Here is a 57,671-nt window from a genome sequence, read left to right on the forward strand (position 1 = left end):
GTCGTGGCGTTCCTGCTCGCGGTCGGGCTCACCTCGAAGATCCGCGCGCGCGTGGCGCTGCGCGCCGTGTTCGTGCTCCCCATGGTCATCTCGGGCATCGTCATCGCGTACGTGTTCGCGTTCCTGTTCTCGAACTCCCTGCCGCGCGTGGCCGAGGCCGTCGGGTTCGGGCCGCTCGAGACCAGCATGCTCGCCAACCCGGACCTCGCGTGGGTCACCATCGTGATCGTCACCGCGTGGCAGGCGATCCCCTCGGCGCTGCTCATCTACGTCGCCGGCATCCTGTCGATCCCCGGCGAGGTCTACGAGGCAGCGTCGCTCGACGGCGCGAGCGCGGGACGGCGGCTGCGGTCGATCACCCTGCCGCTCGTCGCGGGGTACGTCCTCATCAACATCGTCATCGGGTTCAAGAACTTCCTCAACGCCTACGACATCATCGTCGGCCTGACCAACGGCGGTCCGGGCACCGCGACCCGCAGCGTCGCGATGACGATCTTCTCCGGCTTCACCGGCGGCGACTACGCCTACCAGATGGCGAACGCGACGATCTTCTTCCTCATCGCGGTCGTCCTCGCCCTCGTCCAGCTCCGTCTCACCCGTGGGAAGGCGGCCCTCTGATGACCGACCAGACGCTCCGCACGACAGCCCCCGCCCAGGTCCCCGTCCTGCGCACGCGGACCCTCCGGAACCGCGACCGCGACGACCGCACGAACCGGCCGGGCCTCGTCGTCCTGCTGCTGTGCTCGGTCGCGGTGCTCGCCCCGCTCTACGCCACGGTGACGATGGCGTTCAAGACCACGCAGCAGTCCGTCGACGGGAACGCGTTCTCGCTCCCGTCGCCGGTCAGCGTCGACGGGTTCGTCGAGGCGTGGCGGCTGACGAACTTCCCGCGCGGGTTCACCATCTCCGTGCTCGTCACCCTCGTCACGGTCGTGGGGACGGTCCTGCTGAGCTCGCTCGCGGCGTACGCGATCTCGCGGAACTGGGACCGCCGGTTCTTCCGCTGGTCGTTCTTCTACCTGCTCGCGGCGATGTTCCTGCCGTTCCCGGTGCTCGCGCTGTCGCAGGTCAAGCTCACCGGGATGGTCGGGCTCGCCAACCCGGGCGGCGTCGCGCTGCTGCACGTGATGTTCCAGCTCTCGTTCAGCGTCATGCTGTTCACCGCGTTCCTGCGCTCGGTGCCCGAGGAGCTCGAGGAGAGCGCGCGGCTCGACGGCGCGTCGACGTGGCAGGTGTTCCGCCGGGTCGTCTTCCCGTTGCTCGCCCCCATGAGCGCGACCGTCGCGATCTTCGCGTTCCTGGCCTCGTGGAACGACTTCATGATGCCGTCGCTGATCATCGCCGACGCCACGCAGCAGACGCTCCCGGTCCTGCAGAGCGTGTTCCAGACCCAGTTCAGCAGCAACTACAACGTCGCGTTCGCCTCGTACCTCATGGCCATGGCGCCCGCGATCGTCGTCTACCTGTTCACGCAGCGCTGGGTCATGGCGGGCGTGACCCAGGGCGCCATCAAGTAGCGCGCGTCCCCGAGCGAACCGACGCTGGAGACGGCCCACCGTCCGTCCCCCGAACCCCACGAACCTCGAACCCCGAGAGAGACGAGAACCCTCCATGACCGACGTGACCGACGTCCTCGACGCCCGTGCGACGCCCGACCTGGGCCGTGACGGTGCCGCCTGGTGGCGCCAGGCCGCCGTCTACCAGATCTACCCGCGCTCGTTCGCGGACTCCGGAGCCGACGGCATCGGCGACCTGCCCGGCATCACGCGCCGCGTGCCGTACCTCTCGCGCCTCGGTGTCGACGCGGTCTGGCTCAGCCCGTTCTACCCCTCGGCGCTCGCCGACGGCGGGTACGACGTCGACGACTACCGCGCGGTCGACCCGCGCCTGGGCACGCTGGACGACTTCGACGAGCTCGTCGCGGCGCTGCACGGCGCCGGGATCAAGGTCGTCGTCGACCTCGTGCCCAACCACACCTCCGACCGGCACGTGTGGTTCCCGGAGGCGCTCGCGTCCCCGAAGGGCTCCCCGGCCCGCGACCGGTACGTCTTCCGCGACGGCACGGGCCCCGACGGCTCGCTGCCGCCCGCCGACTGGACCTCGACGTTCGGCGGGCCCGCGTGGGAGCCCGTCGGCGACGGCCAGTGGTACCTGCACTACTTCGCCAAGGAGCAGCCCGACCTCAACTGGAAGAACCGCGAGGTGCGCGACGACTTCCTCACGACGCTGCGGTTCTGGTCCGACCGCGGGGTCGACGGCTTCCGCGTGGACGTCGCGCACGGCCTGGCGAAGAACCTGCCCGACGCGCTGCCGACCCAGGCCGAGCTCGACACGCACCCCAAGGACGGCACGCACCCGCTGTGGGACCGCGACGACGTGCACGAGATCTACGCCGAGTGGCGCGAGGTCTTCAACTCCTACGACCCGCCGCGCACCGCAGTCGCCGAGGCGTGGGTCGACGCGTCCCGCCGCGCCCGGTACGCGAGCGCCGAGGGCCTGGGCCAGGCGTTCAACTTCGACCTGCTCGAGGCCGACTTCGACGCGGCGCAGTTCGGGGAGATCATCACGTTCAACCTCGAGCTCGCCGCGGAGTCCGGCTCGTCGACCACGTGGGTCCTGTCCAACCACGACGTCGTGCGCCACGCGACGCGGTACGGGCTCCCCGCACGCGGCGCGAGCACCGACAAGCAGGGCAGCGCGTGGCTGCTCGCGCGCGGGGCGGAGCCGGCGCTCGACCACGAGCTCGGGCTGCGCCGGGCGCGGGCCGCGTCGCTCCTGCAGCTCGCGCTGCCCGGCTCGTCGTACCTCTACCAGGGCGAGGAGCTCGGCCTGCACGAGGTTCCCGACATCCCGGACGAGGCGCGCCAGGACCCGTCGTTCTTCCGCAACCCCGGCGTCGACGCGGGGCGTGACGGCTGCCGGGTGCCGCTGCCGTGGACGCGCGACGGGGTCGCGTTCGGCTTCAGCGCGGCCGCGCCGTTCCTGCCGCAGCCGGGGTGGTTCGGGGACCTCTCGGTCGAGGCGCAGGAGGACGACCCGGCGTCCACGCTGACCCTGTACCGCGACGCGCTCGCTCTGCGGCACGAGCTGCAGGGCGACGAGACCCTGACGTGGGTGACGACGAGCCGGGCCGACGTGCTCGCGTACCGGCGCTCGGGCGGCTGGCTGTGCGTGACGAACTTCGGCGACCGGCCCGCGCCGCTGCCCGCCGGGGAGGTCCTGCTCAGCAGCGCGCCGCTCGAGGGCGGCGCCCTGCCGGGGGCGACGACGGCGTGGCTGCGGGAGCCGGCGGCCTGACCTGCGGCCCGCCCGAGCAGAGCTGAGCCGACCGACACGCGGAGCGCCGGCACCGGGACGCGGTGCCGGCGCTCCCGTGCCGTCGTCGGCCGGTGGGCGGGCGGGCGGGCGGGTGCGTCCGCCGGACGGGCGTCCGCCGTCAGCGCAGCTCGGTCGGCGGCGCGGGCGGGGTGGACGGCGGGACGACGCCCGGCGACGTCACGGGCGGCACGGTCGGCGAGCCGCTCACGGGCTGCTGCGGGGCCGGCGCCGGGTAGGCGCCGGACGGGTCCGACGGCGGCGTCACTCCGGTCGCGGGCCGCGCCGGCCAGCCCGACTGCACCCCGCCGATCTCCTGGAGCAGGTTGCGGGCCTTGTGCGCCTGCTCGGCCCCGCACAGCACCGCGTACTGCGAGGCGACGATCTGGCGCGACGACGTGAAGTCCCGCTTGCCGCCGGTGAGCGAGTACGTGATGACCGAGAACAGCAGGCCGAAGCCGCCACCGATGAGGATCGCCGCGAAGAACGTCGAGGAGCCCTCCTCGGAGAACAGCGACAGCAGCAGGCCCACGAAGAGCCCGAACCACGCGCCCGACGCGAACCCCGCGAGCGCGACCCGCGGGTAGGACAGCCGCCCGGTGACCCGCTCGACCATGCGCAGGTCCGTCCCGACGATGGTCACGAGCTGCACGGCGAACTGCTTGTCCGCGAGGTGGTCGACCGCGCGCTGGGCCTCGAGGTAGGTGCCGTAGGAGGCGACGAGCTCGCCCTGGGGGAGGGTCGGGGCCGTCGGGACGCGGGAGGCCTTGTTCATCGACATGCGACGATCCTCCCTTGCCGCCCGATCCCACGCCAGGGGCGTCGCCGCACCTCACGGCCACCTCGGCGTCACCGGGCCGACGCCCGACCGACGCCGGACCGGCGCCCGGCCGGCACCCGGCGAGCCCGGCCGGGACGGCGCCGCCGGTCTAGGCTGACGCCCGTGAGCAGCGCAGGGACCCGGGTCTTCGTCGCGCGCCTCGCCGGGACCACGGTGTTCGACCCCATCGGGGACCAGGTCGGGCGGGTGCGCGACGTCGTCGTGCTCGTGCGCCCGACCGGTGCCCCGCGCGCGGTCGGGCTGGTCGTCGAGGTCCCCGGCCGGCGCCGCGTCTTCCTGCCGCTGACGCGTGTGACGTCGATCGACGCGGGTCAGGTCATCTCGACGGGCCTGGTGAACATGCGCCGGTTCGAGCAGCGCACCTCCGAGACGCTCGTCGTCGGCGAGCTGCTGGACCGGACCGTCGAGCTGACCGACGGCAGCGGGAGCGCCACGGTCGAGGACGTCGCGGTCGAGCGGCAGCGCAGCGGTGACTGGGTGGTCGCCAAGCTGTTCGTGCGCCGCCTGGTGCCCGGCAAGTCGGCGCTGCTCCGGCGCCGCGGCGAGACGCTGCTCGTCGACGTGGCCGCGGTGACCGGTCTCGGCGTGTCGGCGGCGGCCCAGGGTGCGGCGCTCATGCTCGCGAGCTACGACGACCTGAAGCCGGCGGACCTCGCGGACGTGCTGCACGACCTCGGGAGCACGCGCCGCAACGAGGTCGCGCACGCTCTCGACAACGAGCGCCTCGCCGACGTCCTCGAGGAGCTCCCCGAGGACGACCAGGTCGCGATCCTCTCGGGTCTCGAGCGCACGCGCGCCGCCGACGTGCTCGAGGCCATGCAGCCCGACGACGCGGCCGATTTGCTCGGTGAGCTCTCCGACGAGCAGGCCGCCGAGCTGCTCGAGCTCATGGAGCCCGAGGAGGCGCGCGACGTGCGGCGCCTGCTCGCGTACGAGGACAACACCGCGGGCGGCCTGATGACGACCGAGCCCGTGATCCTGGGCCCGGAGACGTCGATCGCGGCGGCGCTCGCGCACGTGCGCCGTCAGGACCTCGCCCCGGCGCTCGCGTCGATGGTGTTCGTCGCGCGCCCGCCGCTCGAGACGCCGACCGGGCGCTTCATCGGCGTCGTGCACCTCCAGCGGATGCTGCGCGAGGCGCCGCACGAGTCGATCGGCTCGCTCGTCGACACCGACATCGACGCCGTCCCCGCGAGCGCCCCGCTGCTGTACGTGACGCGGCTGCTCGCGACGTACAACCTGCTCGCGCTGCCCGTGGTCGACGAGGAGCGCCGTCTGCTGGGCGCGGTCAGCGTCGACGACGTCCTCGACCACCTGCTGCCCGAGGACTGGCGCGAGCAGCACGACGACGCACCGACGCCCACGGCGAGCGGGACCTCGACCCGGGGGCGGGTGCGTCGTGGCTGAGCGGCTCGACACCCCCAAGGAGTCGCGCCGCTCGTTCGTCCCGCGGATCAACCGCGACCCGGACGCGGTGGGCCGGCTCGCGGAGGCCTTCGCGCGGTTCATGGGGACCGGGCGCTTCCTGCTGTACATGACCGGGTTCGTCATCGTGTGGGTCGCGATCAACGCGATCGGGATCTTCGGGCTGCAGTGGGACCCGTACCCGTTCATCCTGCTCAACCTGTTCTTCTCGGTGCAGGCGTCCTACGCCGCGCCGCTGATCCTGCTCGCGCAGAACCGGCAGGACGACCGCGACCGGGTCAGCCTCGAGCAGGACCGGCAGCGCTCCGAGCGGAACCTCGCGGACACCGAGTTCCTCGCGCGGGAGATCGCGGCGCTGCGGATCGGGCTGAGCGAGGTCGCGACGCGCGACTTCGTGCGCTCCGAGCTGCGCAACCTGCTGGAGGACCTCACCGCCGAGCGTGACGACGCACGCGGCGACCACGACGGCGCGACGCCCGACGGCCCCGCGGACCACGCGCGGCGCTGAGGGCCGGGCCGCCCGCGAGCGGGGTGCCGCGCGCCCGGAGGGGGACGGCCACCCGCGAGCGGGGTGCCGCGCGCCCGGAGGGGGACCTCGACCCGGGACGTGCGGCGCACGGGCGCCCGGAGCACCGCGCCTACGATGGGCGCATGCCCCTGACGACCGACCCGACCGCGCTCGCCGAAGCGGTGCGCACCGCGCTCGAGGGGGTCCTCGACCCCGAGATCCGCCGGCCGATCACCGAGCTCGGCATGGTCCGGTCCGTCGAGGTCGACACGACGACGCTGCCGGGCGGCGCGCGCGTCACCGTCGGGATCGACCTCACGACCGCCGGCTGCCCGCTCAAGGACACGATCACCAAGGACGTCACGGCAGCGGTCCAGCCCCTCGACGGCGTCGCCGAGGTCCGGCTGGCGATGGGCGTGATGTCGGCCGAGCAGCGCGCCGGGCTGCGCGAGCGGCTGCGCGGGACCGCCGAGCCGACGATCCCGTTCGCCCAGCCGGGCTCGCTCACCAAGGTCTACGCGATCGCGTCCGGCAAGGGCGGCGTCGGCAAGTCGTCCGTCACGGCGAACCTCGCGGTCGCGATGGCGGCGGACGGCCTGCGCGTCGGGGTCGTCGACGCGGACATCTACGGGTTCTCGATCCCGCGCATGCTGGGCGTCACGCAGCCGCCGACCAAGGTCGACGACATGCTGCTGCCGCCCGTCGCGCACGACGTGAAGGTCATCTCGATCGGCATGTTCGTGCCGCCCGGGCAGCCGGTCGTGTGGCGCGGGCCGATGCTGCACCGCGCGCTCCAGCAGTTCCTCGCGGACGTGTTCTGGGCGGACCTCGACGTGCTGCTCCTCGACCTGCCCCCCGGCACGGGCGACATCGCGATCTCCGTCGCGCAGCTGCTCCCGACGTCCGAGGTCCTGGTGGTCACCACGCCGCAGGACGCCGCGGCCGAGGTCGCCGAGCGCGCCGGGTCGGTCGCGCTGCAGACCCGCCAGCACGTGGTGGGCGTCGTCGAGAACATGTCGTGGCTCGAGCAGCCCGACGGCTCGCGGCTCGAGATCTTCGGCGCGGGCGGCGGCGCGCGCGTCGCCGAGAACCTGTCCCGGGCGACCGGCTCGTCGGTGCCGCTGCTCGGCCAGATCCCGCTCGACGTCGCGCTGCGGCAGGACGGCGACGACGGCACGCCCGTCGTGCTGGCGCACCCCGACTCCTCCGCGGCCCTCGCGCTGCGGGACGTCGCACGGGCTCTCGCGACGCGGTCGCGCGGGCTCGCGGGCAAGCCGCTCGGGCTCTCGCCGGTCGGTCGCTGAGCCGGCGAGTCCCGGACTCGACGGGCGGGACCTCGGGTCCGCGCGCTCAGACCCGGTGGCTCACCGTGGAGCGCCGTCGCGCGTGCGACGCTCCTGGCCGTGGCCGCCCCGCCAGTCGAGGACGAGCACCGTGGCGTCGTCCTTGAGAGCGTGACCGGTCGCCTCGAGCACGAGGTCGGTCAGCCCCCGGGTCGCCTCCCGGGGGTGCAGGTGCACGGTCGCGGCGACGAGACCCGGCAGGTCGAGCGCCTCGGCGTTGCGCTCGAGCATCCCGTCGGTCACCAGCACGAGCCGGTCCCCCGGCCGCAGGTGCAGGACCCCACTGGAGTACTCGGCGTCGGCGAACAGCCCGAGCGGCAGGCTCGTGGGCAGGTGCAGGTCCTGGATCGCGCCGTCACGCAGCAGGTACGGCGGCGTGTGCCCGGCGTTCACGAGCTCGAGGGCGCCGGTCGCGAGGTCGAGCCGCCCGAGCAGCCCGGTCGAGTAGCCCTCGCTGGCCGCCGCGTCCCCGTGCGCGCAGAGCGCGGCGTTCGCCGCGGCGGCCTGCTCGAGCAGCGACTGCCCGTGCCGTCGCGCGTTGCGCAGGGTCCCGACGCACAGCGTGGCGGTCAGGGCGCTCGCGACGCCGTGCCCCATCGCGTCCGTCATCGACAGGTGCAGCACGTCGCGCGCGAGGCTGTAGTCGTACGTGTCGCCCCCGACGTCCGCCGCCGGCTCGAGCCAGGCCGAGAGGCTGAACGAACCGACCTCGCACGTGTACCCGGCGGGCAGGAGACGACGCTGGATCTCGGCGGCGAGCGAGTAGGGGGTGCTGCGCTGCGCCCACTCGTACAGGTCCGTGTGCCGCCGGCTCGCGACGACGACGTACCCGAGCAGGTGCGCGGTGCGTGCGACCTCCTCGATCTGCGGACCGGACGGAGGTACGGGCAGGACGAGCTCGAGCAGGCCGAGCGCCTCCCCGCGCTCGGTCACGGGGGCGAGCACGGTCCAGGCGTCCTCCCCCGGGTCCGTCCCGGGCTCGAGCACCTCCACCGTCTGCGTGCGCAGCACGCGCTCGACCGCACCGCGCCGCAGCGGCTCGCTGACGGCGCGCTCGTCACCGTCCTGACGCGCGCCGCCGGTGGGCTCGGGAGCGTCCGCGGCGGCGGTGACGAGCGCCGCGGGGGTGACGCGAGACATCCGCACGAGCGCGCGGCCGGAGAGGTCGGAGATGAGGAAGGACACGGAGATCGCACGGAGCGCTGTGCCGAGCGCGCGGGTCGCGGCCTCGACCGCGTCGACGGGTGAGGCGTCCTCGACCGCGTCGAGCACCTCGCTCAGCGCGGCTCGTCCGCCGGTGTCGTCGACCATCTCAGGAGCATAGGCGCGCTGGTCGGCGGCGACCTGTTGGTTTCTGTTCGTTCGTGACGGATACTGTGCAGGTGCTCGCTTCTCAGCGTCAGGACCGCATCCTCGCCGAGGCGCGCCTGCGCGGGGCCGTGCGCGTCGCCGACCTCGTGGAGGCGCTCGACGTCTCGGACATGACCGTCCGCCGCGACATCGCCGAGCTCGCGCGCGCCGGCCTCGTCCGCCGGGTGCACGGCGGCGCGCTCGCGATCGACCCGGCGGGGCACTCGGCGGTCGAGCCCGCGTTCGCCACCAAGCAGGCCTGGGCCGCCGCCGAGAAGGCCGCGATCGCGCGCGAGGCCCGCACGCTGCTCGAGCCCGGCCAGTCGCTCGCCCTGTCCGCCGGCACGACGACCCACGGGCTCGCCCGCCTGGTCGCCGCCGACACCGCCCTGCGCCCGCTGACCGTCGTGACGAACTCCCTGCGCGTCGCCGACGTGCTGCACGGCGCACCGGCCTCGCCCTCGGGCGGCACGCTCGAGGTCATCCTCACCGGCGGCGTGCGCACCCCGTCGGACGCGCTGGTCGGGCCCGTCGCCGACGCCGCGCTCGCGAGCCTGCGCGTCGACCACGCGCTGCTCGGCGTGCACGGGCTCGACGCGGGCGGCGCGACGACCCCCAACGTGCTCGAGGCCGCCACCGACCGGGCGCTCGTGCGCTGCGCGGCGCACGTGACGGTGCTCGCCGACCACTCCAAGTGGGGCGTCGCCGGGCTCGCCCGCATCGTCCCGCTCGACGACGTCGACGTGCTGGTGACCGACACCGGGCTGGGCGCGCACGCCCGGGCCACGCTCGAGTCGGCGGTGGGCGAGGTCCGCCTCGTCTCCCCCGACCCCGTTCCCGAGGAGCAGCCATGACCGACCCCGCACCCACCCCCGGCGCACCGCGCGTCCGCCGGACCGCGACGACCCTGGCCGACGGCCGCGAGCTCGTCTACTTCGACGACTCCGAGCCGTACGTCTCGGGTGCCGCGACCCGGCGCCTCGACGACCCTCGCCCGCTCGGCGACCGGTTCGCGCCCGTCGCACCCGCGCCCGGCGCGCCCGCCCCGGCGGCGTTCGCTGGGCCGGAGATGCGCCGCGACCCGCTCACGGGCGACTGGATCCCGATGGCGTCGCACCGCATGAACCGCACGTTCCTGCCCGCGGCCGACTCGTGCCCCCTGTGCCCAGCGCGCCCGGCGACCTCCGGCAGCACGTACTCCGACGGCGAGATCCCCGACACCGACTACGACGTCGCGGTGTTCGAGAACCGGTTCCCGGCGCTCATGCAGGTCCCGGGCGTGACGCTCGCGGACGGCTGGCAGGTCGACGGCGAGGAGCTGTGGGCCGCGCGCCCGGCCGCCGGGCGGTGCGAGGTCGTGTGCTTCAGCTCGGACCACACGAGCTCGTTCGCGGAGCTCGCGCCCGCACGCGTGCGGACGATCATCGAGGCGTGGGCCGACCGCACGTCGGCGCTCCAGGCCCTGCCGGGCATCGAGCAGGTCTTCCCCTTCGAGAACCGGGGCAAGGAGATCGGCGTCACCCTGCCGCACCCGCACGGGCAGATCTACGCGTTCCCGTACGTGACCCCGCGCACGCAGGCGGTGCTCGCGCAGGCCGCCGCCCACCGCGAGCGCACGGGCCGGAACCTGCACGCCGACGTGCTCGCCGCGGAGCGCCGCGCCGGGACCCGCGTCGTGCTCGAGTCGGAGCACTGGACGGCGTACGTGCCCGCCGCGGCGCGCTGGCCCGTCGAGGTGCACCTGGCCCCGAACCGCGACGTCCTGGACCTCCCGGGACTCACCGGTGCCGAGCGCGACGACCTCGCGGTCACCTACCTCGAGCTCCTGCGCCGCCTCGACCGGTTCTTCGTCGAGCAGGACGGCACGGCGGTCCCGCTGCCCTACATCGCGGGCTGGCACCAGGCGGTGGTCGGTGCGGGCCGCGACCTCGGCCGGCTGCACCTGCAGGTGTTCTCGGTGCTGCGGGCCGCGGGCAAGCTCAAGTACCTCGCGGGCGTCGAGTCCGGGATGGCGGCATGGATCAGCGACACGACGCCCGAGCGGATCGCGGCGCGACTTCAGGAGGTGGCCCTGTGACAGTCGAGCGCGTCGTGGCGTGGACGCAGGACGAGGGCGGCGCGCGGGTCCGGGCGCTGTTCGTCGAGCGGTTCGGCGAGGAGCCCGACGGCGTGTGGTCGGCGCCCGGGCGCGTCAACCTCATCGGCGAGCACACGGACTACAACGGCGGTCTGTGCCTGCCGATGGCGCTCCCCCACCGCACCTACGTCGCGCTGCGGCGCACGCCGGTGCCCGAGGGGCGCGCGTCGGGGGCCGTGCGGCTCACCTCCGCGCAGGCGGCCGCCGGCGAGGTCCGCGAGGTCGCGCTCGCCGACGTCGGGCCCGGCGCGGTGGACGGCTGGCCGGCCTACGTCGTGGGCGTCGCGTGGGCTCTGCAGCAGTCCGGCGACCTCGACGAGGGCGCCGGCGGGTTCGACGTCGCGGTCGACTCGTGCGTGCCGTTCGGCGCGGGGCTCTCGTCGTCCGCGGCGCTCGAGTGCGCCGTCGCGGTCGCGCTCGACGACGTGTTCGGCCTCGGGCTCGCGGGGACCCCGGGCTCGCCGGACGACGCCGGCCGGGCGCGCCTCGCGGCCGCGTGCGTGCGCGCCGAGAACGAGATCGCCGGGGCACCGACCGGCGGCATGGACCAGGCGGTGTCGCTGCGGGCGAGCGCCGGGCACGCGCTCGAGCTCGACTGCCGCGACCTCTCGGTCCGGCAGGTGCCGTTCGACCTCGCCGCGCACGACCTCGCGCTGCTCGTGATCGACACGCGGGCCGAGCACGCGCTCGTCGACGGTCAGTACGCCGCGCGCCGCGCCACCTGCGAGGCGGCTGCCCGGCGGCTCGGCGTCGCGACGCTGCGCGAGATCGACCCCGCCGCGCTCGACGAGACGCTCGACGGGCTCGCCGCGGACGCCCCCGAGGGCGAGGACGCCGACATCACGGTCCGGCGCGTGCGGCACGTGGTCACGGAGATCGCCCGCGTGCAGTCGTTCGTGGACCTGCTCGACGCGGGACGGGTGCGCGAGGTGGGCCCGCTCATGGACGCCTCGCACGCCTCGCTGCGCGACGACTACGAGGTCTCGGCCCACGAGCTCGACGTCGCGGTCGCGGCGGCGCGCGAGGCGGGCGCTCTCGGGGCGCGGATGACGGGCGGCGGCTTCGGCGGCTCCGCGATCGCGCTCGTCGAGGCGACGGCGGTCGACGCCGTCGCTCGGGCGGTCGCCGCCGCGTTCGACCGCGAGGGCCTGCGCGCCCCGGCGTTCCTCGTGGCGACACCCGCGGAGCCCGCTGCCTGACCACCCCGGTCCGGCTCGGCCCCGGCCCCGGCGCCGGCCTCACCGGGTCGGCACCGGGGCCGCGCCGCACCCGGGCCCCGGGCGGGCACCCACCCACGCCGGCGCCGGCGTGCCCCTGACCTGCGCCGTCGCTCCCCGGCGCGGGGGCGGCGCACGCGTGCGACCCCGGGTGGACAACCTCTCGGCGCTCGTCCCAGGGCAGGACCAGAGCACGACCGCCGAGTCATCCCCCAGGCGGAGGCGACGCCCGCGAGCGCGTCGCTAGGTTCGGCGTGCGGCGGCGGCCCATGTCGCCCCCGTCCACGCCGACAGAGGAGCAGGACCGTGGGGGTCACCCGCAGGATCATCTTCCCGACCGTCCGGATCGTCCTGTGGGCGGTGATCGCGGCGGCGCTCGTCAAGCTCGCGTTCGCCGGCTCGGAGGTCACCACCACGTCCGACGCGCTCGAGCCGTCCGGGCAGATCACCGAGCAGTACGTCGAGGTCGGCACCGGGACCATCACGAACGCGGTGACGGTGCAGGGCGCCGTGGTCGCCGACCCCGCCACCACCGTCAAGGCGACGATGGCCGGCACGGTCACCAAGCTCCTCGCCACGAACGGCCAGGCCGTCGCCGCCGACACCCCGGTGCTCGAGATCACCCTCGAGACCCCGGTCGAACCGACCACGACGACGAACCCCGAGACCGGCGAGCAGACGGTCAAGCAGAACAAGCCGAAGGTCAAGCGCGAGACGGTCCGGGCCGGCACCGCGGGGACCCTCACGCTCACGGCGCTCAAGGACCAGGTCGTCGCGGTCGGCGACCCGATCGGGTCGGTGTCCCCCGGGACGCTGTCCGTCTCCGGGACGCTCACGCCCGAGCAGCAGTACCGCCTGCTCGGTGCGCCCGCCGAGGCCCAGGTCACGCTCAAGGGCGGCCCGGCGCCGTTCACGTGCACGGGCCTGCGGCTCGGCGCCGCCGCGCAGCCGCCCGCGACGGCCCCCGGCGCCTCGACCGTCGCCGACCCGGGCGCAGCGGCCGAGCCGGCCTCCGGCACCGTCACGTGCGCCGTGCCCGCGGGCGTGACCGCGTTCGCGGGGCTCGGCGCCGACATCGCGATCACCAACGGCACGGCCGAGAACGCCGTCGTCGTGCCGGTCTCGTCCGTCCAGGGCTCCGTGCAGAAGGGCAACGTCTGGGTCGAGGTCCCGGACGGCGAGCCGGAGATGCGCGCCGTCGGGCTGGGCCTGACCGACGGGGAGACCGTGCAGGTCACCGAGGGTCTCGCCGCGGGCGACAAGGTGCTGCAGTTCATCCCGATCGGGGACGTCTCGGGTCCCGTCGACTGCGCCGACCCGATGCAGTTCGACCCGGCGGTGTGCGGCGGATGAGCCTGCTCGAGCTCACCGACGTCACGCGCTCGGTCCGCCTGCCCGACGACCGCGTCCTGGAGATCCTGCGCGGCATCACGCTCTCGGTCGACGCGGGCGAGCACGTCTCGGTCGTGGGCCGGTCCGGGACCGGCAAGTCCACGCTCCTCAACATCCTCGGGCTGCTCGACGCCCCGACGTCCGGGGAGTACGTCCTCGAGGGCGCGTCGGTCGCGCGCCTGTCCGGCCGGGCACGCGCCCGCCGCCGCGGCGACGACTTCGGGTTCGTGTTCCAGCAGTTCAACCTGCTGCCCGGGCGTACCGCCCTCGAGAACGTCGCGGCGCCACTGCTCTACGCCCGTGGGCGGCAGTTCTGGCGCCGCACGCACCTCGCCGGCGAGATGCTCGAGCGCGTCGGGCTGGGCGACCGCCTGGAGGAGAAGCCCGAGAAGCTGTCCGGCGGCGAGCAGCAGCGCGTCGCGATCGCCCGTGCGCTCGTGCGCCGCCCGCGCGTCATCCTGGCCGACGAGCCGACGGGCGCGCTCGACGTCGACACCGGCGGGGAGATCATGGAGCTGCTCGACGAGATCGCCTCCGAGTCCGGGGCCGCGCTCATCGCGATCACGCACGACCTGGCGGTCGCGGCCCGCGCCCAGCGGCACTACCGGCTCGCGGACGGCGTGCTCGTCCCGATCCGGCTCAACGCGCCCGGCCGCGTGACCGAGTGGGTCGGCGACGTGCCGACCGACCGGCCCGACGACGCGACGGCGGTGCTCGCATGAGCGGGTTCGTCGGCACGGTCGTCGAGGCGTGGGACGAGCTGCGCATCCACAAGCTGCGGGTGCTCCTCGCGCTCGTCGGCGTCGCGGTCGCCGTCACCGCGATCACCGGCATCACCGCGATCGTGCAGATGCTCAACCAGGCGACCCACGAGATGGCCGAGCGCTCGTCGGGGAGGTCCGTGACGCTCGACATCTCGGCGTACCCCCGGGGCGCGTCCGCTCCGAGCACCGCGCAGTACGCCGCCGAGTTCGACCGGCTCGTCGAGCGGTACGGCATCGAGCACGCGAGCCGGCAGATGTGGACCGAGCTGCCGTTCCGGTTCCCGACCGGCAGCCGGCCCGTGCAGATGCAGGTCGTCGACCCGACCTACGGCACGATCATGCGGCTGGTCCCCGAGCAGGGTCGCTGGTTCACCGACGCCGACGCGGCCCGCTACGCACCGGCCGTCGTCGTCAACGAGGCGTTCCTCGACGCGCTGGGAGCCACGGACGTGTCGGGGCACCCGACCGTGCTGCTCGGCGGCGACACCCCGGTCCGCACGGAGGTCATCGGCGTCTACCCGAACGCGTGGCCCGAGGCACCGCCCGAGGCGTTCCTGCTCTTCGACCACTACGAGCGGTGGGCGACGCCGTCGTCGGCGTACGGGCCGGTCGTCCCGACGCTCAAGGCGTGGGTGCCGCCGGACCTCGCGGAGGAGATGCAGCCGCTCCTGACGCGTGACCTGCGCGCCTCCCTGCCGGGGACGGACGTCAACGTGATGCTCCCGCAGGAGGGCTGGGGCGCGATCGACGGCGCGATGCGCTGGGCGGCGCTCGGCATCGGCGCGGTCGCGCTGCTGCTCGGCGGGCTCGGGCTCGTGAACATCGCGCTCGTCACCGTGCGGCACCGCATCCGCGAGATCGGCATCCGGCGCAGCTTCGGCGCGACGTCGGGCCGCATCTTCTTCGGGGTCCTCATGGAGTCCGTCGTCGCGACCGTCGTCGCGGGTCTCGTCGGCATCGTGGTCGCGGTCGCGCTCATCAAGAACCTGCCGATCGAGAGCGCGCTGGGCACCGGGATCCAGGACATGCCGCCGTTCCCGGTGTCGGCGGCACTGACCGGCATGGCGTGCGCGACGGCTGTCGGCGCCCTGGCCGGGCTCATCCCCGCGACCGTCGCGGTGCGCGTCAAGGTCATCGACGCGATCCGCTACTGACCCGGTTCCGGGGCCCGTGCGCGTTGCGGGCCCCGGAACCGGGCACCCGGCCGTCCCCGAGAGTGCCACGGCGCACGTGGAGAAAAGGTACGTTCCTGGAGGAATCGGAACGCCGACGGACGCCGAGGAAGGCACCTCATGAGGACCCACACCCTGACCACCGCCGCTGCCGCGGTCGGATGCACCGTGCTCCTGCTCGTCGGAGGGTGCAGCTCCGACAAGGACCCGAAGGACGCCACGACGGTCAGCGAGGACGACAACGGGCCGCTGAGCGCCTACTTCGAGGACGTCATGGGCAGCATGGAGGACCAGGACTGGTCGGAGATGGGCCGCCGCTCGGAGGAGATCGTCGCCGCCTGCATGCGCGAGCAGGGCTTCGAGTACACGGAGCAGGACATGTCGGCCGTCACGGAGACGATCGAGGAGGACCAGGAGGACTCCGACAGCTACGGCACCGAGACGTACGCCGCGCAGAACGGGTACGGCATGTCGACCTCGTACGAGGCGCCGGCCGAGGCCGAGGAGGAGTGGGTCGACCCCAACGCCGGCTACGTCGCCGGCCTGTCCGAGGAGCAGCAGGCGGCCTACTACGCCGCACTGTTCGGCGACCAGGCGGCGCCGGCCGAGGGCGGCGCGCCCGCCGGCGACTGGACCACGCAGGGCTGCCAGGGCAAGGCGCAGCACGAGGTCTACGAGCAGGGCCAGGCATGGGCGGACCCCGAGTTCGCGAGCCTCCAGGAGGAGATGACCGCGCTGTACGAGCGCGTCACGAGCGACCCGACGATGACCGAGGCGAACGCCGCGTGGGCCGCGTGCATGGCCGAGGCCGGGTACGCCGGCTTCGCGACCCCCGAGGACGCGGTCAACGCGATCTCCGAGGAGTTCAGCACGCTCATGTCGGCGACGACCGAGGAGGCGCCCGAGCCCGACCCCGCCGCGGTCACGGCGTTCAAGGAGAAGGAGATCGCCACCGCGGTCGCCGACGCGCGCTGCAAGGCGTCCACGAAGCACGACGAGAAGGCGCGCGAGGTGCAGTTCGCCCTCGAGCAGGAGTTCGTGGACCAGCACCAGGCCGAGCTCGACGCCTGGTCCGAGAAGTACTCCACCGCCGGGGGCGAGTGACCGGCGGAGGCCGAGCCGCGAGGACGCGCGCGCCACAGAGGGGGTCCGGTCAGCCCGTGGGCCGGTCGCCCCGCATGCGCCCGGCGTCCTCGTGGATCGCGTAGAAGATCGAGTACGGCGTCCGGTCGGGGTCGCTCGGCCGCGCGGCGAGCTCGTCGAAGAGCTCCTGGACGCGCCTGTCGAGCTCGGCCTTGCCCGCGGCGTCGAGCCGGACGCCGAGCCGGGTGGTCCCGACGCTGTCCGGGTCGGCCAGCGCGACCTCCTCGAGGAACGTGTCGATGAGGACGCGGCTGAACGCGTTCGGCTGGCGTGAGTGCCAGGACCGGCCCGTCGCGCGGTACGGCACCTCACGCGAGCCGCGGGCGCCGCGGCGGACCGGCTGGGCGGCGAGGTAGCCGCGGTCGACGAGCGTCCGGACGTGGTGCAGGGTCGTCGCCGGGTTGCGACCCAGCCGGTCGGCGAGCTCGCGGTTGGTGAGCGCCTCGTCGAGGCACAGCCGCAGGATCCGCAGGCGCAGCGTCGAGGCGAGGGCGCGCGCGTCGGCGTCCCGCTCGCGCGTCTCCGGGTCCTCCTCGCCAGCCACCACGCGTCGATCCTAGCCACTGATTGACACTTCCCAATCAGTGGGGCCATGCTGCGTCCGTGAGCGCACCCGGCACCCCCGGCCCGGACCCCGCGTCCCCGCCACCACCGCCCGCCGCCCCGGCCGCCGACCGGCGCCGCTCGCTCGCGTTCCACCCCGACTTCCGGCGGCTGTGGACGGGCGACGCGCTCGGACAGCTCGGCGCCCAGCTCACCGGGCTCGCACTGCCCGTGTTCGCGGTCCAGCACCTCGGGGCGACCGAGTGGCAGATGGGCGCGCTCGGCGCCGCGGAGACCGCCGCCTTCCTCGTGATCGGGCTGCCGGCGGGCGCGTGGATCGACCGGATGCGCAAGCGACGCGTCCTCATCACCGCCGACCTCGTCCGGGCGGTCGTGCTCGCCGCGGTCGTCGCGCTCGCCCTCACCGGCCACGCGTCGATGGGCGTGCTGTACGGCGCCGCGCTCGTCCTCAGCTGCGCGAGCGTGTTCTTCGACATCGCGCACCAGAGCTACGTCCCCGCGCTCGTCGGCCTCGACCACGTCGTCGAGGGCAACTCCAAGCTCCAGGCGACGCAGTCCGTCGCGATGGTCGTCGCCCCCGCGCTCGGCGGTGCGCTGCTGCGGGTCATCTCGGCGCCGCTGCTCATCGTCGTGAACGTCGCGACGTACCTCGTGTCGGCGTTCGCGGTCGGACGGATCCGCCACGCCGAGGACCTGCCCGCGGCGGGCGATCGCCTGCCGCTGCGCGCCGCCATCGCGGAGGGGCTGCGGTTCGTGGTCCGGCAGCCGCTGCTGCGCCGGATCGTCGCGTGCACCGGGCTCGGCAACATGTTCCACGCGGTCGGCGAGGCGCTCGTCGTCCTCTACGCACTGCGTCACCTGGGCCTCGACCCGGCGGGGCTCGGGCTCGTCTTCTCCGCCGCAGCCGTCGGCGGCCTCCTCGGGGCGCTTCTCGCGGACCCGCTCGCCCGGTGGGTCGGCGAGGGCCGGATCATCCCGCTCAGCGCCCTCTTCTTCGCCCCGGCGTACGCGCTCACGCCGCTCGCGTCCCCGCTGAGCGACCTCGGGGTACCGCCCGAGGTGCCGCTCGTCGCGGGCGGCGCCCTGCTGTCGTTCTGGGTCGTCGTCTACAACGTCGCCCAGGTGAGCTTCCGGCAGCGGCTGTGCCCGCCGAGCCTGCTCGGGCGCATGAACGCGTCGGTGCGGTTCGTCGTCTGGGGCACGATGCCGCTCGGCGCCCTGCTCGGCGGCTGGCTGGGCAGCACCGTGGGCGTGCTGCCGACGCTCTGGTTCGCGGTGGCCGGCGTGACCCTCGCCGCCCTGCCCGTGCTCGCGTCGCCGCTCCTCGGCATGCGCGAGCTGCCCGGCGCCGAGCCGGCCGCCGCCGCAGAACCCGCGCGGCCCGTCGCCGCGGAGCCGTCCGGGCCAGGGGGCCCGACCCCGGGGAGCTAGAGCTCGTACCCCACGACGACCGGGGCGTGGTCGCTGAACCGCGCGGCGTACTCGTCGGCGCGGTCGACCTCGACGCTGCGCGCCAGGTCCGCGAGCGCCGGGGTCGCGATCTGGTAGTCGAGCCGCCAGCCCGCGTCGTTGTCGAAGGCCTGGCCGCGCCAGGACCACCACGTGTACGGCCCGGGTCCCTCGCCGCCGTGCTCGCGCCCGAGGTCGCGCCAGCCGAGGTCGTCGAACCAGCGGTCGAGGTACGCACGCTCCTCGGGCAGGAACCCCGCGGACTTCTGGTTGCCCTTCCAGTTCTTCAGGTCGACGTTGCGGTGCGCGATGTTGATGTCGCCCGCGACCACCGCGAGCCCCCCACCGGCCGCGATCTCGGCCATGCGCGCCGTGACGGCCTCGAGGAACGCGTACTTCTCCTCCATCGACGGCGTCCCGACCGTGCCGGAGTGGATGTAGGCGGAGACGACGGTGACCGTGCGGGCCGGGGCGTCGTCGGTCGCGGCGACCTCGAGGTCCGCCTCGACCCAGCGGCCGGTGTCGCAGGCGTTCCCCGTCGCGAGGCCGATCCGGATCGCGGACATCGGCAGCCGCGAGGCGATCGCGACGCCCGCACGGCCCTTGAACTTGGACGCCTCGTGCGCGAGGTCCCACTCCGCGGTGGGCAGGAAGTCGCTCAGCAGCTCGTCGGGCGCGCGCACCTCCTGGAGCAGGAGCACGTCGGGCTTGCGGGTCGTGAGCCAGTCCCCCATGCCGCGCTTCCAGGCGGCACGGATCCCGTTCACGTTCACGGTCGCGATCGTCAGCACCGGACCATCCAACCCCATGCCACCGACAGCCCCCGACGGTTCCCGGCGCTGCCGGACGCGACTCCGGTCACACCCGAGGCACGGCCGGGCGCGTCGGGCACCGCGCCGGTGAGCCCGCCCCCGTGCCCGCGGCCCCCGCACAGCACGACGGGGTGCCGGCGCCTCGCGGCACCGACACCCCGTCACCGGCTCGCGCCGGGTCACTCCCCCACGGTCAGGACCTCTTCTTGACCTTGACCGTGATCTCGTTGCTGCTCGTCGTCCCCGCGGCGTTCGCGAGCTCGACGCGGTAGCGGTACGTGCCGGCCGCCTTGCCGGTGAACGCGGTGGACGCCGACTGCGCACCCGGGCCGGTGCCCGTGAGCGGCTGCGTGTCGACGAGCACGCCGTTCTCGTACAGCCGGTACTCCGTCGCGGCGGTGCCCCACCACTTGGTGGCGGTCACGGTGTAGGTGCCGTCGCCGTCCCCGTTGTCGTGCGCGAGCGACGGCGTGCCCGGGTTGGCGTCCGTGACCTTGACCGTGACCGAGGTGGTCGCGGTCGCACCCGCGGCGTTGACGAGCTCGCCGGTGTACACGTACGTGCCGTTCTTCCGACCGGCGACCTTCACCGAGGCGAACTGCGGGAGCGGGGACCGGTCGGTGAGCTTCTGCTCGTCGATCAGCACCCCGTTCTCGAGCAGGCGGAACGTCGTGCCGTTCTGGCCCCACCAGAGCGCCGCCGAGACCGTGTAGTCGCCGTCCCGCAGGCCGGTGTCCCACCCGTTGTCGCTCACGAGCGTCGCGCGGCCCGGCGGCACCGTGACCACGGGACCGCCCGCCTCGACGGTGACGGGGATCGTCACCGTCGTGCCCGAGGGCGCCGCCACCAGGGTGAGCAGCACCTCGCCCTCCACGTCGCCCGGCACGGTCAGCTCGACCGACGCCGCCCCGGCCGTGACGGGGACCTCGACGGGTGCCGCCGCGCTGCCCTGCCACGTCGCGGTGAGCGACGTGTTCGCCGGGCTGCCGAGCGACGTCAGGTCGAGCTTCGCCACGTCGAACGCGACCGTCCCGCCCTGCGTCGCCTCGGTCGGCAGGCCGGTCACCTGGACCGACTGCCGCGCGAAGTCCGGGGAGACCGGCTGGTTCGCGCCGAGGTAGGAGATCCACGCGTCGCGGTCGACGAGACCCGAGTCGCGCGGGTCCGTGCCCTCGGTGAACACCCGGAAGTTGTCGCCGCCCGTCGCGAGGAACGAGAACGTCCCCACGCGGTAGGACGCCTCCGGGTCGAGCGGGGCGCCGTCGACCGTGACCGACGTGATGCGCTCGCCGGCGGGCAGCGCCGGGTCGAACGTGTACGTCACGTTGTCGGAGAGGCCGAGCTGCAGGTACGGCCGCGACGGCACGGTGCCGTCGGGGTTGGTCTGCCACTGCTGCTCGAGCAGGGTCGTGAGCTGCTCACCCGTGAGCGAGACCGTCCACAGGTTGTTGAGGAACGGCAGCACCGCGTTCGCCTGGGCGTACGTGATCTGGCCGTCCGCGGCCGGCCCGGGCGGGCTGTACGACGACTGCTTCGCGAACAGGTCCGCACGCAGGCCGCCGGGGTTGACGACGCCGATCTGGGCGCCGCCGCGGGCCGGGTCGCTGAGGCTGGCCCGGAGCGCGTCGGCCACGAGACCGCCGAGGGTCGACTCCGACGCACGGTCGCCGCTCGTCGTGCCGGTGTACGCGGTCGTGATGTCGGCGGAGATGCTGCCGACGACCTTGTTGCCCTCGACCTTGGCGACCTCGAGCGCCGCGTCGACGATCGCCTTGACCTCGGCGACGCGCGGGTACGCGGCGACGAGCTCGGCGGCGGGGGTCGCCGTGCGCTTGACGTTCGTCGCCTCGTACGAGACGAGCGCGTCGGTGTCGACGTCGACCGTCAGCGTGATCGAGCCGACGAACTCACCGTACGAGCCGGTCTGGAGGACCGGGCGCGTCTGGCCCTCGCGCCCGGGGACCGGGGCGTCCCACGCGTACTGCTTGTGGGTGTGGCCCGTGAAGATCGCCGCCACGTCGGCGTCGGTCTCCGTGACGATCTTCGCGAAGACACCGCCCGCGGCGACCTCCTCCTCGAGGGTCGCGCCGTCGGGCGTGCCCGCGCCGGCACCCTCGTGGTACTCGGCCACGAACACGTCGGCCTCACCGTTGGCCTCGTCGCCGTCGCTCAGCTGCGCGACGACCCGGTTGACGGCGTCGACGGGGTCACCGAAGTCGAGGTCCGCGATGCCGGCCGGGGTCACGAGGGTCGGGGTCTCCTGCGTCACGGCGCCGACGACGGCGAGCCGCTTCCCGGCGACCTCGAGGATCTCGTACTCCGGCAGCGCCGGGGTCGTGGTGCCGTCGAGGTAGACGTTCGCCCCGAGGTACGCCCACCGGGCGTTCGTCCGGTCGGCCACCACGCGGTCGACGAGGTCGGCGAACCCGCCGTCGAACTCGTGGTTGCCCACGGCCGAGGCGCGCAGGTCGAGCGCGTTGAGCACGTCGATCGTCGGCTGGTCCCGCTGGACCGACGACGCGAACAGCGACGCACCGATGTTGTCGCCCGCGGACAGCAGCACGGTCGAGTCCTCGCCGTGCGCCGCGCGCTCCTGCTCGATCGTCCCCGCGACGGCCACCGTGTTGGCGTCGATGCGCCCGTGGAAGTCGTTGAGGTTGAGCAGCGTCAGCTCGGTGGTCTCCGCGGGGGCGGCGGCCGTGATGCCGACGAGCACCGGGTCGTGGTCGGAGGACCGGTACGGGCTCGCGTCCGTGAGGAGCGTGCCGTGGTAGTTGTACCGGCTGTACTCGAGCGCGAGGGACTCCGGGGCGTTGATCTCCCAGATGTCCGCACCCGTCGAGCGCGCGAGCATCGCCTCGTTGACGAGCACGTGGTCGAGCGACCCCGCGAGGCCGCTGAAGCTGTACGAGTACTCGCCCGTGCCGAAGTGCGCGGTGACGTCGGTGTACCCGGCGCCGTACAGCACCTCGAGCGGGTCCTCGCGCGTGTAGGCGTTGAAGTCGCCGACGAGCGCGACGGCCTCGACCGGGGTGGTCGTGTAGTCGTCGAGCACGGTCGGGACCCAGTCGGAGAGGGCCGTGGCCTGCGCGACGCGGGACGCGTTCGACGCGCCCTGACCGTCACCGGCGTCGGCGTCGCCCGGGAGCGGGCCCGCCGAGCCCTTGGACTTGAAGTGGTTGACGACGACGAGGAACGGCTCGCCACCGCCGAGCGGGGTGAACGCCTGCGCGATCGGCTCGCGGGCGTTCGCGAACGCCTCGCCGGTGTCGCTCAGGTCGCCGAGCGCGCGCGCCTCGCCGAGGAGCTCGACCGAGCCCGTCCGGTAGATGAGCGCGTTGGAGATGACGTCGAGCTCGCTCGCGTCGGGCAGGTCCGCCGAGGACGGGACGTGCGCCCAGCCCGCCGACGGGTCCGCGGCGTTCAGTGCCGCGACGAGCGTCTGCGTGGCCTCGTCGGCCTGCTCGCCGAGCGCGGCCGAGTTCTCGATCTCCATGAGGCCGACGACGTCCGCGTCCGTGGCGTTGATCGCCGCGACGATCTTGGCCTGCTGGCGCGCGAGGTCGCCCGCGTCCCAGGCGCCGCGCGGACCGTTGCCCGCGCACTCGTCGACGGTCACGCCGTCACCGGTGCGGTCCTCGAACGCCTCGCAGCCCGCGGTGTCCACGCCGAGCGTCGTGAAGTAGTTGAGGACGTTGAACGACGCGACCCGCAGGTCGGCGGCACCGAGCGCCTCGGCGTCCGGTGCCGGGGTGCGCGTGTTCGTGAACTGCGTGCGCTCCGCGAGGGGCGTCGCGTCCGTGACCTGGCTCGTCGGGTTGAGCTTCCAGGTCGAGTTCCGGAAGTCGACGATCAGCGGCTGGGTGAACACCACCGGGGCGCCCACGCGGACCGGGTCGGTCAGCGAGACGTACGGCGGCGTCTGCGACGAGTTCGCCGCCGTCAGGAAGTTCGTCGTCGCGCCGTCGTCGAGCACCACGGCGCGCGCCGCGTTGTCCGCGACGACCGCGGCCGCCTCGGCCGAGCCCGGGGCGGCGACGTCGGTCGGCTGGATCAGCGGGCGGTCGCCGGACGCGAGCCCGACCTCGCCGTACTGGTTCGTGGAGTACGTGTTGCTCACCGTGAAGGCGCCCGCCGGCGCGTACAGCATCGACTCGAGGGTCTCGCGCTGCGCGTCGGTCGTCGGCCACGGGGCGACCGTCGGGGTGACGGCCGCGGCTGCCGCGAGCGGTGTGACCGTCGACGCCGTGACCTGCGTCAGCCCGTTGAACTCGGAGACGGTGCCGGTGACCTCGACGTGCTGGCCGACCGTCGCCGTGACGCCCGTGGGCTGGTACACGAAGAGCGCGTCGGACGCCGTGCGCGTCGCCGGGTCGGTCGGGCCGCCCGTGCCGGGCGTCTGGACGACGAACCCGCGCAGACCGCCGGCCGGGTAGGCGGCGGTGACGACGCCGCGCGTCGTGACGCTCGCGCCGACGTACGTGCTCGCCGCGCCGGTGCCCTGGATCGCGGCGATCGCGACGGGCTCGGGGGCGGTCGTCGGGGTCGGCGTCGGCGTCGCCGTAGCGGTGGGCGTCGGCTCCGGGGTGGGCTGCGTGCCGCCCGTGCCCGCCGGGGTCGGCGCGCCCGCCGTGAAGTCGGCCTTGTTGTTCGCGGTGTTGGCGGCGCCGGTGCGCGCGATCGAGGTCGACGCGCTCGGCGCCGGGGCAGGCTCGCCCGCGGACGCCGCTCCCGTGCCGAAGCCCACGAGGTCGACGACCGCCGGGTCGCTCGCGCACGCGGTCGTCGCGCAGGTGAGCCGGGTGCCGGACGAGACGAGGGCGACGTTGCCGTTCGTCCCGGAGAGGTTGACCGTGCCCGTCGCGTCGGGCGTCGGGAGGTTCGAGGCCGTCCCGGCCGTCTGCGTCGCCGCCTGGACGAGGTAGGTGCTGCGCGCGGGGACCGAGCCCGTGAGCGCGACGGACCCGCTCCAGCTCGTGCCGGCCGCGGACGCGTACTGCACCGTCCACGTCGACAGGTCCACGGCGGCGTCGGACGCGTTGAACAGCTCGATGAAGTCGTGGGTCAGGACGGAGCCGGTGTTGCCGCCCGCGCCGTAGACCTCGTTGATCACGACCGCGGCGTCGGGTGCGACGGCGGCGTGGCCCGGGGCGACCCCGGGGACCGTGAGCGCCGCGGTGGCGGCAGCGGCGACGGCGGAGCGCCGCAGCCAGGGGTGGGACAGGTGCATGCGTCGATCCCTTCGAGCGCGGACGTGCCGCGACGAGTCCGGGCGCGTCGTCCTCGTGCGGACGGAGCGCAGGTGCCGACCCCGAGCGGTCGGCGGCACACATCTACGGGAGCCGAGCGACGCGGGTGTTCGGGGGAGGTGAACCCGCTGTGAACATCTCACATCCCGGTCGTTCCGGCACGGACCGGGCAGGGAAAGTTACCGGTCCGTCACATTTGCCACGTCGCGCCGCCTGGTGCCCCGTCGCGCTCCACCGTCCGTGCCGTGAGGCCCCGCGCCGCCCGTGGGGCTGCTCGTGAGGCCCGCCCGTGGGGGCCGCCCGTGGGGGCCGCCCGTCGGGGCCGCCCGTCGGGGCCGCCCGTCGGGGCCGCCCGTCGGGGCCGCCCGTCGGGGCCGCCCGTCGGGGCCGGGACGACGACGACCCCGGACCGGACCCAGCGGTCCGGTCGGGGGTCGTCGCGACGCACGGGTCAGGCGTCGAGCGCGCGCTCCGCGGAGTCGACGACGTTGCTCAGGAGCATCGCGCGAGTCATCGGGCCGACGCCGCCCGGGTTCGGCGAGATCCACGCGGCGATCTCCGCGACGTCGGGGTGCACGTCGCCGGCGAGCCGGCTCTTGCCGGTCTCCGGGTCCGGGACGCGCGAGACCCCGACGTCGATGACGACCGCCCCCGGCTTGACGATGTCCGCGGTGATGATGCTCGGTACGCCGGCCGCGGCGACGATCACGTCGGCGTGCCGGGTGTGCTCGGCCAGGTCGTGCGTGCCCGTGTGCGTGAGGGTGACCGTCGCGTTGACCGCGCGGCGGGTGAGCAGCAGCCCGATCGAGCGACCGACCGTCGTCCCGCGGCCCACGACCACGACGTCGGCGCCCGCGAGCTCGATGCCGTGCCGCTCCAGGAGCTCGATGATCCCGCGCGGCGTGCACGGCAGCGGCGACGTGATCTCGTCGTTGACGCGCAGCACGAGCCGCCCGAGGTTCGTCGGGTGCAGGCCGTCGGCGTCCTTGCCGGGGTCGACCAGCTCGAGCACGCGGTTGGTGTCGATGCCCTTGGGCAGCGGGAGCTGGACGATGAAGCCCGTGCACGCCGGGTCGTCGTTGAGGCGGCGCACCGCGGCCTCGATCTCGTCCTGCGACGCGGTCTCCGGGAGGTCCTCGCGGATCGACGCGATCCCGACCTCGGCGCAGTCCTTGTGCTTGCCGTTGACGTACCAGCGCGAGCCCGGGTCGTCGCCGACGAGAAGGGTGCCGAGCCCGGGCTGCACGCCGCGCGCGGCCAGCGCAGCGACCCGCTCGGTGAGCTCGGCCTTGATGGCGGCGGCGGTCGCCGTGCCGTCCAGGATCTGTGCGGTCATGGTGTCTCCTCGCGCGGGGCGGCAGGGGCGGGCGGCGTGCGGTCACACGAACGGCCGGCCGGGCGGCCCCCTGGGGGAACCGCCCGGCCGGCGTCCGCGGTCAGTACTGCTGCAGGCCGGCGTACAGCGGGAACGCGTCCGCGAGCTTCGTGACCCGGGCGCGCAGGGCCTCGACGTCCGCCGACGCGCCGGCGACGAGCGCGGTCGCGATGATGTCGGCGACCTCCGCGAACTCCGTGTCGCCGAAGCCGCGCGTCGCGAGCGCGGGCGTGCCGATGCGCAGGCCCGAGGTCACGCGCGGGGGACGCGGGTCGAACGGGACGGCGTTGCGGTTCACGGTGATGCCGACGGAGTGCAGGAGGTCCTCGGCCTGCTGGCCGTCGAGGTCCGAGTGGCGCAGGTCGACGAGGACGAGGTGCACGTCCGTGCCGCCCGTGAGCACCGAGACCCCGGCGCCCGTGACGTCGGCCGCCGTGAGGCGCTCGGCGATGAGTCGCGCGCCGTCGAGCGTGCGCTGCTGGCGGTCCTTGAACTCCTCGGTGCCCGCGGCCTTGAACGAGACGGCCTTGGCGGCGATCACGTGCATGAGCGGGCCGCCCTGCTGGCCCGGGAAGACGGCCGAGTCGATCTTCTTGGCGTACTCCTCGCGGCTCAGGATGAAGCCCGAGCGGGGGCCGCCGATCGTCTTGTGCACGGTCGAGGACACGACGTCCGAGTGCGGGACGGGGCTCGGGTGCAGGCCGGCCGCGACGAGGCCCGCGAAGTGCGCCATGTCGACCCAGAGCTTGGCGCCGACCTCGTCGGCGATCGAGCGGAACGCCGCGAAGTCGAGCTGGCGCGGGTACGCGGACCAGCCGCCGATGATGACGTCGGGACGCTGCTCGAGCGCCTTCTCGCGCACCTTGTCCATGTCGACGAGGAACGTCTCGGGGTCCACGCCGTACGCGCCGACCTGGTAGAGCTTGCCCGAGAAGTTGATCTTCATGCCGTGCGTGAGGTGACCGCCGTGCGCGAGCTCGAGGCCGAGGATCTTGTCCCCGGCGTTGATCAGCGCGTGCAGCACCGCTGCGTTGGCCGTGGCGCCCGAGTGCGGCTGGACGTTCGCGTGCTCGGCGCCGAAGAGCTCCTTGGCGCGGCTGATCGCGAGGGTCTCGGCGACGTCGACCTGCTCGCAGCCGCCGTAGTAGCGCCGGCCGGGGTAGCCCTCGGCGTACTTGTTGGTCAGGACCGAGCCCTGCGCCTGGAGCACGGCACGGGGGACGAAGTTCTCGCTCGCGATCATCTCGAGCGTGCCCTGCTGCCGCGCGAGCTCGCCGTCGAGGACGGCGGCGATCTCGGGGTCGAGCTCGGACAGGTTCTGGTCGAGCAGGCTCATGCTTCTCCTCGCAGTCAGCGGGTGCGTGGTGGTTCCCGGCACACGGACGGGCACGCACACGAGTGGTGTGGTGACCGGGGGCCCAGGCGTCCGACCCGAAGTCTGCTGCTGCTCGTCGCTCCCCGGTGGTGACCCACCCGCTGCGCCAGTCGCGACGGGCACAGCCTAGCAACCGCACGCGCCGCTCCGGCAACGCGTCCGGCGGCGGGCGCGGACCGCACGGGCGGACGCTCGCGCGGCGTGCGCCACGACGCTGGCGCGACGCGCGCCGACGCCGTCAGACCGTCGCGCTGTCGCCCAGGATCTTGCGCAGGTAGGCGTAGGTGAGGTCGCCGACGGTGCGGTCGTGCTCGTGCTCGTAGCCGTGCTTCTCGTAGAGCGCGAGGTTCTGCACGGAGTCGCGGCCCGTGAAGACCCACACCTCGGACGTGTCCTCGGGCAGGTGCGGGAGGATCGCGAGCAGGAGCTGGGTACCGATGCCCTGGCCCTGGAGGTCGGGGGCGACGGCGAGGCGGCCGAGCGTCGCGCGCGAGCCCTCGAGGAGCACGCGGATCGAGCCGACGAGCCGGTGCCCGGCCCACGCGCCGAGCGTGATGACGTCGGGGTTCGCGAGGTCGGCACGGAGCTCGTCGAGCGTCTGGGTGAGCGGCGGGATGCTCGGGTCCCCGTAGATCTGCGCCTCGCTCACGAACGCGGCGCGGCGCAGCGTGAGCAGCTCGCCGGACTCGGCGTCGGTCACGGGGCGGATGTCGACCTCGGGATCGCTCATGGCTCCATCGTCTCAGAGCCGACGCGCACCCGGCGACCGGCGACCGGGGTGAGGTGGCGGGTGAGGTCGTGCGCGACGCACCGGCGCCGGCGGTCAGCCCGGGTGACTCGCGGGGGCGGTGTAGGGGACGCCGATCGTGCCGGCGACCTGCTCGAGCTCGGCCTCGAAGTACGGCTCGACGTCGGTGAACATGAAGCGCAGGTGCCCGAGCGCCTCCATGCACACGACACCGTAGAGGCGGACCCAGCTGTTGGCGAAGACCCACAGCGCCGGCTCGGGCAGGTCGACGCCGGCGGTGCGGGCGAAGGTCGCGAGCTGGCCGCAGCTGGCCGCCACTCCCCCGTGCAGCTCGGGCAGCGGGAAGGGCCGGGCCTCCCAGAGCCCGACGAAGAGCTCGAGGAACAGCCCGGCGAACCGGCGCGACTGCTCGCAGCCGTCGTCCCCGTCCGCCCACAGGCCGTCGCCCGAGCGGAACATGAGCCCGAACTCGGCGGGGTGCTCGAGGGCCCAGCCGCGGAACGCGCGCACAGCCGCGAGCATCCGGGCGCCGAGGTCGTCGACGTGCTCCTCGAGCGCCGCCGTGACGACGCGGTGGACCTCGCCGAAGAGGTCGTCGCACAGCGCGAGCAGCAGGTCGTCGAGGCTCGCGTAGTAGCGGTACAGGCCGGGCGCGGTCATGCCCATCTCGCGTGCGATGCCGCGCAGCGTCGGGGGCTGCCCCTGCTCCGCGACGAGCAGGCGGCGTGCCGTGGCCCGGATCTCGGCCTCGGTCGCGGCGCGCAGCCGGTCGCGCCGCGGCACGACGGTCTCGGTCGTCGTCATGCGCTCCTCCTGTCCACGGTCCGGTGCCACCTGCACGGGGTCCCGACGCAGCGTGCCACGCGAGCACCGCGCGGTCGGCGTTGACACGAGCATACGCCCGATGCTTGAGTAAACACCGTTCGCTAACACCGTTTACTCCGTGACGCACCATCGCGTCACGCCGTCCCTGGGAGGTCCCGTGCTCGACGCGCTCGGTCGTCTGACCCACCGGCACGCCCGCTGGGTGCTCGCCGTCTCGCTCGCCCTGGCCGCCCTCGCCGCGGTCGGGGGCTCGTCCGTCTCCGACCACGTCCAGGCCGGCGGGTTCACCGTCCCCGGCTCCGACTCCGAGCGCGCCGAGCAGCGGGTCGCCGCCGAGCTCGGGGCGACGCGCCCCGACGTCCTCGTGACCTACGCCCACCCGACCCTCACCCCGGACGACCCGCGGTTCGCCGCCGACCTCACGGCGCACCTCGCTGCGCTGCCCGGCGACGCGACGGCCCGGGTCGTGCAGCCCTGGACCCCCGGGCTCCCCGCCGGCGCGCAGACCGCCCTGCTCGGCACCGACGGCCGGTCCGCGCTCGTCGTGCTCTCGGTGCCCGGTGCCGACCTCGACGCCCGGGTCGACGCGTACGGCGAGCTCGAGCCGCACCTCGCCGCGCCCGCGCCGTGGACGACCGCCGTCGGCGGGGCCCTCGCGGTGAACGCGGACCTCTCGCACCGCGCCGAGACCGACATCGCCGCCGCGGAGACGATCGCGATGCCCGTGCTGCTCGTCCTGCTCGCGATCATCTTCGGCAGCGGGGTCGCGGCGCTGCTGCCCGTCGTCATGGGCGTGCTCGCGATCCTCGGCGCGATGGGCCTGCTGCGCGCCCTGACGCTCGTGACCGACGTGTCGACGTTCGCGATCAACGTCACGACGATCCTCGGCCTCGGACTCGCGATCGACTACGCCCTGTTCGTCGTGAGCCGGTTCCGCGAGGAGCTCACCCGCACCGACGACGTCGGCGCCGCCGTCGCGCGCACCGTCACGACCGCCGGCCGCACGGTCGTGTTCTCGGGACTGACGGTGCTCATCGCGTTCGCGGGGCTGCTCGCGTTCCCGCAGATGTTCCTGCGCAGCATGGGGCTCGGCGGCATGGCCGTCGTGCTGCTGGACATGGTCCTCGCCGTGACGCTCCTGCCCGCGCTGCTCGCCCTGCTGGGGCACCGGGTCGACGCCGGGCGGCTCCCGCGCGGGATCACGCAGCGGCTCGTGGGGCGCCGCCGCGGCGCCCGCACCCCGGCGTGGACGCGGCTCGGCAGGGGTGTGCTGCGCCGGCCCGGCCTCGTCGCCGCCGGCGTGACCGGGACGCTCGTCCTCCTGGCGCTGCCGGCCCTCGGGCTCGTGGTCGGCTCGTCCGACGAACGGGACCTGCCCGCGTCCTCCCCCGCCCGGCAGGCGACCGAGCGGCTCGCCGAGCTCTTCCCGGGCGGCGGCAGCGAGGTCACGCTCGACGTCGTGCTCGACGGCACGCCGTCGCCCGCGTCGCTCGACGGCTACCTCACCGAGCTCGCGGCGTTCCCGGGAGCCGGCACGGCGCGGGTCGCCGCCGCGACCGACGCGCTCACGACCGTGGCGGTGACGACCTCCGGCGCGGTCGACGCTCCGGCGACGCGCGACCTCGTCCGCGCCGTGCGCGGGCTCGACGGGCCTGCCGGCACCGACGGAGCGCCGGTCGAGGTGCTCGTCGGCGGCGCGGCCGCGGCGAACGTCGACTCGACCGACGCCATCACGTCGGCCCTGCCCTGGGCGCTGCTCGTGATCGCGGGCGCGACGGCCGTGCTGCTCTTCCTCGCGCTCGGGTCGGTGGTCCTGCCGGTCAAGGCGGTCCTGCTCAACGTCCTGTCGCTCGGCGCGACGTTCGGCGCCGTGTGGTGGGCGTTCGGCGACGGGCGCCTCGCCGACGCGCTCGACTTCAGCGCGACCGGGCGGATCGACCCGTCGAACCTCGTCCTCATCGGGGTCATCGCGTTCGGGCTCGCGATGGACTACGAGCTCTTCCTGCTGAGCCGGGTGCGCGAGGAGCACCTGCGCGGGCGGTCGCCGCACGACGCGATCGTCGTCGGCCTCGAGCGCACGGGCCGGACCATCACGTCGGCCGCGCTGCTGCTCGTCGTGGTGCTCGTCGCCATGGGGACGTCCGGGGTGACGTTCCTCAAGGTCATCGGGCTCGGCCTCGCGTTCGCGGTGCTCGTCGACGCGACCCTCGTCCGGGCGCTCCTCGTGCCGGCGACCGTGCGGCTGCTCGGGCGGTCGGTGTGGTGGCTGCCCGGACCGCTCGCCCGGCTGCACGCGCGTGTGGGGCTCCGCGAGGGCGAGACCCCGGCGGACCTCGGGGACGGCGCGGGCACGGGTCCGGCGGCGCCGAGCGACGAGCGGCCCCGGGAGCTGGTCGGGACGGGCGCCTGAGGGTCGGCCGGCGGCACCCCGGCCACGGGTGCCGCCGGCCGGACGGTCTCGTCGGCCGGACCGTCTCATCGGCCGGCCCGTCCCGTCGGCCGTCCCGTCCCGTCGCCCGCGTGCGGGCGACGCACCCACCGGGCCGCCGGACCGCTCGACTACGCTCGTCCGTCGTGGCCACCACCGACGACACCGCCTCCGGCACGCACTGGGTCCTGACGCTCTCCTGCCCCGACCGCCCCGGGATCGTGCACGCGGTCGCGGGCGTGCTCGCGGAGCTCGGCGGGAACATCACCGAGTCGCAGCAGTTCGGCGACGCGCTGTCCGGGTTGTTCTTCATGCGGGTCCAGGTGACGTCAGCCGCGTCGCGCGCGGAGCTCGAGGGTCCGCTCACCGAGCTCGCGCAGCGCTTCACGATGGACTGGGAGCTCGACGTCGCGGGCCGCCCGGTGCGCACGCTGGTGCTGGGCTCGACCGCCGCGCACTGCCTCAACGACCTCGCGTTCCGCCAGCGCTCCGAGAAGCTGCCGATCGACATCGTCGCGGTCGTCTCGAACCACACCGTGCTGGCCGAGCTCGCCGCGTTCTACGGCATCGACTTCCACCACGTGCCCGTGACGGCGGCGACCAAGCCCGCCGCCGAGGCCCGGCTGCTCGAGCTCGTCGAGGAGCTGGACGTCGAGCTCGTGGTGCTCGCGCGGTACATGCAGATCCTGTCCCCCGAGCTGTGCGCGCGGCTCGCGGGGCGCGCGATCAACATCCACCACTCGTTCCTGCCGTCGTTCAAGGGCGCCCGCCCGTACGCCCAGGCCCACGACCGCGGCGTCAAGCTCATCGGGGCGACCGCGCACTACGTGACCGGCGACCTCGACGAGGGACCGATCATCGAGCAGGACGTCGAGCGCGTGGACCACACGCGCACCGTCGAGGACCTCGTGGCGCTCGGTCAGGACGTCGAGCGCCGGGCCCTCGCGCGCGCGGTTCGCTGGCACGCCGAGCACCGCGTGCTCCTCGACGGGCACCGGACCATCGTCTTCCGCTGACCTCCGGACGCCGTCGGCCGGCGCCAGGACGACGGCGGGCGGCGGCGGGCGTGAGCGGGTGGCGGGTGGCGGGTGTGAGCCGACGCCGAGAGTGCACGGGAGCCGGGCGTGAGCCGACGCCGACCGTGAGCGGCGACGCCCGCAGCCGCGTGCGGACCGTCGACGCAGGTCGGAGGTCCGAATCGATTCGCAGCCGACCCCCCGGTTGACCCCTCTCCCCCCGCGCGCGAGGCTCCGAAAAAGCCGCCGGCGGAGCCGAGAGTCTCGGTTCCGCTGCCCGCGCGACGACGCCGTCGCGCTCCGGCCCGGAGAGAGGACCCCCACGCGATGAACCGCCTCAGGACGACCTGGACCCGCGTGCTCGCGGGTGCCGCGGCGTCGGCCGCACTCGTGACCGGACTGGTCGCGACCGCCCCGACGGCGTCCGCCGCCTCTCTCGTCGAGGTCACGGGCTTCGGCACCAACCCGAGCAACCTCCGGATGCACCTGTTCGTGCCCGACCAGCTGCCGGCCAAGCCCGCCGTGCTCGTCGCGATCCACTACTGCACCGGCAGCGGCCCGGCGTTCTACAACGGCGCGCAGTTCGACGAGCTCGCGACGCGGTACGGCTTCATCGTCATCTACCCGTCCGCCACCCGGAGCGGCAGCTGCTTCGACGTCGCGTCCCCGCAGGCGCTGCGGCGCGACGGTGGCAGCGACCCGGTCGGCATCCGGTCGATGCTGTCCTACGTCCAGCAGCGGTACACGACCGACGCGAGCCGCGTGTTCGTCACCGGGGTGTCGTCCGGCGCGATGATGACGCAGGTCATGCTCGCCAACTACCCCGACGTGTTCGCCGCGGGGTCCGCCTACGCCGGCGTCCCCGCGTCGTGCTTCGCGACGACCAACGGGTCCGAGTGGAACAGCGAGTGCTCGGGCGGGCGGATCAACCGGACGGCGCAGCAGTGGGGCGACCTCGTGCGGGCGGCCTACCCCGGCTACACCGGCGCACGCCCGCGGGTGCAGCTGTGGCACGGCACGCAGGACGAGACCCTGAGCTACGTGAACTTCGGCGAGGCCGTCGAGCAGTGGACCGACGTGCACGGCCTGAGCCAGACACCCACCTCCACCGACTCCCCCGCCGCCGGGTACACGCGCTCGCGCTACGGCAGCAGCGGCCCGCAGGCGCCGGTCGAGGCGATCAGCATGGCCGGCGTCTCGCACAACCTGCCCGTCGACGCCGCGCAGGCCATCCGCTTCTTCGGGCTCGACCAGCCGGCCCCGACGCCGACCGCCACGCCGACGCCGACGCCGAGCGTCACGCCCACGGCGACCCCGACACCCACGCCCACACCCACCTCGACCCCGACACCGACCACGACGTCGAACCCGGTCGGCGGCTGCGCGGTGACCTACGCCGTGAACCAGTGGAACAGCGGCTTCACCGCCAACATCACCGTCAGGAACAACGGCACCGCACCCCTGAACGGCTGGACCCTGACCTGGACCTACCCGGCCGGGCAGCAGGTCACCCAGTCCTGGAGCTCCACCACCACCCAGTCGGGCGCCCAGGTGACCGCCCGCAACGCGGCCTGGAACGCTGCGATCCCCGCCGGGGGGTCCACGTCGTTCGGGCTCAACGGCACCCACACCGGCACCAACACGGCACCCAGCGGGTTCACGCTCAACGGCACGCCCTGCAGCTGACGGCTGCGCGACCGCCCGCCGGCCCACCCCGGGCCGGCGGGCGGAGACATCCGCACCAGGACCCGCCCCCGGATCGCGGGCTCGTCGGTGCCCGGCCGCCGCGGGCACGAGCCGGGGGCTGCGGCGCCCCGGCGCACGAGCGGCACGCGCCCGTGTCAGGCCTGGTTGGCCCGCCGCACCACCGAGTCGATGAGCACCGCGAGCGCGAGCACGACGCCGGTGATCACGTACCGGACCGACGTGTCGAGGTTGAGCAGCGTCAGGCCGCTCGAGATGGACTGGATCACGAGGATGCCGAGCAGCGCGGACCACGCGCTCCCCCGGCCGCCGAAGAGGCTCGTCCCGCCGATCACGGCCGCCGCGATGGCCGTGAGGTAGAGGTCGCCGCCACCCGTGCCCTGGTTGGCGGCCGCGAGGCGTCCGGCGGAGAGGATGCCGCCGAGCGCCGCGAGCGTCGAGCACGCGACGAACGCGGAGACGAACGTGCGCTGCACGGGCAGGCCGGCGCGGCGGGCGGACTCGACGTCGCCGCCGACGGCCCGGACCGCCCGACCCCAGCGCGTGCGCCGCAGGAGCAGGTCGACGACGGCCACGAGCCCGACGAACAGCGCGAACGTGAAGCCCACGCCGCGGTTGGTGTTGAGGTACGCGACGGCGCCGAACAGCAGGAGCGCCAGCGTCCCGACGCGGGCGGCGACGACCGTGAGGCTCGGGACGGGCAGCTCGGCACGCTCGCGGCGCGCCCGACCGACGAGGAGGCTCGCGGCGTGCGCGACGACGACGAGCGCGACGAGCGCGTAGGACACCCCGGCCGGGAGGAACCCCCGTTGCGAGACCTGCACGAGCCACGACTCGAACGGCAGGTTGACGGAGCCCGTCGGCCCGAGCACGCGCAGCTGGAGGCCCGCGAACACGAGCAGGCCGGCGAGGGTGATGACGAAGCTCGGCAGCCCCAGCCGCGTGAACAAGGCCCCGTACAGGAGCCCGACACCGACGCCGACGGCGAGCGCCGCGAGCGCGGTCAGGGCGATCGGCCAGCGCAGCTGCACGGCGCCGACCGCGACGACCGCCGCCGCGAGGCCGCTCACCGAGCCGACGGACAGGTCGATCTGCCCGACGAGCAGCACGAGCACGACCCCGAGCGCGAGGACCCCCGTCGCGGCGCACTGCAGGGTCAGGTTGACGAGGTTGTCGCTCGACAGGAAGTACGGGTTGAGCAACTGGAACACGAGCCAGATGACGGCGAGCGCGACGACGACGGGGAGCATCCCGAGCTCGCCCGCGCGCACGTGCCCCACGAGCTCCCGCAGCGCACCTCCGGGCACCCCGGTGGCCGGCAGCGTGCCCGGCGCGAGGCGGCGCTCGCCGCGGAGCACGCTCACGGGATCACCTCGTGCGCGTCCGGGCGCCGGTGCGCGTCGGCCCGCACCCGCGGCGCCGCACCCCCCGCGCGCGACACGTCGCCGCCGTCACGCCGGGGTGCACCCGACGTCGCGCCGGTGACCGCCGCGATGAGGTCCTCGTAGCTGGTTCTCGCGGCGTCGAACTCGCCGTTGACGCGCCCGAGCCGCAGCACGACGATCCGGTCCGCGACGGCCTGGACGTCGGCCATCGAGTGGCTGATGAGCACGACGCCGTGCCCGCGCTCGCGCAGCCGCTCGATGAGGCTGAGCACCTCCGCGGTCTGCGTGATGCCGAGCGCCGAGGTCGGCTCGTCGAGCACGAGCACGCGCGGCTCGCCCAGCAGCGAGCGCGCGATCGCGACGGCCTGCCGCTGACCGCCCGAGAGCGCGCCGACGGGGACGCGCACCGACGGCACGCGCGCCGCGAGCTGCCCGAGCAGCGTCCACGCCTGCTTCTCCATCGCGACCTCGTCGAGCAGGACCGCGCGCGTGACCTCCTGGCCGAGGAAGATGTTCTCGACGACGTCGAGGTTCGCGCACAGCGCGCCGTCCTGGAACACCGCCGCGATGCCGTGCGAGCGGGCCGCGGCGGGTGTCGAGAGGCTGACCGGCTGACCGTCGAGCAGCACCTGCCCGGAGTCGGGCACCAGCGCGCCCGAGATCACGCCCGCGAGCGTCGACTTGCCCGCGCCGTTGTCCCCGATGACCGCGACGACCTCGTGCGGCCGGATCTCGAGGTCGACGTCGACGAGGGCACGGACGGCGCCGTAGCTCTTGGAGATGCCGCGCAGCGAGAGCACCGAGCCGTTCATCGGGCCACCTCTCCCACGAGACCTGCTTCGCTGCACGCGCGGGTGTAAGGCTGCACGCAGATCTCCTCGATCGTATAGAGGCCGCCGTCGACGACGACGCGGCCCAGGTTCTCGACGGTCACCGCGGTGGGGGTCAGCAGGAGCGCCGGGACGCCCTCGACGGTCGCGGTCGTCGCGGGCTGCTCGCCGTGCAGCACGCGCACCGCGAGCTCGGCGGCCGTGCGCGCCTGCTCGGTGATGGCCTTGTAGACGGTCATGTACTGGTCGCCGGACACGATGCGCTGGATCGCCGCGAGCTCCGCGTCCTGCCCGGTGACGGGCGGGACGGGGTCGAGGCCGGCCGCCTTCATCGCGGAGATCGCGCCGCCCGCGGTGCCGTCGTTCGCGGCGTAGACGGCGTCGACGCGCCCCGCGTACTGCGTGAGCTGACCGGCGACCCACTCCTGCGCCTTGTCGGGGCTCCAGTCGGGGGTGTCGTACGCGGCGAGCACCCGGATGTCCGTGCCCTCGAACGCGCCGCGCGCACCGGCCTCGAGCGCGGCTGAGTTCGCGTCGGTCGGGGCGCCGCCGACGAGCAGCACGCCCGGCGGGTCGTCGCGGTCGGCGAGCTCCCCGCTCTCCGCGAGCGCGCGGACGAGCGCCTCGCCCTGCAGCTGTCCGACGCGGCGGCTGTCGAACGAGACGTAGTAGTCGAGCGGCGCACCCGCGATGAACCGGTCGTAGCCGATGACCGTCACGCCGCGCTCGCGTGCCGCCTCGACGATGCTCGCGGCCGCGGTGACGTCGACCGCGTCGAGCACGAGCACCCCCGCGCCCTGCGTCAGCACCGACTCGGCCTGCTCCTGCTGGCGGGCGGCGTCCTGGTCGGCGTTCGCGTACAGCACCCGGCACGTCGGGCAGCGGCGCGCGACGACCTGCTCGAACGTCGGGCGGTCGACGCCCTCGTACCGCGCGGTCTTCGACTCGGGGAGCAGGAGCGCGATGGTCTCGCCCGACGGCGTGGGCGGCCCCTCGACGCCGGCCGCGCCCGGCGCGCACGCCGCGAGCACGAGCGTCAGCCCGACGGCCACCGCGGCCGCCCGCCCCGCACGCAGGCGCGTCATCCCACGACCGCCACGGACCCGGCGACGGCCGCCCGGTCGAGCGCGACCGCGAGCGCACCGCGCACCTCGGCGCTCGCCCCGAGCTCGGACGCGACGACGTCGACGGGCCCCGCCGTGCTGGGCACGGTGCGCTGCGCGAGCACTGTGCGCAGCGGGTCGAGCAGGATGCCGCCGGCCTCGGCGAGCTGCCCACCGACCACGACGAGCTCCGGGTCGAAGACGTTGCACACGTTCGCCGCGGCGGCACCGAGGTGCAGGCCGGCGTCGGAGATCACACGGCGGCAGCCCGGGTCGCCGTCCTGCGCGCGCGTGATGACGTCGCGCAGCGTGAGGTGGCCGTGGCTCGCGGCGAGCATCGCGAGCAGCACGGGGGCGCCGACGAACGTCTCGAGGCAGCCGCGGTTGCCGCAGCGGCAGATCGGGCCGTTGTCGTCGAGCGTCACGTGCCCGATCTCCCCGGCGGTGCCCGAGCGGCCGTGGAAGACCTCGCCGTTGAGGACGAGCCCGCCGCCGACCCCGTGCGAGACCTTGAGGTAGAGCACGTGCCGGGACCCGCGGGCCGCACCCAGGCGGACCTCCGCGAGCGCACCGAGGTTGGCGTCGTTGTCGACGTGCACCGGGATCCCGATGCGCCGCTCGAGCACCTCCGACACCGAGACGCCGTCCCACCCGCGCAGCATCCCGACCGTGGCGATGCGGCCCGTGCGCACGTCCACGGGTGCGGGAACCCCGACGCCGACGGCGAGGACCTCGCCCATGCTCGCGTCGAGCGACTCGACCATCTCGGTGAGCAGGAGCGCCGCACGGTCGAGGCCGGCGTCCGCGCGGTGGTCGGGCGGCAGGGGCATGCGCTGCTCGGCGATCACGCGGTGCGCGACGTCCGACAGCGCGACGCGCATCGAGCGGGTGCCGAAGTGCACGCCGGCGACGAGCCCGAGGTTGCGCGCGAGCGTCACCTGCTGCGCGCGCCGGCCGCTGCGCGAGGTGGGTGCGGTGTGCAGGACGCCGAGGACGGTGAGCTCTTTGACGATGTTCGACACGGTCGCCGGAGACAGCCCTGTGACCCCGGCCAGCTCGACCTGCGTGAGGGAGCCACGCTGCTGGACCGCACTCACGATCCGGGCCCGGTTGGCTTCACGCAGTGAAGTCTGGGAGCCCGGCGTCACCCGGTCTGTGCCCACAGCGGGAAGGATACACAGCGGCAGGAACCCGCCCGGCGGGGCCGGTCGTGGAGCATTCCCGGGCGCTCGTGACGCGACCGGAGAAATCGGCGCTGCGCAGCACTTCTGCCCCGTCCAACCCGTTTCCGGAATGGAAGCGCTCCCCTGACCCGGGCGCCCATTTCACCCCTGTCGAACCTGCGCAGAACGGGACGAGGCGTCGATTCACTTGTTGACACCAACGAGGCCCCGTCCTTGGATGTGGAGCCGTCGGAGCCCCGACCCGTCACAGAGGTTTGATCCCCATGCACCCAGCTCGTCCGCGCCGCCGTGCGCTCGCCGTCCTCGCAGCGGCCGCCCTCCTGCTCACCGCCTGCTCGTCCGGAGCGGAGGAGCCGGCCTCGGAGCCGACCGCGACGACCCGGCCCGACGAGGTCGAGGTCTTCACCTGGTGGGCCAGCGGCTCCGAGAAGCTGGGGCTCGACTCGCTCGTCGCGACGTTCGCCCAGCAGCACCCCGAGATCACGTTCGTGAACGGGTCCGTCGCGGGCGGCGGAGGTGGCGCGGCCAAGGACCTCCTGCAGTCGCGCCTCGAGGCGAACGACCCGCCGGACACGTTCCAGGCGCACGCCGGCGCCGAGCTGACCGACTACATCGAGGCCGGTCGCCTCGAGGACATCTCGGCGCTCTACGACGAGTGGGAGCTGCGCTCGGCGTTCCCCGAGGACCTCATCGAGCGGCTGACGGTCGACGGGAAGATCTACTCGATCCCGTCGAACATCCACCGCGCCAACGTCGTGTGGGCGAACCCCGGCGTGCTGAGTGCGGCCGGCCTCGACCCGGCGGCGACCTACGCGAGCATCGACGAGTGGGTCGTCGCGCTGCGGGCCGTCGCGGCGACCGGCCGAACGCCGCTGTCGATCGCGACGACCTGGACCCAGGTGCACCTGCTCGAGACCGTGCTGCTCGCGGACCTCGGACCGGACGCCTACTCGGGGCTGTGGGACGGGACGACGGACTGGGCCGGCCCCGAGGTCCGCGAGGCGATCGAGGACTTCGACGTGCTGCTCGAGCTGAGCAATGCCGACCGGGAGAGCCTGGACTGGCCCGACGCGACGCAGCGCGTGATGGACGGGCAGGCCGCGTTCAACGTCATGGGCGACTGGGCCGTCGCCGAGTTCGAGGACGCCGGCAAGGTCCGCGGCACCGACTTCACCTACTTCCCGGTGCCCGGGACGGAGGGGGTGTTCGACTTCCTCGCGGACTCGTTCGTGCTGCCCGTCGGTGCCCCGCACCCCGACGGCGCCCGCGCCTGGCTCGACACCATCAGCTCGGTCGACGGCCAGACCGCGTTCAACCTCGAGAAGGGCTCGATCCCGGCGCGGGGGGACGTGTCGTCGTCCTACTTCAGCGACTACCAGCAGTCCGCGATGGAGTCGTTCTACGTGGACCGCATCGTGTCCTCGCTCGCGCACGGCGCCGCCGCGCCGAACGGCACGCTCACCGCGATCTCGACGGCCACCGGGCGGTTCGCCACGGGCGCGACCGACGCCACGGCGTTCCAGGCGGAGCTCGCGGCAGCGGCGGCCTCCTGACCCGCGGTGCGCGTCCAGCGCGGTGCGCGTCCAGCGCGGTGCGCGTCAGGGCGCGCACCGCCCCGTCCGCGAGCCACTCACCGAGACGTCCGACGCGGTCGTGATCCGCCCGGTGCCGCCCTCGCACCGCAGGTCGCCGGCGACGCTCAGCGCCCTCAGGTCGACCGGGTGCGCGCTCCCCTGCACCACGAGGGAGCCGCCCACGGTGACCGGCGAGCCGGTCGAGCACGCCGACGCCGGACCGTGGCCGCCGCGGAGCGTCACGTCCACGGCCACCGTGGTCCCGCACAGCTCGAGCGCCCGGGTCCACCCGGTCGCGGTGAGCCCGCGGCCGAGCGTGCTGTCGACGACCTGCTGGTGGCCGCCGTACGCGCTGACCCAGCCGGCGACGGTGCTGAGGTGGATCACGACCCAGTCCTCCGGCTGCTCCTTGGCCGCGACGTTGAGCGCGCCCCCGACGCTGGTGCGCACGATCCGCACGCCGCCGGCCTCGGTGCGCACGCTGCGGCGCACGGACGACTCCTCGGCGTAGAGCCGCGCCCGCGAGGTGAGCGTGACGCCGCCGCGCACCAGCGAGTCGAGCAGGTCGACCGAGGCGGGGCCGGTGACGCTGCCGTCGACGGTGGACCCGAACAGGACCAGCCGACCCCCGGGCACCAGCTCGACGTCGCCGCGCACGAGCACGGACGTCAGGGTGCACCGGCCGTCGACGACGAGGTCGCCCTCGACGACCTGCCGGCTGATCGTCCCGGCATGGTCGGAGCAGCGGGTCCCCTCGGCACCGGTGCCCTGCGCCGACTGATCGGGCCGCGCGGTGGCGGGGCCGGCGGTGGCGGCGGCTCCCAGGAGCACCGCCGCGGCGAGGACAGCGGCCCTCCTCCCCGCGGTGCGCAGGCTCGTGCTCATGGCGTCTCCCCCCGGACGACGGTGTCAGGGCCTCAGCATGCGTGCGGCCCGGCGGCGCGGGAAGGGTGAAGCGCGCCGACGGCCGGCGTCGCACGGGTGTGCGGCGCCGGCCGTGGGTGCCGTCCGGCCGGGCCCTGCCCCGGCCGGACGGTCGTGCGTCAGCGGCGGAACAGGTCGGACCACCAGTCGGTGACCCGGTCCCACCACGACGTGTGGTGCTCCTTCTCGACGAGCACCGCGACGGTCCGCGCCGGGACGGTGACCTCGCCGTCGGCCGCGACCCACTGCGTGGTCTTGACGACCGGGTCGCTGCCCTTCGCCTGGACCGGCGAGAGCGCCAGGCGGTGCCCCGCGAGCTCCGGGACGCTCTGCGTGGTCGCCTCGTCGGACGCGTTGACCACGACGAGCACGCCGTCGAGCTTCCGGTCCGTCTCACGCCCCACGGTGTCGTCGATGCGCATGACGAGCACGCCCGGGTCGGCGTCCGGGCCGGAGCCGGGGAACGTCACCTTCTTCTCGATCTGCGTCGCCGAGCCCAGCCGGAACAGGTCCGTCGAGAACCGCAGGCGCAGGAGCTCCTCGGCGGCGGTCGACGCCGCCTGGATGTCCGCCGGCGCGGGCTTGAGCGCCGGGTTCGCGAGGAGCTGCTGCTGGAGCGGCCACTTCGCCTCGTTGTCCGCCGCGAGCGGCAGGCCCCGACCGAAGCCGTTGTCCTGGCCGGACAGGTCGAGCAGGTTGAACCAGTCGCCCGAGTCGTAGGAGTTCCGGTCCAGCGACTTGCTGCGCAGCAGGTCGGCGCCGGCGTGCCAGAACGACGGCGTCTGCGCGAGCGCGGTCGTCGCGAGCGAGACCGTGTTCATCCGCACCCGGTCGGGCATCGCCGTGCCGACCGGGAGCTTGTACGTCAGCGAGTCGAACAGCGTCTCGTTGTCGTGCGCGTCGACGTACGTGACGATCTCCTCGGGCGAGTCCGCGTACCCGGCGGGCTGGCCGTTGTAGTCGATCTCCGCGCCGGTCCGGACCGTGCCGTCCGAGGCGAGGAACGCGTAGTCGCGCAGGTTGCCGGCCATGCCGAGCCGCACGAGGTCGCCCTGGTGCGCGGCGCGGGCGAGCTGCTCGGCCTCGGTGCCGTTGACCGCCGCGCCGTTCGGGTCGGTCGCGACGCCGGAGCCGAAGCCCTGGACGCGCGGGTCCTCGTCGAACGGGCCGCCGCCCCGCACCGCGTCGCGCAGCCGGTCGCTGAACGTCCCGATGCCGATGCCGCCGAGCTGACCCTGCGTGGCCTGCGTGAAGAGCCGGTTGTCGGCGACCTCGCCGAAGTTCCAGCCCTCGCCGTACAGGTAGACCCGCTTCCCGTCGACCCCGTCCTTGCGGACGGTGAGGTCGTCGAGCGCGTCGCGCACGGCCAGCATGTTGTCCCGCGAGTGGTGGCCCATGAGGTCGAAGCGGAAGCCGTCGACCTTGTAGTCCCGCGCCCACGTGACGACCGAGTCGACCATGAGCTTCTCGGCCATCGCGTGCTCGGTCGCGACGTTCGCGCAGCACGTCGACGTCTCGACCGCGCCGACCGCGTTGAGGCGGTGGTAGTAGCCGGGCACGACGCGGTCGAGGATCGACGTCGAGGCCTGGCCGCTCGCCGCGGTGTGGTTGAACACCTGGTCGAGCACGACCTGCAGGCCGTCGGCGTGCAGGGCGCCGACCATCGTGCGGAACTCCGCGACGCGGGCCCCGCCGTGCGCGTCGACCGCGTACGAGCCCTCGGGCGCCGACCAGTGCAGCGGGTCGTAGCCCCAGTTGAACGCGTCGCCGGCCCGGACCGCCTCGATGCACTCCTGCTGCTCCGGGGAGTCCGGGGCGTAGGCGGGCAGGTCGCACTGCGGCACGAGCTGCTCGGCACGGTCCTCCTCGATCGTCGCGATGTCGAACGTCGGGAGCAGGTGCACCGTCGTGAGCCCCGCCTCGGCGAGGTCGCGCAGGTGCTCGCGTCCGGTGCTCTCGACGGCGAACGCGGAGTACGTGCCGCGCTTCTCCGCCGGGACGCTCCCGTCCGAGATCGAGAAGTCGCGCACGTGCAGCTCGTAGATCGTCTGGTCGACGGGGCGGACGACGGGCTGCTTGGCCTTCTCCCACTGCTTCGGGCGGTGGGCGCCGTCGGCGAGGTCGACGAGCACCGAGTGCATCGAGTTCAGCGTGAGCGCGACCGACGACGGGTCGGTCACCTCGTTGACCTCGACGGCGTCCGTCGACGGCACGTAGACCGTGACGGCGTAGCGGTACGCGGCGTTCTTCCAGGACGTCGGGCCGCGGACCGTCCACGAGCCGTCGTCGCCGCGCTCCGTCGCGACGCGCACCGGCTCGGCGCCGAGGTCCGGCTTCCCCGAGCCCGGGCCCTGCGATCCCTTCGTGGCGGGCCACACCTGGAGCTCGACGTCCTGCGCGGTCGGGGCCCACAGGCGCAGCGTCGGGACGCCCTTGCGCCACGTCGCCCCGAACGCGCCGTCACCGGCCGCGTCGGCGTACAGGTCGTCGAGCACGCCGGGGATCTGCACCCCGGTCGCGGCCTGCAGGGCACCGTCGTCACCCGCGGCGCGCTGGCTCACGAGCAGCTCGCCGCGCAGCAGCTCCTCGACCTGCTCGCGGTCGACGCCGGTGAGCCCGAGGGCGACGTAGCCGCCGAGCGCCGGGAAGCGGGCGAGCTGCTCCTCGGTCAGGCCGCCGTCCCGCACCGTGAGCGGGAACGTCTCGCCGCCGGTGACGGCGCCGTCCGCGACCTCGACCGCGCCGTCGGGCGAGCCGTGCAGCGTGAAGACGAGGTCGGCCGGGTCGGCGTCGCCCACGAGGCCGGCGGGCCACGCGAGCGTGGTCGCATCGACCCAGTGCGCGCGCGCCTCGCCCGTGCCCGGGAGCGACGGGTCGGAGTCGTCGATCGTCAGCACGTGCGTCGCCAGGACGTACGTGAACGTCACGGGCTCACCGGCGGGCACCGCGAACGTGATGTTCGCGCCGCCGGGCACGCCGTCGGCCCCGTAGTTCTCCTCCCACGAGAGGTTGTGCGCGACCTTCGCGTCGAACGTCGCCGCGTCCGCGAACGTCGCCGTCGCGGTGAACGTGCCGTCGCCGTCCGGGTCCTGGAGCCACGGCGCGAGGCAGTCCGGGGACCAGTCGGCCGGGCAGCCGAGCTCGCTCTGGTGGCTGCCGGGGACGGTGAGCAGCGGGCCCTGCGCGCTCGACGTGAACCAGTGCGTGACCGGGTCGTAGACGAACGTCACCGGGCCCCCGGTGTGCGTGTAGGAGACGTTCTCGCCGCCGAGCACGCCGCCCGCGCCGTAGTTCACGTCCCATGTGCCGTCGATCGCGACCTTGTACTCGTACGTGCCGGCCGGGAGGTCGAACGTCCCGGAGTACGCGCCGCCGGGCTGCTTCGTCAGGCGCGCCGTCTCGCACGCCGGCTGCCAGTCGCCCGGGCAGCCCATCGCGGCGTTGTGGCTGCCGGGGACCGAGACGACGCCGCCGTCCGGGTCGGGTCCGGGCGGCACCGCGCCGTCGAGCGCGACGCCCACGCCCGCGTACGTCGAGGCGGCCGTGCGCTCACCCGCGGCGTCGACCGTGACCGCGCGGTACTCCACGACCGTGCCCTTCGCGAGGCCGGTGACGTCGTGGAAGACGCGCGGGTCGGTGTCCTCGGCGGTGCCGAGCGGCGTCCAGGCGTCGTCGCCGAGCACCCGGAAGGCGAACGACGTCTCGGTCCACGAGGAGTCGGGGACGTCGGCAGCGACCGGCGCGACCCCGGTGACCGCGGCGCCGGGAGCCGGCACGTCCACCGTGACGTCGGGGGCGTCCGCCGCCCACGCCGCGACGGGCGCGTCGGCCGTCAGCACGACCGCGGACAGCGCCGGGACCGTGAGCGTGACCGCGCCCGAGGCATCGGCCGTGACCGTGGCGTCCGTGCCCGCGAGCGGGGAGAACGTCGCGCCGGGCGTGAGCGTCGGGACGGTGACGGTCGCCGCCTCCGCCGCGTTGTTCAGCGCGACGAGGTGCTCGACCTTCGCGGTGCGGTCGACGCGGGAGAACGCGTAGACCGGGCCGTCGCTGTACCGCTCGACCTGCGCGCCGGTCGCGAGCGCCGGCGTCGCCGAGCGCAGCGCCGCGAGCTCCGCGATGTGGTCGTAGAGCGGTGCGTCCGTGTCGTACCGGTCGACCGAGCCGGCCGGGGTGCCGTCGACGAGCGGCTGGTCGGCGTACTCGTCGACCTGCGTCGCGAACAGCGACTGGCGCGCGTCCTTGTCCTTGCCGCCGAGCGACCCGGCGCCGACGAAGCCCTGCTCGTCGCCGTAGTAGACGACCGGCTGGCCGCGCGTCAGGTACATGAGCGAGTGCGCGAGCTCGTCGCGCGCGAGCGTCTCCGCGTCCGGGGTCCCCGCGTCCGCGAGCGCGTACCCGATGCGGCCCATGTCGTGGTTGCCGAGGAACGTCGGCAGCGCCGAGGCGCTCGTGTCCGGCGTCGTGTAGTAGTCGTCGGTCGCGAACAGGTCGCGCAGGCCCTGCGCGGAGAAGCCCTTGGCGTAGCCCGCCGCGCCCGCCTGGAACGCGAAGTCGAGCACCGAGCTCATGTCGGTGTCCCGGACGTAGGGCGAGAGCTTCTTGGCGTCCGCGTCGTACACCTCGCCGAACATGAAGAAGTCCGGCTTGCCGTGCGCGCGGGCGTAGTCGCGGACCTGCGTGGTCCACTCCTGCCAGAACTCCATGTTCACGTGCTTGACCGTGTCGATCCGGAAGCCGTCGATGCCGAGGTCGACCCAGTCCTGGTACACCTCGACGAAGCCGTTCACGACGGTCGGGTGCTCCGTCATGAGGTCGTCGAGGCCGTCGAAGTCCCCGTACGTGACGGACTCACCGGTCCACGTCGAGTTCCCTCGGTTGTGGTAGAGCGTCGGGTCGTTGAGCCAGGCCGGGACCTTGAGGTCCGCGTCGGCGGGCGCGACGACCGGCGTGTACGGGAAGGACGTCGCGGGGTCGAGCTCCGGGAACTCGTCGGTGCCGGCGTAGGTCGCGGGGTCGAAGTCCTCGCCCGCGGCGTCGGTGTACGGGCGCGTGGCCTGGTCGACGTAGGAGTACGTCTTCTCGGCGTAGTCGACGACGTCCGCGGTGTGGTTCGTGATGATGTCGAAGTAGACCTTGATGCCGCGCTCGTGCGCGTCGGCGATGAGCTCCTCGAGCTCGGCGTTCGTGCCGAGGTGCGGGTCGATGCGCGTGAAGTCGGTGATCCAGTACCCGTGGTACCCGGCGGAGGCGTTGGCGCCGGTGCCCTGGACCGGGCGGTTCGCGAACGACGGCGTCAGCCAGATCGCGGTCGTCCCGAGCCCCTCGATGTAGTCGAGCTGCTCGTGCAGGCCGGCGATGTCGCCGCCGTGGTAGAAGCCCTTGTCGGTCGGGTCGAGGCCCGTCGTGAGGCGGTCGCCGGTGAGCCCGCCCGTGTCGTTCGTGGTGTCGCCGTTCGCGAACCGGTCGGTCATGACGAAGTAGAACTGCTCGTCCGAGCCGGGCTGGCGCACGGGCTCCGCGACGAGGGCGTCGTCCGCCTCGGTGTACGCACCGGTGAGGTCGAGCGGGGTCAGCGCGGTCCGGTGCGTCGTGTCGTCGTAGGTGAACCGCACCGCGGACTCCCCGGCGAGCACGAGCGGCGTGTTGTCGCCGCTGCCGTCCGCGCCGTAGGACTCGTCCCACGCGTCGTCGACGGCGATCTTGTACTCGTACGTGCCCGCGGGCAGCGTCACCTCGAGCGCGTACCGGCCGTCGGTGCCCGTCGGCGCGAGCTCGGTCTCGGCGCACGCAGGCGCCCAGTCCTCGGCGCAGCCGAGCTCGTCCTGCAGCGAGCCGACGAGCGCGAACGTGCGGGGTGCGGGCTCCGTCGCGGCGCTCGCGGGGCTGGTCGCCGGGCTCGCGACGAGGCCGACGGCGACGAGCGCGGTGGCTGCCAGCAATGAGGTGGTGGTGCGGATGCGCGCGTCGGCAGCAGCCATTCCCGAAACTCCTTCGTCACCGCACACCGGCGTGCGGAAAGGGGACGTGTCGGGCTGACCGTACATACCCGTCGCAAGTTTCAGCAAGCCTTTGCAGACTGCGCGATCGAGCAGGCTGCGCGCGGGGGTCACCACGGACGCGGCGCCGTCGGCCCGGACGGGCCGCACCGTGCCCACGAGCCGGTCCCCGGGCCGCGCCCGGACGCACGTGCGGGCCGCCCCCGGGTCCGACCCGGATGGCGACCCGCACGGTGGTCGAGGAGAGAGGTCCGCTCAGAGGAGCCCGAGCGAGCGGACCGCGTCGCGCTCCTCGCCGAGCTCCGCGACCGACGCGTCGATGCGCCCACGGCTGAACTCGTCGACCTCGAGACCCGGCACGATGTGCCACTCGCCGCCCGACGACGTCACGGGGAACGACGAGATGAGCCCCTCGGGGACGCCGTACGACCCGTCCGAGACGACCGCGGCCGACGTCCAGTCTCCCTCGGGCGTGCCGTTGACCCACGAGAACACGTGGTCGACCGCCGCGTTGGCCGCGGAGGCCGCCGACGACGCACCGCGCGCGGCGATGATCTCCGCACCGCGCTTGGCGACCCGCGGGATGAACTCGCCCTCGACCCAGGCGTGGTCGTCGACGACCTCGGTCGCCGGGCGGCCACCGATCGTCGCGTGCGTGATGTCCGGGTACTGGGTCGCCGAGTGGTTGCCCCAGATCGCGAGACGCTGGATGTCGGTGACCGGGACCCCGGCCTTCGTCGCGAGCTGCGTCAGCGCGCGGTTGTGGTCCAGGCGCGTCATCGCGGTGAAGCGCGACGTCGGCACGTCGGGCGCGTGCGACGCGGCGATGAGCGCGTTCGTGTTGGCCGGGTTGCCGACCACCAGGACGCGGACGTCCTCCGCCGCGCCCGCGTTGATCGCCTCGCCCTGCGGCTTGAAGATGCCGCCGTTCGCCGAGAGCAGGTCCCCGCGCTCCATGCCCGCGGTGCGCGGCCGCGCGCCGACCAGCAGGGCGACGTTCGTGCCGTCGAACGCCGCCGTCGCGTCGTCGAAGATGTCGATGCCCGAGAGCAGCGGGAACGCGCAGTCCTCGAGCTCGAGCGCGACACCCTCGGCGGCCTTCACGCCCTGCGGGATCTCGAGGAGCTTGAGCCGCACCGGGGTCTGCGCGCCGAGCAGCTGGCCGGACGCGATGCGGAACAGCAGCGCGTAGCCGATCTGGCCGGCAGCTCCGGTGACGGTCACGTTCACGGGCGTTGTCATGGTCCGGGATCTCCCTCGATCGTTCGCTGCTCGGGATGCGGTGCTGCTGGGGACTCGCCCCACACGCTACGACGCACGGTACCCGGGGCCCAGAGGCCGTGCCGGGCACCGTGCGTCGCGGTGCGTGCGGGTCGTGCGGGGTGGCGCCGAGCGTGCGCCGGCGCCGGCGGGCAGGTCAGCCCAGGCGCGCGGCGAGGTTCTCGTCGAGCGCGCCGAGGAACTCCTCGGTCGTGAGCCAGGCCTGGTCCGGCCCGACGAGCGACGCGAGGTCCTTCGTCATCTTGCCGCTCTCGACGGTCTCGATGACGACCTTCTCGAGCGTCTCGGCGAACTGCGTGACCTCGGGCGTGCCGTCCAGCTTGCCGCGGTGCTTGAGGCCGCCGGTCCAGGCGAAGATCGACGCGATCGGGTTGGTCGACGTCGGCTTGCCCGCCTGGTGCTGGCGGTAGTGGCGCGTGACCGTGCCGTGCGCCGCCTCGGCCTCGACCGTCTTGCCGTCGGGCGTCATGAGCACGGACGTCATGAGGCCGAGCGAGCCGAAGCCCTGCGCGACGGTGTCCGACTGGACGTCGCCGTCGTAGTTCTTGCACGCCCAGACGTAGCCGCCCTCCCACTTCATCGCGGCGGCGACCATGTCGTCGATCAGGCGGTGCTCGTAGGTGAGGCCCGCGGCGGCGAAGTCGGCGGCGAACTCGGCGTCGAACACCTCCTGGAAGATGTCCTTGAACGCGCCGTCGTACGCCTTGAGGATCGTGTTCTTGGTCGACAGGTACACGGGGTACCCGCGCTGCAGGCCGTACGCGAACGACGCGCGCGCGAAGTCACGGATCGACTCGTTGAAGTTGTACATGCCCATCGCCACGCCGCCCGCCTCGGGGTACGTGACGACCTCCTGCTGGATCGGCTCGGAGCCGTCCGCGGGCGTGAACGTCAGCGTGAGCGTCCCCGCGCCGGCGACCTTGAAGTTCGTCGCCTTGTACTGGTCGCCGTGCGCGTGACGGCCGATGATGATCGGCTTGTTCCAGCCCGGCACGAGGCGCGGGATGTTCGAGATGATGATCGGCTCGCGGAACACGACGCCGCCGAGGATGTTGCGGATCGTGCCGTTGGGCGAGACCCACATCTTCTTGAGGCCGAACTCCTCGACGCGCGCCTCGTCGGGCGTGATCGTCGCGCACTTGACGCCGACGCCGTGCTCCTTGATGGCGTGCGCCGCGTCGATCGTGACCTGGTCGTCCGTCGCGTCGCGGTTCTCGATCGACAGGTCGTAGTAGCGCAGGTCGATCTCGAGGTACGGGTGGATGAGGCGGTCCTTGATGAACTGCCAGATGATCCGGGTCATCTCGTCGCCGTCGAGCTCGACGACCGGGCCCACTACCTTGATCTTCGCCATGCGGGATCTCCTGAGCTCTCGTGTGCTGTCCGGCGTCAAGATTACTCGACATCGAGAGACTTTGCCCCGGCCGTCCGCCGCGGGACGGTCACCCGCCGCCGCGACCCCCGCTGGTGAAGCGCTTCAGGTACGGCCACCGCGCGAGCACCCCGAGGTTACCCAGGACGCGCGCAGGTTCGGCTGGCATGCTGGCCGGTGCTGACCGCCCCGTGCCCGGCACCGCAGCTGCCGGTCGCGCCACCCCGATCCTCGACGACAGGAACCCCATGTCCCAGGACCCCACCGGATCGCCCGAGGCCACCGGCCCCGACGCCGTGACCCCCGACACCGCCACCACACCCGCGGTCGGTGCGGGCGGCACCGTCCCGGCCGAGACCTCCGCGAGCACCACCGCTCCCGTGGGCCTCGACAAGCCGGCCGGCGCTGCGCCCGTCGCCCCCGCACCCGCCGCGCCCGCGCCCGTCGCACCCGCGCCCGTCGCACCCGCGCCCGTCGCCTCGCTCGACGACGTGGCGCCCGCCCCCGTCCCCTCGCTCGACGACGACGTGGCGCTCGCACCCGTCGCCGTCGCGGCCGTGCCCGTCGGACCGGGTCTCGGCCCGCGGCTCGCAGCCGAGGCGTTCGGCACGCTGTTCCTCGTGATCGCCGGCCTGGGCACCGCCCTGTACTCGAACATCACGGGGCTCGGCGGCGGGCCGCTCGCGGTCGCGCTGGCGTTCGGGCTCGCGCTGCTCGCCGGCGCCGTCGCGGTCGGCTACGTCTCGGGCGGGCACTTCAACCCCGCCGTCACGCTCGGCGCGGCGATCGCCGGCCGCACGTCGTGGAAGGACGTGCTCCCCTACTGGCTCGCCCAGCTCGTCGGCGGCGTCGCCGCGGCCGCGGTGCTGTTCGTGACGCTCTCGTCGTTCCCGACCCTGGCCGAGCAGGCCCGCGAGTTCTTCTCGTCGGTCGCGAACGGCTACGGCACGCACTCCCCGATCGGTGCCCAGGTCCAGGGCGAGGGCTTCTCGCTGCTCGGCGCGCTCCTCATCGAGGTCGTCATGACCGCGCTCTTCGTGGGCGTCATCCTCGGCTCGACCGACCGCCGCTCGACGAACAGCCTCGCGCCCGCCGCGATCGGCTTCGCGTTCGTCGTGGGCCTGCTCGTGACCATCCCGATGACGAACGGCGGCCTCAACCCCGCGCGCTCGACGGCCGCGGCGCTGTTCTCGGAGGGCTGGGCGCTCGGCCAGCTCTGGCTGTTCTGGGTGGCCCCGCTGGTCGGCGCGGCGCTCGCCGGGCTGCTGTACCGCGCGTTCGGCGCGGAGCCGGTGCAGGACGACCTGCTCGGTGAGGACGACGTCGTCGTGCTCACGGGCGACGAGGCCGAGCGCGCCCTCTGACCCCGGCGAGGGTGCAGGCTCCCTCCCGCACGCAGCGCCCGAGCGGCCGTGGAGCTCCACGGCCGCTCGGGCGTCTCCGTGTCCGGGCGGGTGAGCGTGCGGGCGGGTGGTCGTGCGGGCGTGCTGCACGCGAGGGCGCGGCACGTGGTGGCCCGACGAGGTGGGCGCGCGGTACGGGGGTGGCCCGGCGCGTGACGGCTGCCCGGCGGGCCGGGTCAGCTCGTCGGGATGGCCTGGGAGAGGACCCCGATGCCGACCGCCAGGGTCGTGAGCACCGCGACGTCGAGCGCCCGCGCGCGCACCGCGAGCGCGACCGGGCCGGGCTCGGGCACGACGGCGCGCACGACGGCCGACATCGCGAGGATCGCCGCGATCACGAGCGCCCCGGCGGCGCCGCCCCGCACGGTCGCGACGACGCACGCGCTCACGAGCCCGGCCGCGACCAGCCACAGCGACCAGTTCCGGCTCGCAGCGAGCGACTCGCGCGCGATCCGGCGCGGGTCGAGCGGCTTCTCCTCGGGCGGGATCACCGGGACGCCCGCGGTCGAGGTGTCCAACGGCGTGACCTCCGGCTCCGGGCCGCCGTCGGGGCGCGCCGGCACGGGGCCGCCGGCGCCGGGCGCGAGCGTCGCACCGGGGGACGGCGGAGTCGTCACCGCGGGGCGGGGCTGCGGGTCACGGGCGTGCTGAGGGTCCTGCGGGTCGTGCGCCATCGGTCTGCCTCCTGCGCGTGAGACTACCGTTGCGCCCGTGACCGCCCCCTCCCCGCGCCCGCCCAGGTCCGTCGTCGTCGTCGGGGGCGGGCTCGCCGCGCACCGCACCGTCACGGCGCTGCGCGAGGAGGGCTTCACGGGTCCGGTAACGCTCCTGGGCGCCGAGGGCGTCGCGCCGTACGACCGGCCGCCGCTGTCGAAGCACCTGCTCGACCGGCCCGGGCCGGTGTGGCTCGCGGACGACCTCGGGGTCGACGCGCTCGCGCTCGTCGAGGACGCCCGGCTCGCCGAGCCCGCGCGCGCACTCGAGGTCCGGCAGGACGACGTGGTCGTCACGACCGACGCGGGGACCGTCGTCGCGGACGCGGTGGTGCTCGCGAGCGGGGCGCACGCGGTCCGGCCGCCCGGCTGGGAGCACGCGCACGTGCTGCACACCGCGGACGACGCGGCCCGGCTGCGCGCACGCCTGCGCCCGGGCGTCCGGCTCGTGGTCGTCGGTGCCGGGTGGGTGGGCGCCGAGGTCGCGGGCGTCGCGGCGGCCGCCGGCCTGCAGGTCACGGTGGTCGAGGCCGCTCCTGCGCCGCTCGCCGCCGCGCTCGGCTCGGACGTCGGGGCGCTCACGGTTCCCTGGTACGCGGCGGCGGGGATCACGCTGGTCACGGGCGTCGGTGTCGCCGAGGTGCGCGCGGACGGCGTCCGGCTCACCGACGGCCGGGACCTCGAGGCCGACGTCGTGCTCGCCGCGGTGGGCGCACGGCCGGCGACCGCGTGGCTCGGCGGCGCACTCCCGCTCGACCCCGACGGTGCCGTCCGGGTCGACGCGACCTGGGCCCCCGCGGGCGGGCCGCGTCACGTGCGCGCGGTCGGCGACGTCGCCCGGCGCCGCTCCCCCCGGCACGGCCTCGTGCCCGGCGGGCACTGGGACGGCGCGCTGACCGGGCCGCCCGTCGCCGTGCGGGACCTGCTCCGGCCGGGGTCGCTCGCGGGCGTGGCCGTGCACGGGCACGCCGGGGCCGCGCACGGGCACGGCGGGGCTGACGGGCACGGCGAGGAGGGCCCGCACGGCGAGGCCGGCCTGCACGGCGAGGCTGACCGGCACCACGGTGCGCTCGACGCCGTCGGGCCCGCCGACGACCCCGCGCCGTACGTGTTCTCGACCCAGCTCGGGCACGACCTGACGCTCTACGGCCACCGCAGCGAGACCGACGACGCCGTGCTGCGCGGCGACCCCGCGACCGGCGGCTGGTCGGCGCTGTGGTTCGCCCCCGGCACCGACCGGCTCACCGCGGTGCTCACGGTCGACCGCCCGCGGGACGTCGCCGCCGCACGCCGGCTGTTCTCCGGTGCCCGGCTTCCCCACGTGGACCGCGACGCCGCCGCCGACCCGGGGCGCCCGCTCCCCCGTCCGTGACCGACCCGCCCGTGGCCCCGTCCGCACCGACCCGGCACCTCTCGCGGCGGCAACCCCTGGGCCCGGGGGCAGGCGCGGCACTACCGTGACCCGGGTCGACGTCGACCCCGAGGACGATCATGGGCACAGCGGACGGACGAGGCTCCGAAGGCACGGCAGCGCCGCGGGTGCCGCCGCGATGGGTCGTCACGACGGCGTGGCGCGTGCACCGCGCGCTGTACCGCGTGACCGGGAGCCGTGCGTTGTGGACGACCGCGAGCCGGCGCGGCTGGGGTGCGCTGCGGCTGACGACGACCGGCCGGAGGTCCGGTGCCGAGCGCAGCGTCATCCTCGGCTACCTCGAGGACGGCCCCGACCTCGTCACGCTCGCGATGAACGGCTGGGCGGAGGGCGACCCCGCGTGGTGGCTCAACCTGCAGGCCGACCCGGAGGCGACGGTCCGGCTCGCCGGGCAGGAGGCGCGGCCGGTCCACGCACGGTCCGCGACGGGGCAGGAGCGCGCACGGCTGTGGCAGCGCTGGGTCACCGTGGACCCGCGGCTCGACGCCCTCACGGCGTCACGGTCGACCCCGACCGCCGTCGTCGTCCTCGAGCCGCGGGCGCCGAGCACGCCGGTCGGACGACCACCGGCGTGAGCGCCCCGCCCCTCGGAGCGCCAGCCCCGGGGAGCGCCGGCCCCGGGGTGCGCCAGCGCCGGGGTGCGCCAGCGCCCTGCACCGGTGCACCCCGAGCGCTCGCGTCAGTGCGCGAAGTGCCGCGTGCCCGTGAGGTAGAGCGTCACACCGGCTGCCTGGGCGGCCGCCACGACCTCCTCGTCGCGCACCGAGCCGCCGGGCTGCACGACCGCGCGCACGCCCGCGTCGAGCAGCACCTGCAGTCCGTCGGCGAACGGGAAGAACGCGTCCGAGGCGGCGACCGCACCGCGGGCCCGCTCGACGTCACCGGTGTTGGCCCGCTCGACTGCGAGGCGGCACGAGTCGACCCGGTTGACCTGACCCATGCCGACGCCGACGGACGCGCCGTCGTGCGCCAGCAGGATCGCGTTGGACTTCACGGCACGGACGGCCCGCCACGCGAACACGAGGTCCGCGAGCGTCGCGTCGTCGGCGGCGTCGCCCGCAGCGAGCGTCCACGACGCCGGGTCGTCGCCGGGTGCCGTGATGCGGTCGGCGACCTGGAGCAGCACCCCACCGGTCACCGGGCGGAGCTCGACGGGCGCGGCGTTCGGCGTGCCCGCGACCGTGAGCAGGCGGATGTTCTTCTTCTGCGTGAGCAGCTCGACGGCCTCGGGCTCGAACGACGGCGCGACGACGACCTCGGTGAACACGGGGGCGATCTGCTGCGCGGCCGCGAGCGTGACCGGACCGTTCGACGCGATGACGCCACCGAACGCGGAGACGGGGTCGCACGCGTGGGCCTTGGCGTGCGCGTCGGCGATGTCGGTGCCGACCGCGATCCCGCACGGGTTGGCGTGCTTGATGATGGCGACCGCCGGGCCGTCGTGGTCGTGCGCCGCGCGCCAGGCCGCGTCGGCGTCGACGTAGTTGTTGTAGCTCATCTCCTTGCCGTGCAGCTGCGTCGCACCCGCCAGGCCCTCACCCGCCGTGCCCTCCGCCGAGAGGTACAGCGCGGCGCCCTGGTGGGGGTTCTCGCCGTAGCGCAGCACCCGGCCGCGGTCCCACGTGCCGCCGAGCACCGCGGGGAAGCCGGACCCGCCCGCGACCTCGTCGGGCGCGTAGGACGACGCGAACCACGACGCGACGGCCACGTCGTACGCCGCGGTGTGCGCGAACGCGTCGGCCGCGAGGCGCCGGCGCTGCGCGAGCGTGAACCCGCCGCCCGCGACGGCCTCCGCGAGCTCGGCGTAGCGTGCGGGGTCGACGACGACCGAGACGCTCGGGTGGTTCTTGGCGGCGGCGCGCACCATCGACGGCCCGCCGATGTCGATGAGCTCGACGCACTCGTCGGGCCCGGCGCCCGAGGCGACCGTCGCGCTGAACGGGTAGAGGTTCACGACGACGAGGTCGAACGGCTCGACCTCGAGGGCCGCGAGCTGCGCCACGTGGTCGGGGCGGCGCGTGTCCGCGAGGATCCCGGCGTGCACGCGCGGGTGCAGCGTCTTGACGCGCCCGTCGAGGCACTCGGGGAACCCGGTGAGGTCCTCGACCCGGGTCACGGGCACCCCGGCCGACGCGATCGTGCCGGCCGTCGAGCCGGTCGAGACGAGCTCGACGCCCGCGGCGTGCAGCGCGGTCGCGAGCTCGACGAGGCCCTGCTTGTCGTAGACGCTGAGGAGCGCGCGGCGGATCGGCCGGCGCGTCTCCGGGGCGGTGGGGTCGAGGACGGGCTCGAGGGGCGTGAGCTCGTGGGACATGGCGGTGACCTCCCGGGTCGGTGGGTCTCGTGAGACGTCATGGACCCGAGCACCCAGGCGAACGGTGCGACGGTAGGTGGTTCCGGCCGCTCCCCGGTGGTTCAGCCCACCTCAGGTACGCCAGTCACGGCCGGGACCGATCCTAGCCGAGGTCCGCTGCGGCCCCGCGGTCGGCGCCCGCTCCGAGGTCGACGTGCAGGCCGATGCCGGCGGACGCGGTCGCGATGGTCACGTCGAACAGGCGGTCCGCGTCGACCGCGACGTTGTGCAGGTGCCCGAACAGCTCCGCGGTGATCGCGCCCACGAGGGTCGCGAACAGCGACATCGACCGGGTGAGGGCGAGCGCGACCTCGGTGGGCACCTCGTCCTCGGCACCGAGGCCCGCGAACGCGTAGACGTCCGGCTCGACGAGCCCGCGGGGGTCGTAGACCGGGCCGGCGGGACGCAGCGAGCCGTCGGCGTGCGCCGCGACCAGCACGACGACGAGGACGGACCACAGGCGCAGCGCCGGGGCGACGGTGTCCGCGGGGGCGCGGTAGCCGCGGACGGGCGTGCCGTAGACGAGCTCGAAGGAGTGGGGGTTCGTGGCCGCCCACGAGCGCACCGCACGCGCGGCCTCGAGCCAGCGCTGCGCCGGCGCGTCGCCCCGCAGCTCCGCGGCCCGGGCGGCCTGCTCCGCCGCCGTTCCCACGGCGTCGTACGCCTCGACGATGAGCAGGGTCAGCAGCGCGTCGCGCGACTCGACGTAGCGGTACACCGCGGAGGACGCGACGCCGAGGTCGCGCGCGACGGCACGCAGCGACAGGTTCGCCGCCCCCTCGGCGACGAGGTGCGCCCGGGCGCTCGCGAGCAGCTCCGTCATGATCTCGGCGCGTGCGCGCTCGCGGGCGCCGCGGGGCGCGCTCGTGGGCTTCGTCATGCGTCCGAGCATGCTCGACAAGAGCGGTGCACGCAAACGCGAGCACCGCTCTTGACATCCGCAGACAGGAGCGGAAGCATCATTCACAGACGAGAGCACCGCTCTCACTTGTGGAACGGAGCACCTCATGGCTCGGAACGTCGTCGTCGGCAAGGGACCCATCGGCTCGACCCTGGCCCGGCTGCTCGCCGACGCGGGGCACGACGTCCTCGTGCTGAGCCGCTCCGGCGGGCCCGCGGCCCGCACGACCGCCGCGGGCGGCAGCGTCGAGCACCGTGCTGCCGACGCGACCGACGCCGCCGCCCTGACCCGCGCCGCGCAAGGAGCCGCCGCGCTGCACAACTGCGTGAACCCGCCGTACCACCGGTGGACCACGGACTGGCCGCCTGTCGCGTCGGCGCTCATCGCCGCCGCCGAGGCCACCGGCGCGGTGCTCGTCGTCGCGGGCAACCTCTACGGCTACGGGCGCGGCACGCAGCTCATGCACGAGGACTCCCCGCTCGCCACGACCGAGACCAAGGGGACCGTGCGCGCCGCGATGTGGCACGAGCTGGAGCGGCGCCACCAGGGCGGCACTCTGCGCGCCACCGAGGTGCGCGGGAGCGACTACGTCGGCCCCGGCGCGCAGGCGCACGCGCACGTCGGGCCGCGCATGCTCGAGCCGCTGCTCGCCGGGAAGCCGCTGTACCCCATCGGCTCGGCCGACACCGCACACTCCTGGACCTACCTGCCCGACTTCGCGCGCGCCCTCGCCGCCGCCGCCGAGACCGAGGGCGCCTGGGGCCGCCCCTGGCACGTCCCGTCGCCCGAGCCGCTGACCTACCGCGAGGTCGCGACGCGCTTCGCGACCGCCGCCGGTGCGCCGACCCCGCGGATCCGGACCGTCCCCCTCGCCGCCGTCCGCGCCCTCGGGCTCGTGAACCCGATGATGCGCGAGGTCCACGCCATGGGCTACCAGTTCGTCGAGCCGTTCGTGCTGGACGCGACGGCCTCCGAGCGGGTTCTCGGCGTCACCCCGACCCCGTGGTCCCGCGTCGTCGAGGAGACGCTCGCGGCGTGGCGAGCCGACTCCGCCGACGCGGCGCG

The 57,671-nt window shown here is 74.3% G+C and carries 42 protein-coding genes and 2 riboswitches (2 of these 44 only partly in view); of the genes, 22 read left to right on the forward strand and 20 right to left on the reverse strand.

All coding sequences use genetic code 11. The annotated features are described in order from the left end of the window. The 3 genes from ACWFNE_RS04505 to ACWFNE_RS04515 all read left to right on the forward strand — a co-directional run. Positions 1 to 618, forward strand: partial view of a carbohydrate ABC transporter permease gene (locus tag ACWFNE_RS04505; protein WP_452121267.1) — the 3' portion only. Its footprint begins 309 nt before the window's first position; only the last 618 of its 927 coding nucleotides appear in the window; the start codon falls outside the window, past its left edge; its stop codon occupies positions 616 to 618. Further along, positions 618 to 1,517 carry a carbohydrate ABC transporter permease gene (locus ACWFNE_RS04510; protein ID WP_452121268.1) on the forward strand — a complete coding sequence of 300 codons (900 nt, stop codon included), beginning with the start codon at positions 618 to 620 and terminating at the stop codon, positions 1,515 to 1,517. Before ACWFNE_RS04505 ends, ACWFNE_RS04510 begins: the two co-directional genes overlap by 1 nt. Before the next feature lie 94 nt (positions 1,518 to 1,611). Then, the gene (locus ACWFNE_RS04515; protein WP_452121269.1) at positions 1,612 to 3,297 is read left to right on the forward strand and encodes a glycoside hydrolase family 13 protein; all 1,686 of its coding nucleotides are present in this window, start codon (positions 1,612 to 1,614) and stop codon (positions 3,295 to 3,297) included. Between the two features lie 139 nt (positions 3,298 to 3,436). Here the strand turns inward: ACWFNE_RS04515 and ACWFNE_RS04520 are convergent, their stop codons facing one another. Beyond that, the gene (locus ACWFNE_RS04520) at positions 3,437 to 4,096 is read right to left on the reverse strand and encodes a general stress protein (protein ID WP_452121270.1); all 660 of its coding nucleotides are present in this window, start codon (positions 4,094 to 4,096) and stop codon (positions 3,437 to 3,439) included. Positions 4,097 to 4,258: 162 nt separating this feature from the next. On the opposite strand from ACWFNE_RS04520, the gene ACWFNE_RS04525 reads away from it, so the two are divergent. From ACWFNE_RS04525 to ACWFNE_RS04535, 3 genes are all read left to right on the forward strand, one after another. Then, positions 4,259 to 5,563 carry a magnesium transporter MgtE N-terminal domain-containing protein gene (locus tag ACWFNE_RS04525; protein WP_452121271.1) on the forward strand — a complete coding sequence of 435 codons (1,305 nt, stop codon included), beginning with the start codon at positions 4,259 to 4,261 and terminating at the stop codon, positions 5,561 to 5,563. Then, positions 5,556 to 6,089 carry a DUF1003 domain-containing protein gene (locus tag ACWFNE_RS04530; RefSeq protein ID WP_452121272.1) on the forward strand — a complete coding sequence of 178 codons (534 nt, stop codon included), beginning with the start codon at positions 5,556 to 5,558 and terminating at the stop codon, positions 6,087 to 6,089. Before ACWFNE_RS04525 ends, ACWFNE_RS04530 begins: the two co-directional genes overlap by 8 nt. A gap of 143 nt (positions 6,090 to 6,232) precedes the next feature. After that, positions 6,233 to 7,393 carry an Mrp/NBP35 family ATP-binding protein gene (locus ACWFNE_RS04535; RefSeq protein WP_452121273.1) on the forward strand — a complete coding sequence of 387 codons (1,161 nt, stop codon included), beginning with the start codon at positions 6,233 to 6,235 and terminating at the stop codon, positions 7,391 to 7,393. Between the two features lie 60 nt (positions 7,394 to 7,453). Here ACWFNE_RS04535 and ACWFNE_RS04540 read toward each other — a convergent pair whose 3' ends face one another. Then, positions 7,454 to 8,743, reverse strand: a complete 1,290-nt coding sequence (locus ACWFNE_RS04540) for a PP2C family protein-serine/threonine phosphatase (protein ID WP_452121274.1) — start codon at positions 8,741 to 8,743, stop codon at positions 7,454 to 7,456. Between the two features lie 53 nt (positions 8,744 to 8,796). On the opposite strand from ACWFNE_RS04540, the gene ACWFNE_RS04545 reads away from it, so the two are divergent. The 7 genes from ACWFNE_RS04545 to ACWFNE_RS04575 all read left to right on the forward strand — a co-directional run bounded on the left by ACWFNE_RS04545 (position 8,797) and on the right by ACWFNE_RS04575 (position 16,568). Continuing rightward, complete coding sequence (locus tag ACWFNE_RS04545; RefSeq protein WP_452121275.1) at positions 8,797 to 9,636, forward strand: DeoR/GlpR family DNA-binding transcription regulator; 840 nt, start codon at positions 8,797 to 8,799, stop codon at positions 9,634 to 9,636. Then, a complete protein-coding gene (gene galT, locus ACWFNE_RS04550) occupies positions 9,633 to 10,859 on the forward strand; it encodes a galactose-1-phosphate uridylyltransferase (RefSeq protein ID WP_452121276.1) in 1,227 nt (408 codons plus the stop codon). Before ACWFNE_RS04545 ends, galT begins: the two co-directional genes overlap by 4 nt. Further along, positions 10,856 to 12,118: a galactokinase gene (gene galK, locus ACWFNE_RS04555; RefSeq protein ID WP_452121277.1), complete on the forward strand. Its 1,263-nt coding sequence runs from the start codon at positions 10,856 to 10,858 to the stop codon at positions 12,116 to 12,118. Before galT ends, galK begins: the two co-directional genes overlap by 4 nt. Positions 12,119 to 12,442: 324 nt before the next feature. Then, positions 12,443 to 13,489 carry a secretion protein HlyD gene (locus ACWFNE_RS04560; RefSeq protein ID WP_452121278.1) on the forward strand — a complete coding sequence of 349 codons (1,047 nt, stop codon included), beginning with the start codon at positions 12,443 to 12,445 and terminating at the stop codon, positions 13,487 to 13,489. Further along, complete coding sequence (locus ACWFNE_RS04565) at positions 13,486 to 14,250, forward strand: ABC transporter ATP-binding protein (protein ID WP_452121279.1); 765 nt, start codon at positions 13,486 to 13,488, stop codon at positions 14,248 to 14,250. The genes ACWFNE_RS04560 and ACWFNE_RS04565 overlap by 4 nt, the downstream gene beginning before the upstream one ends. Beyond that, positions 14,247 to 15,446 (forward strand): ABC transporter permease, encoded by a 1,200-nt coding sequence (locus ACWFNE_RS04570; RefSeq protein ID WP_452121280.1) that lies wholly within the window; start codon positions 14,247 to 14,249, stop codon positions 15,444 to 15,446. Before ACWFNE_RS04565 ends, ACWFNE_RS04570 begins: the two co-directional genes overlap by 4 nt. A 138-nt stretch (positions 15,447 to 15,584) precedes the next feature. After that, positions 15,585 to 16,568, forward strand: coding sequence for a hypothetical protein (locus tag ACWFNE_RS04575; protein ID WP_452121281.1), 984 nt, complete (start codon positions 15,585 to 15,587; stop codon positions 16,566 to 16,568). A gap of 49 nt (positions 16,569 to 16,617) precedes the next feature. Here the strand turns inward: ACWFNE_RS04575 and ACWFNE_RS04580 are convergent, their stop codons facing one another. Beyond that, on the reverse strand, positions 16,618 to 17,154 hold the full coding sequence (locus ACWFNE_RS04580; RefSeq protein ID WP_452121282.1) for a winged helix-turn-helix transcriptional regulator: 537 nt from the start codon (positions 17,152 to 17,154) through the stop codon (positions 16,618 to 16,620). A 56-nt stretch (positions 17,155 to 17,210) separates the two neighbouring features. On the opposite strand from ACWFNE_RS04580, the gene ACWFNE_RS04585 reads away from it, so the two are divergent. Next, positions 17,211 to 18,602 carry an MFS transporter gene (locus ACWFNE_RS04585; RefSeq protein WP_452121283.1) on the forward strand — a complete coding sequence of 464 codons (1,392 nt, stop codon included), beginning with the start codon at positions 17,211 to 17,213 and terminating at the stop codon, positions 18,600 to 18,602. Here ACWFNE_RS04585 and ACWFNE_RS04590 read toward each other — a convergent pair. From ACWFNE_RS04590 to ACWFNE_RS04615, 6 genes are all read right to left on the reverse strand, one after another. Next, positions 18,599 to 19,411: an exodeoxyribonuclease III gene (locus ACWFNE_RS04590; protein WP_452121284.1), complete on the reverse strand. Its 813-nt coding sequence runs from the start codon at positions 19,409 to 19,411 to the stop codon at positions 18,599 to 18,601. The two genes, ACWFNE_RS04585 and ACWFNE_RS04590, sit on opposite strands and share 4 nt — an antisense overlap. Before the next feature lie 214 nt (positions 19,412 to 19,625). Beyond that, on the reverse strand, positions 19,626 to 24,662 hold the full coding sequence (locus ACWFNE_RS04595) for an ExeM/NucH family extracellular endonuclease (RefSeq protein WP_452121285.1): 5,037 nt from the start codon (positions 24,660 to 24,662) through the stop codon (positions 19,626 to 19,628). A 470-nt stretch (positions 24,663 to 25,132) separates the two neighbouring features. After that, positions 25,133 to 26,017: a bifunctional methylenetetrahydrofolate dehydrogenase/methenyltetrahydrofolate cyclohydrolase gene (locus ACWFNE_RS04600; RefSeq protein ID WP_452121286.1), complete on the reverse strand. Its 885-nt coding sequence runs from the start codon at positions 26,015 to 26,017 to the stop codon at positions 25,133 to 25,135. 100 nt (positions 26,018 to 26,117) lie between these two features. Next, a complete protein-coding gene (gene glyA, locus ACWFNE_RS04605) occupies positions 26,118 to 27,392 on the reverse strand; it encodes a serine hydroxymethyltransferase (protein WP_452121287.1) in 1,275 nt (424 codons plus the stop codon). Positions 27,393 to 27,465: 73 nt separating this feature from the next. Then, a riboswitch (ZMP/ZTP riboswitch) is annotated at positions 27,466 to 27,555 on the reverse strand. A gap of 114 nt (positions 27,556 to 27,669) precedes the next feature. Then, entirely contained in the window at positions 27,670 to 28,161 is a 492-nt protein-coding gene (locus tag ACWFNE_RS04610) for a GNAT family N-acetyltransferase (RefSeq protein WP_452121288.1), read from the reverse strand. 93 nt (positions 28,162 to 28,254) lie between these two features. Beyond that, positions 28,255 to 28,983 carry a TetR/AcrR family transcriptional regulator gene (locus ACWFNE_RS04615; protein ID WP_452121289.1) on the reverse strand — a complete coding sequence of 243 codons (729 nt, stop codon included), beginning with the start codon at positions 28,981 to 28,983 and terminating at the stop codon, positions 28,255 to 28,257. Between the two features lie 139 nt (positions 28,984 to 29,122). Here ACWFNE_RS04615 and ACWFNE_RS04620 point away from each other — a divergent pair, with 139 nt between their 5' ends. The 3 genes from ACWFNE_RS04620 to ACWFNE_RS04630 all read left to right on the forward strand — a co-directional run bounded on the left by ACWFNE_RS04620 (position 29,123) and on the right by ACWFNE_RS04630 (position 34,134). After that, entirely contained in the window at positions 29,123 to 31,414 is a 2,292-nt protein-coding gene (locus ACWFNE_RS04620; RefSeq protein ID WP_452121290.1) for an MMPL family transporter, read from the forward strand. Between the two features lie 164 nt (positions 31,415 to 31,578). Beyond that, positions 31,579 to 32,448 carry a formyltetrahydrofolate deformylase gene (purU, locus tag ACWFNE_RS04625; protein WP_452121291.1) on the forward strand — a complete coding sequence of 290 codons (870 nt, stop codon included), beginning with the start codon at positions 31,579 to 31,581 and terminating at the stop codon, positions 32,446 to 32,448. Positions 32,449 to 32,775: 327 nt separating this feature from the next. Then, on the forward strand, positions 32,776 to 34,134 hold the full coding sequence (locus ACWFNE_RS04630) for an extracellular catalytic domain type 1 short-chain-length polyhydroxyalkanoate depolymerase (RefSeq protein ID WP_452121292.1): 1,359 nt from the start codon (positions 32,776 to 32,778) through the stop codon (positions 34,132 to 34,134). A 155-nt stretch (positions 34,135 to 34,289) separates the two neighbouring features. Here the strand turns inward: ACWFNE_RS04630 and ACWFNE_RS04635 are convergent, their stop codons facing one another. The 4 genes from ACWFNE_RS04635 to ACWFNE_RS04650 are packed head-to-tail and all read right to left on the reverse strand — an operon-like array spanning position 34,290 to position 38,567. Beyond that, positions 34,290 to 35,516 carry a sugar ABC transporter permease gene (locus ACWFNE_RS04635; RefSeq protein WP_452121293.1) on the reverse strand — a complete coding sequence of 409 codons (1,227 nt, stop codon included), beginning with the start codon at positions 35,514 to 35,516 and terminating at the stop codon, positions 34,290 to 34,292. Next, complete coding sequence (locus tag ACWFNE_RS04640; protein ID WP_452121294.1) at positions 35,513 to 36,349, reverse strand: ATP-binding cassette domain-containing protein; 837 nt, start codon at positions 36,347 to 36,349, stop codon at positions 35,513 to 35,515. Before ACWFNE_RS04640 ends, ACWFNE_RS04635 begins: the two co-directional genes overlap by 4 nt. After that, on the reverse strand, positions 36,346 to 37,452 hold the full coding sequence (locus tag ACWFNE_RS04645; protein ID WP_452121295.1) for a sugar ABC transporter substrate-binding protein: 1,107 nt from the start codon (positions 37,450 to 37,452) through the stop codon (positions 36,346 to 36,348). The genes ACWFNE_RS04640 and ACWFNE_RS04645 overlap by 4 nt, the downstream gene beginning before the upstream one ends. Continuing rightward, positions 37,449 to 38,567, reverse strand: a complete 1,119-nt coding sequence (locus ACWFNE_RS04650; protein ID WP_412868599.1) for an ROK family transcriptional regulator — start codon at positions 38,565 to 38,567, stop codon at positions 37,449 to 37,451. Before ACWFNE_RS04650 ends, ACWFNE_RS04645 begins: the two co-directional genes overlap by 4 nt. A 350-nt stretch (positions 38,568 to 38,917) precedes the next feature. Between ACWFNE_RS04650 and ACWFNE_RS04655 the strand changes: the two genes are divergently transcribed. Then, a complete protein-coding gene (locus tag ACWFNE_RS04655) occupies positions 38,918 to 40,207 on the forward strand; it encodes an ABC transporter substrate-binding protein (protein ID WP_452121296.1) in 1,290 nt (429 codons plus the stop codon). Positions 40,208 to 40,252: 45 nt separating this feature from the next. Here ACWFNE_RS04655 and ACWFNE_RS04660 read toward each other — a convergent pair whose 3' ends face one another. The 4 genes from ACWFNE_RS04660 to ACWFNE_RS04675 all read right to left on the reverse strand — a co-directional run bounded on the left by ACWFNE_RS04660 (position 40,253) and on the right by ACWFNE_RS04675 (position 49,786). Beyond that, positions 40,253 to 41,113, reverse strand: a complete 861-nt coding sequence (locus ACWFNE_RS04660) for a hypothetical protein (RefSeq protein WP_452121297.1) — start codon at positions 41,111 to 41,113, stop codon at positions 40,253 to 40,255. A 158-nt stretch (positions 41,114 to 41,271) separates the two neighbouring features. Beyond that, positions 41,272 to 47,133, reverse strand: coding sequence for a pullulanase-type alpha-1,6-glucosidase (gene pulA, locus ACWFNE_RS04665; protein WP_452121298.1), 5,862 nt, complete (start codon positions 47,131 to 47,133; stop codon positions 41,272 to 41,274). 273 nt (positions 47,134 to 47,406) lie between these two features. Next, positions 47,407 to 48,393, reverse strand: a complete 987-nt coding sequence (locus ACWFNE_RS04670; protein WP_452121299.1) for a malate dehydrogenase — start codon at positions 48,391 to 48,393, stop codon at positions 47,407 to 47,409. Between the two features lie 175 nt (positions 48,394 to 48,568). Next, positions 48,569 to 49,786, reverse strand: a complete 1,218-nt coding sequence (locus ACWFNE_RS04675) for an NADP-dependent isocitrate dehydrogenase (protein WP_452121300.1) — start codon at positions 49,784 to 49,786, stop codon at positions 48,569 to 48,571. Between the two features lie 266 nt (positions 49,787 to 50,052). On the opposite strand from ACWFNE_RS04675, the gene ACWFNE_RS04680 reads away from it, so the two are divergent. Continuing rightward, complete coding sequence (locus ACWFNE_RS04680; protein ID WP_452121301.1) at positions 50,053 to 51,168, forward strand: aquaporin; 1,116 nt, start codon at positions 50,053 to 50,055, stop codon at positions 51,166 to 51,168. Between the two features lie 215 nt (positions 51,169 to 51,383). Here ACWFNE_RS04680 and ACWFNE_RS04685 read toward each other — a convergent pair whose 3' ends face one another. Next, positions 51,384 to 51,881, reverse strand: a complete 498-nt coding sequence (locus ACWFNE_RS04685) for a DUF3017 domain-containing protein (protein ID WP_452121302.1) — start codon at positions 51,879 to 51,881, stop codon at positions 51,384 to 51,386. A gap of 37 nt (positions 51,882 to 51,918) precedes the next feature. Between ACWFNE_RS04685 and ACWFNE_RS04690 the strand changes: the two genes are divergently transcribed. Together ACWFNE_RS04690 and ACWFNE_RS04695 are read left to right on the forward strand one after the other, a co-directional pair. Next, positions 51,919 to 53,292, forward strand: a complete 1,374-nt coding sequence (locus ACWFNE_RS04690; RefSeq protein WP_452121303.1) for an NAD(P)/FAD-dependent oxidoreductase — start codon at positions 51,919 to 51,921, stop codon at positions 53,290 to 53,292. 167 nt (positions 53,293 to 53,459) lie between these two features. After that, positions 53,460 to 53,927 (forward strand): nitroreductase/quinone reductase family protein, encoded by a 468-nt coding sequence (locus tag ACWFNE_RS04695; protein ID WP_452121304.1) that lies wholly within the window; start codon positions 53,460 to 53,462, stop codon positions 53,925 to 53,927. Between the two features lie 104 nt (positions 53,928 to 54,031). Here ACWFNE_RS04695 and purH read toward each other — a convergent pair whose 3' ends face one another. Together purH and ACWFNE_RS04705 are read right to left on the reverse strand one after the other, a co-directional pair. Continuing rightward, positions 54,032 to 55,666 (reverse strand): bifunctional phosphoribosylaminoimidazolecarboxamide formyltransferase/IMP cyclohydrolase, encoded by a 1,635-nt coding sequence (gene purH / locus ACWFNE_RS04700; RefSeq protein ID WP_452121305.1) that lies wholly within the window; start codon positions 55,664 to 55,666, stop codon positions 54,032 to 54,034. Between the two features lie 44 nt (positions 55,667 to 55,710). Beyond that, positions 55,711 to 55,804: riboswitch (ZMP/ZTP riboswitch) on the reverse strand. Positions 55,805 to 55,808: 4 nt separating this feature from the next. Further along, positions 55,809 to 56,585, reverse strand: coding sequence for a TetR/AcrR family transcriptional regulator (locus tag ACWFNE_RS04705; protein ID WP_452121306.1), 777 nt, complete (start codon positions 56,583 to 56,585; stop codon positions 55,809 to 55,811). Between the two features lie 127 nt (positions 56,586 to 56,712). On the opposite strand from ACWFNE_RS04705, the gene ACWFNE_RS04710 reads away from it, so the two are divergent. Continuing rightward, positions 56,713 to 57,671 carry the 5' portion of an NAD-dependent epimerase/dehydratase family protein gene (locus ACWFNE_RS04710; RefSeq protein WP_452121307.1) on the forward strand. It continues 37 nt past the right edge of the window, so only the first 959 of its 996 coding nucleotides appear in the window; the start codon lies at positions 56,713 to 56,715; its stop codon lies beyond the right edge, outside the window.

The sequence above is a fragment of the Cellulomonas sp. NPDC055163 genome, from assembly GCF_053607065.1.

Coding starts and splice junctions, on each gene's coding strand:
- ACWFNE_RS04510 (WP_452121268.1), top strand. CDS start 618: ATGACCGACCAGACGCTCCGCACGACAGCCCCCGCCCAGGTCCCCGTC.
- ACWFNE_RS04515 (WP_452121269.1), top strand. CDS start 1,612: ATGACCGACGTGACCGACGTCCTCGACGCCCGTGCGACGCCCGACCTG.
- ACWFNE_RS04520 (WP_452121270.1), bottom strand. CDS start 4,096: ATGTCGATGAACAAGGCCTCCCGCGTCCCGACGGCCCCGACCCTCCCC.
- ACWFNE_RS04535 (WP_452121273.1), top strand. CDS start 6,233: ATGCCCCTGACGACCGACCCGACCGCGCTCGCCGAAGCGGTGCGCACC.
- ACWFNE_RS04540 (WP_452121274.1), bottom strand. CDS start 8,743: ATGGTCGACGACACCGGCGGACGAGCCGCGCTGAGCGAGGTGCTCGAC.
- galT (WP_452121276.1), top strand. CDS start 9,633: ATGACCGACCCCGCACCCACCCCCGGCGCACCGCGCGTCCGCCGGACC.
- ACWFNE_RS04565 (WP_452121279.1), top strand. CDS start 13,486: ATGAGCCTGCTCGAGCTCACCGACGTCACGCGCTCGGTCCGCCTGCCC.
- ACWFNE_RS04570 (WP_452121280.1), top strand. CDS start 14,247: ATGAGCGGGTTCGTCGGCACGGTCGTCGAGGCGTGGGACGAGCTGCGC.
- ACWFNE_RS04575 (WP_452121281.1), top strand. CDS start 15,585: ATGAGGACCCACACCCTGACCACCGCCGCTGCCGCGGTCGGATGCACC.
- ACWFNE_RS04595 (WP_452121285.1), bottom strand. CDS start 24,662: ATGCACCTGTCCCACCCCTGGCTGCGGCGCTCCGCCGTCGCCGCTGCC.
- ACWFNE_RS04600 (WP_452121286.1), bottom strand. CDS start 26,017: ATGACCGCACAGATCCTGGACGGCACGGCGACCGCCGCCGCCATCAAG.
- glyA (WP_452121287.1), bottom strand. CDS start 27,392: ATGAGCCTGCTCGACCAGAACCTGTCCGAGCTCGACCCCGAGATCGCC.
- ACWFNE_RS04610 (WP_452121288.1), bottom strand. CDS start 28,161: ATGAGCGATCCCGAGGTCGACATCCGCCCCGTGACCGACGCCGAGTCC.
- ACWFNE_RS04615 (WP_452121289.1), bottom strand. CDS start 28,983: ATGACGACGACCGAGACCGTCGTGCCGCGGCGCGACCGGCTGCGCGCC.
- ACWFNE_RS04630 (WP_452121292.1), top strand. CDS start 32,776: ATGAACCGCCTCAGGACGACCTGGACCCGCGTGCTCGCGGGTGCCGCG.
- ACWFNE_RS04640 (WP_452121294.1), bottom strand. CDS start 36,349: ATGAACGGCTCGGTGCTCTCGCTGCGCGGCATCTCCAAGAGCTACGGC.
- ACWFNE_RS04645 (WP_452121295.1), bottom strand. CDS start 37,452: ATGACGCGCCTGCGTGCGGGGCGGGCGGCCGCGGTGGCCGTCGGGCTG.
- ACWFNE_RS04655 (WP_452121296.1), top strand. CDS start 38,918: ATGCACCCAGCTCGTCCGCGCCGCCGTGCGCTCGCCGTCCTCGCAGCG.
- ACWFNE_RS04660 (WP_452121297.1), bottom strand. CDS start 41,113: ATGAGCACGAGCCTGCGCACCGCGGGGAGGAGGGCCGCTGTCCTCGCC.
- pulA (WP_452121298.1), bottom strand. CDS start 47,133: ATGGCTGCTGCCGACGCGCGCATCCGCACCACCACCTCATTGCTGGCA.
- ACWFNE_RS04670 (WP_452121299.1), bottom strand. CDS start 48,393: ATGACAACGCCCGTGAACGTGACCGTCACCGGAGCTGCCGGCCAGATC.
- ACWFNE_RS04675 (WP_452121300.1), bottom strand. CDS start 49,786: ATGGCGAAGATCAAGGTAGTGGGCCCGGTCGTCGAGCTCGACGGCGAC.
- ACWFNE_RS04680 (WP_452121301.1), top strand. CDS start 50,053: ATGTCCCAGGACCCCACCGGATCGCCCGAGGCCACCGGCCCCGACGCC.
- ACWFNE_RS04685 (WP_452121302.1), bottom strand. CDS start 51,881: ATGGCGCACGACCCGCAGGACCCTCAGCACGCCCGTGACCCGCAGCCC.
- purH (WP_452121305.1), bottom strand. CDS start 55,666: ATGTCCCACGAGCTCACGCCCCTCGAGCCCGTCCTCGACCCCACCGCC.
- ACWFNE_RS04705 (WP_452121306.1), bottom strand. CDS start 56,585: ATGACGAAGCCCACGAGCGCGCCCCGCGGCGCCCGCGAGCGCGCACGC.